50 protein-coding genes, 1 pseudogene and 1 riboswitch (2 of these 52 running past the window's edge) are annotated in these 56,174 nt (G+C 73.6%); of the genes and pseudogenes, 34 read left to right on the top strand and 17 right to left on the bottom strand.

All coding sequences use genetic code 11. The annotated features are described in order from the left end of the window. The 4 genes from ACGF3A_RS20295 to trpD all read left to right on the top strand — a co-directional run. Positions 1-419 carry the 3' portion of a c-type cytochrome gene (locus tag ACGF3A_RS20295; RefSeq protein WP_393731596.1) on the top strand. Its footprint begins 394 nt before the window's first position, so the window shows 419 of its 813 coding nt (coding positions 395-813); the start codon falls outside the window, past its left edge; the stop codon is at positions 417-419. Continuing rightward, complete coding sequence (locus ACGF3A_RS20290; RefSeq protein ID WP_393731595.1) at positions 416-1,483, top strand: Rieske 2Fe-2S domain-containing protein; 1,068 nt, start codon at positions 416-418, stop codon at positions 1,481-1,483. Before ACGF3A_RS20295 ends, ACGF3A_RS20290 begins: the two co-directional genes overlap by 4 nt. After that, entirely contained in the window at positions 1,480-3,126 is a 1,647-nt protein-coding gene (locus ACGF3A_RS20285; RefSeq protein WP_393731594.1) for a cytochrome bc complex cytochrome b subunit, read from the top strand. The genes ACGF3A_RS20290 and ACGF3A_RS20285 overlap by 4 nt, the downstream gene beginning before the upstream one ends. A 155-nt stretch (positions 3,127-3,281) precedes the next feature. Next, complete coding sequence (trpD, locus tag ACGF3A_RS20280; RefSeq protein WP_393731593.1) at positions 3,282-4,349, top strand: anthranilate phosphoribosyltransferase; 1,068 nt, start codon at positions 3,282-3,284, stop codon at positions 4,347-4,349. 110 nt (positions 4,350-4,459) lie between these two features. Here the strand turns inward: trpD and ACGF3A_RS20275 are convergent, their stop codons facing one another. Then, a complete protein-coding gene (locus tag ACGF3A_RS20275) occupies positions 4,460-4,945 on the bottom strand; it encodes a VOC family protein (protein ID WP_393731592.1) in 486 nt (161 codons plus the stop codon). A 211-nt stretch (positions 4,946-5,156) separates the two neighbouring features. Here ACGF3A_RS20275 and ACGF3A_RS20270 point away from each other — a divergent pair, with 211 nt between their 5' ends. The 7 genes from ACGF3A_RS20270 to ACGF3A_RS20240 are packed head-to-tail and all read left to right on the top strand — an operon-like array spanning position 5,157 to position 14,892. Beyond that, a complete protein-coding gene (locus ACGF3A_RS20270) occupies positions 5,157-6,458 on the top strand; it encodes an MFS transporter (protein WP_393731591.1) in 1,302 nt (433 codons plus the stop codon). 5 nt (positions 6,459-6,463) lie between these two features. Then, positions 6,464-8,551, top strand: a complete 2,088-nt coding sequence (locus ACGF3A_RS20265; RefSeq protein WP_393731590.1) for a molybdopterin oxidoreductase family protein — start codon at positions 6,464-6,466, stop codon at positions 8,549-8,551. Beyond that, positions 8,548-10,038 (top strand): FAD-dependent oxidoreductase, encoded by a 1,491-nt coding sequence (locus ACGF3A_RS20260; RefSeq protein ID WP_393731589.1) that lies wholly within the window; start codon positions 8,548-8,550, stop codon positions 10,036-10,038. Before ACGF3A_RS20265 ends, ACGF3A_RS20260 begins: the two co-directional genes overlap by 4 nt. A gap of 7 nt (positions 10,039-10,045) precedes the next feature. After that, entirely contained in the window at positions 10,046-12,622 is a 2,577-nt protein-coding gene (nirB, locus tag ACGF3A_RS20255; protein WP_393731588.1) for a nitrite reductase large subunit NirB, read from the top strand. Continuing rightward, positions 12,619-13,014, top strand: a complete 396-nt coding sequence (gene nirD / locus ACGF3A_RS20250) for a nitrite reductase small subunit NirD (protein WP_393731587.1) — start codon at positions 12,619-12,621, stop codon at positions 13,012-13,014. Before nirB ends, nirD begins: the two co-directional genes overlap by 4 nt. A 37-nt stretch (positions 13,015-13,051) precedes the next feature. Next, a complete protein-coding gene (locus tag ACGF3A_RS20245; protein WP_393731586.1) occupies positions 13,052-14,191 on the top strand; it encodes a uroporphyrinogen-III synthase in 1,140 nt (379 codons plus the stop codon). Beyond that, a complete protein-coding gene (locus ACGF3A_RS20240; protein WP_393731585.1) occupies positions 14,188-14,892 on the top strand; it encodes a sirohydrochlorin chelatase in 705 nt (234 codons plus the stop codon). Before ACGF3A_RS20245 ends, ACGF3A_RS20240 begins: the two co-directional genes overlap by 4 nt. Positions 14,893-15,225: 333 nt before the next feature. Here the strand turns inward: ACGF3A_RS20240 and ACGF3A_RS20235 are convergent, their stop codons facing one another. Together ACGF3A_RS20235 and ACGF3A_RS20230 are read right to left on the bottom strand one after the other, a co-directional pair. Beyond that, positions 15,226-15,894 (bottom strand): hypothetical protein, encoded by a 669-nt coding sequence (locus ACGF3A_RS20235; RefSeq protein WP_393731584.1) that lies wholly within the window; start codon positions 15,892-15,894, stop codon positions 15,226-15,228. A 54-nt stretch (positions 15,895-15,948) separates the two neighbouring features. Next, positions 15,949-16,914 (bottom strand): GlxA family transcriptional regulator, encoded by a 966-nt coding sequence (locus tag ACGF3A_RS20230; protein WP_393731583.1) that lies wholly within the window; start codon positions 16,912-16,914, stop codon positions 15,949-15,951. A 51-nt stretch (positions 16,915-16,965) separates the two neighbouring features. Here ACGF3A_RS20230 and ACGF3A_RS20225 point away from each other — a divergent pair, with 51 nt between their 5' ends. Continuing rightward, on the top strand, positions 16,966-17,355 hold the full coding sequence (locus ACGF3A_RS20225) for a cupin domain-containing protein (protein WP_393731582.1): 390 nt from the start codon (positions 16,966-16,968) through the stop codon (positions 17,353-17,355). Here ACGF3A_RS20225 and ACGF3A_RS20220 read toward each other — a convergent pair. Further along, complete coding sequence (locus ACGF3A_RS20220; RefSeq protein ID WP_393731581.1) at positions 17,333-18,649, bottom strand: MFS transporter; 1,317 nt, start codon at positions 18,647-18,649, stop codon at positions 17,333-17,335. The genes ACGF3A_RS20225 and ACGF3A_RS20220 overlap by 23 nt on opposite strands. A gap of 56 nt (positions 18,650-18,705) precedes the next feature. Here ACGF3A_RS20220 and ACGF3A_RS20215 point away from each other — a divergent pair, with 56 nt between their 5' ends. After that, a complete protein-coding gene (locus tag ACGF3A_RS20215; RefSeq protein WP_393731580.1) occupies positions 18,706-19,722 on the top strand; it encodes a helix-turn-helix domain-containing protein in 1,017 nt (338 codons plus the stop codon). Here the strand turns inward: ACGF3A_RS20215 and ACGF3A_RS20210 are convergent. Continuing rightward, positions 19,677-20,903, bottom strand: a complete 1,227-nt coding sequence (locus ACGF3A_RS20210; protein ID WP_393731579.1) for an ROK family protein — start codon at positions 20,901-20,903, stop codon at positions 19,677-19,679. The genes ACGF3A_RS20215 and ACGF3A_RS20210 overlap by 46 nt on opposite strands. A 100-nt stretch (positions 20,904-21,003) precedes the next feature. On the opposite strand from ACGF3A_RS20210, the gene xylA reads away from it, so the two are divergent. The 3 genes from xylA (at position 21,004) to ACGF3A_RS20195 (ending at position 25,442) form a co-directional block, all read left to right on the top strand. Continuing rightward, positions 21,004-22,179 (top strand): xylose isomerase, encoded by a 1,176-nt coding sequence (gene xylA, locus ACGF3A_RS20205; RefSeq protein ID WP_393731578.1) that lies wholly within the window; start codon positions 21,004-21,006, stop codon positions 22,177-22,179. After that, positions 22,176-23,585 carry a xylulokinase gene (xylB, locus tag ACGF3A_RS20200; protein WP_393731577.1) on the top strand — a complete coding sequence of 470 codons (1,410 nt, stop codon included), beginning with the start codon at positions 22,176-22,178 and terminating at the stop codon, positions 23,583-23,585. The genes xylA and xylB overlap by 4 nt, the downstream gene beginning before the upstream one ends. Before the next feature lie 209 nt (positions 23,586-23,794). Beyond that, a riboswitch (SAM riboswitch) is annotated at positions 23,795-23,913 on the top strand. Positions 23,914-24,041: 128 nt separating this feature from the next. Continuing rightward, the gene (locus tag ACGF3A_RS20195; RefSeq protein WP_393731576.1) at positions 24,042-25,442 is read left to right on the top strand and encodes an aminotransferase class V-fold PLP-dependent enzyme; all 1,401 of its coding nucleotides are present in this window, start codon (positions 24,042-24,044) and stop codon (positions 25,440-25,442) included. A 339-nt stretch (positions 25,443-25,781) separates the two neighbouring features. Here the strand turns inward: ACGF3A_RS20195 and ACGF3A_RS20190 are convergent, their stop codons facing one another. The 7 genes from ACGF3A_RS20190 to ACGF3A_RS20160 form a co-directional block, all read right to left on the bottom strand. Then, positions 25,782-27,020 carry a glycerate kinase gene (locus ACGF3A_RS20190; protein ID WP_393731575.1) on the bottom strand — a complete coding sequence of 413 codons (1,239 nt, stop codon included), beginning with the start codon at positions 27,018-27,020 and terminating at the stop codon, positions 25,782-25,784. Positions 27,021-27,054: 34 nt separating this feature from the next. Further along, positions 27,055-28,473 (bottom strand): SLC13 family permease, encoded by a 1,419-nt coding sequence (locus ACGF3A_RS20185; protein WP_393731574.1) that lies wholly within the window; start codon positions 28,471-28,473, stop codon positions 27,055-27,057. A 211-nt stretch (positions 28,474-28,684) separates the two neighbouring features. Next, positions 28,685-29,344, bottom strand: coding sequence for a response regulator transcription factor (locus ACGF3A_RS20180; protein WP_393731573.1), 660 nt, complete (start codon positions 29,342-29,344; stop codon positions 28,685-28,687). Next, positions 29,341-30,840, bottom strand: a complete 1,500-nt coding sequence (locus tag ACGF3A_RS20175; RefSeq protein ID WP_393731572.1) for an ATP-binding protein — start codon at positions 30,838-30,840, stop codon at positions 29,341-29,343. Before ACGF3A_RS20175 ends, ACGF3A_RS20180 begins: the two co-directional genes overlap by 4 nt. Next, on the bottom strand, positions 30,827-31,138 hold the full coding sequence (locus tag ACGF3A_RS20170; RefSeq protein ID WP_393731571.1) for a small hydrophilic protein: 312 nt from the start codon (positions 31,136-31,138) through the stop codon (positions 30,827-30,829). Before ACGF3A_RS20170 ends, ACGF3A_RS20175 begins: the two co-directional genes overlap by 14 nt. 72 nt (positions 31,139-31,210) lie before the next feature. Beyond that, positions 31,211-31,492: an Lrp/AsnC family transcriptional regulator gene (locus ACGF3A_RS20165; protein WP_393731570.1), complete on the bottom strand. Its 282-nt coding sequence runs from the start codon at positions 31,490-31,492 to the stop codon at positions 31,211-31,213. Further along, on the bottom strand, positions 31,489-32,166 hold the full coding sequence (locus ACGF3A_RS20160) for a rhomboid family intramembrane serine protease (protein WP_393731569.1): 678 nt from the start codon (positions 32,164-32,166) through the stop codon (positions 31,489-31,491). The genes ACGF3A_RS20165 and ACGF3A_RS20160 overlap by 4 nt, the downstream gene beginning before the upstream one ends. Before the next feature lie 193 nt (positions 32,167-32,359). Here ACGF3A_RS20160 and ACGF3A_RS20155 point away from each other — a divergent pair, with 193 nt between their 5' ends. From ACGF3A_RS20155 to ACGF3A_RS20135, 5 genes are all read left to right on the top strand, one after another. After that, on the top strand, positions 32,360-32,599 hold the full coding sequence (locus tag ACGF3A_RS20155) for a hypothetical protein (RefSeq protein WP_344529169.1): 240 nt from the start codon (positions 32,360-32,362) through the stop codon (positions 32,597-32,599). 19 nt (positions 32,600-32,618) lie between these two features. Then, positions 32,619-34,094: an NYN domain-containing protein gene (locus ACGF3A_RS20150; RefSeq protein WP_393731568.1), complete on the top strand. Its 1,476-nt coding sequence runs from the start codon at positions 32,619-32,621 to the stop codon at positions 34,092-34,094. Positions 34,095-34,537: 443 nt separating this feature from the next. Beyond that, positions 34,538-35,584 carry a C40 family peptidase gene (locus ACGF3A_RS20145; RefSeq protein ID WP_393731567.1) on the top strand — a complete coding sequence of 349 codons (1,047 nt, stop codon included), beginning with the start codon at positions 34,538-34,540 and terminating at the stop codon, positions 35,582-35,584. A 235-nt stretch (positions 35,585-35,819) separates the two neighbouring features. Next, positions 35,820-36,878 (top strand): NlpC/P60 family protein, encoded by a 1,059-nt coding sequence (locus ACGF3A_RS20140; RefSeq protein ID WP_393731566.1) that lies wholly within the window; start codon positions 35,820-35,822, stop codon positions 36,876-36,878. Positions 36,879-36,909: 31 nt separating this feature from the next. Next, positions 36,910-38,109 carry a hypothetical protein gene (locus ACGF3A_RS20135; protein ID WP_393731565.1) on the top strand — a complete coding sequence of 400 codons (1,200 nt, stop codon included), beginning with the start codon at positions 36,910-36,912 and terminating at the stop codon, positions 38,107-38,109. Between the two features lie 10 nt (positions 38,110-38,119). Here the strand turns inward: ACGF3A_RS20135 and ACGF3A_RS20130 are convergent, their stop codons facing one another. Beyond that, complete coding sequence (locus tag ACGF3A_RS20130) at positions 38,120-39,379, bottom strand: glycosyltransferase 87 family protein (protein WP_393731564.1); 1,260 nt, start codon at positions 39,377-39,379, stop codon at positions 38,120-38,122. A gap of 92 nt (positions 39,380-39,471) precedes the next feature. On the opposite strand from ACGF3A_RS20130, the gene ACGF3A_RS20125 reads away from it, so the two are divergent. Further along, positions 39,472-40,614 (top strand): glycosyltransferase family 4 protein, encoded by a 1,143-nt coding sequence (locus ACGF3A_RS20125; protein ID WP_393731563.1) that lies wholly within the window; start codon positions 39,472-39,474, stop codon positions 40,612-40,614. Positions 40,615-40,916: 302 nt separating this feature from the next. On the opposite strand, the gene ACGF3A_RS20120 is transcribed toward ACGF3A_RS20125, so the two are convergent. Further along, complete coding sequence (locus ACGF3A_RS20120; RefSeq protein WP_393731562.1) at positions 40,917-42,734, bottom strand: AMP-dependent synthetase/ligase; 1,818 nt, start codon at positions 42,732-42,734, stop codon at positions 40,917-40,919. Positions 42,735-43,068: 334 nt separating this feature from the next. Here ACGF3A_RS20120 and ACGF3A_RS20115 point away from each other — a divergent pair, with 334 nt between their 5' ends. The 7 genes and pseudogenes from ACGF3A_RS20115 to ACGF3A_RS20085 all read left to right on the top strand — a co-directional run bounded on the left by ACGF3A_RS20115 (position 43,069) and on the right by ACGF3A_RS20085 (position 48,686). Further along, complete coding sequence (locus ACGF3A_RS20115; RefSeq protein ID WP_393731561.1) at positions 43,069-43,830, top strand: metallophosphoesterase; 762 nt, start codon at positions 43,069-43,071, stop codon at positions 43,828-43,830. A gap of 99 nt (positions 43,831-43,929) precedes the next feature. Next, complete coding sequence (locus tag ACGF3A_RS20110) at positions 43,930-44,433, top strand: SRPBCC family protein (protein ID WP_393731560.1); 504 nt, start codon at positions 43,930-43,932, stop codon at positions 44,431-44,433. Continuing rightward, positions 44,430-44,591, top strand: a pseudogene (locus tag ACGF3A_RS20105) (ArsA-related P-loop ATPase); the annotation flags it as partial. The gene ACGF3A_RS20110 and the pseudogene ACGF3A_RS20105, both read left to right, overlap by 4 nt. A 591-nt stretch (positions 44,592-45,182) precedes the next feature. Continuing rightward, positions 45,183-46,247 (top strand): ArsA family ATPase, encoded by a 1,065-nt coding sequence (locus ACGF3A_RS20100; RefSeq protein ID WP_393731902.1) that lies wholly within the window; start codon positions 45,183-45,185, stop codon positions 46,245-46,247. A 55-nt stretch (positions 46,248-46,302) separates the two neighbouring features. After that, on the top strand, positions 46,303-46,860 hold the full coding sequence (locus ACGF3A_RS20095) for a DUF5304 domain-containing protein (protein ID WP_393731559.1): 558 nt from the start codon (positions 46,303-46,305) through the stop codon (positions 46,858-46,860). Positions 46,861-46,962: 102 nt separating this feature from the next. Continuing rightward, complete coding sequence (locus ACGF3A_RS20090; RefSeq protein ID WP_393731558.1) at positions 46,963-47,904, top strand: ROK family glucokinase; 942 nt, start codon at positions 46,963-46,965, stop codon at positions 47,902-47,904. Positions 47,905-47,927: 23 nt separating this feature from the next. Beyond that, positions 47,928-48,686 carry an endonuclease/exonuclease/phosphatase family protein gene (locus ACGF3A_RS20085; RefSeq protein ID WP_393731557.1) on the top strand — a complete coding sequence of 253 codons (759 nt, stop codon included), beginning with the start codon at positions 47,928-47,930 and terminating at the stop codon, positions 48,684-48,686. A gap of 195 nt (positions 48,687-48,881) precedes the next feature. On the opposite strand, the gene ACGF3A_RS20080 is transcribed toward ACGF3A_RS20085, so the two are convergent. Then, positions 48,882-49,481 (bottom strand): hypothetical protein, encoded by a 600-nt coding sequence (locus ACGF3A_RS20080; protein ID WP_393731556.1) that lies wholly within the window; start codon positions 49,479-49,481, stop codon positions 48,882-48,884. Further along, positions 49,468-50,244, bottom strand: a complete 777-nt coding sequence (locus ACGF3A_RS20075; protein ID WP_393731555.1) for an alpha/beta hydrolase — start codon at positions 50,242-50,244, stop codon at positions 49,468-49,470. The genes ACGF3A_RS20080 and ACGF3A_RS20075 overlap by 14 nt, the downstream gene beginning before the upstream one ends. Before the next feature lie 149 nt (positions 50,245-50,393). On the opposite strand from ACGF3A_RS20075, the gene ACGF3A_RS20070 reads away from it, so the two are divergent. The 5 genes from ACGF3A_RS20070 to ACGF3A_RS20050 all read left to right on the top strand — a co-directional run bounded on the left by ACGF3A_RS20070 (position 50,394) and on the right by ACGF3A_RS20050 (position 55,558). Then, positions 50,394-51,200 (top strand): lysophospholipid acyltransferase family protein, encoded by an 807-nt coding sequence (locus tag ACGF3A_RS20070; protein WP_393731554.1) that lies wholly within the window; start codon positions 50,394-50,396, stop codon positions 51,198-51,200. A gap of 53 nt (positions 51,201-51,253) precedes the next feature. Continuing rightward, the gene (gene macS / locus ACGF3A_RS20065; protein ID WP_393731553.1) at positions 51,254-52,522 is read left to right on the top strand and encodes a MacS family sensor histidine kinase; all 1,269 of its coding nucleotides are present in this window, start codon (positions 51,254-51,256) and stop codon (positions 52,520-52,522) included. Next, positions 52,519-53,208 carry a response regulator gene (locus ACGF3A_RS20060; protein ID WP_393731552.1) on the top strand — a complete coding sequence of 230 codons (690 nt, stop codon included), beginning with the start codon at positions 52,519-52,521 and terminating at the stop codon, positions 53,206-53,208. The genes macS and ACGF3A_RS20060 overlap by 4 nt, the downstream gene beginning before the upstream one ends. Before the next feature lie 166 nt (positions 53,209-53,374). Next, the gene (locus ACGF3A_RS20055; protein WP_393731551.1) at positions 53,375-54,403 is read left to right on the top strand and encodes a 6-phosphofructokinase; all 1,029 of its coding nucleotides are present in this window, start codon (positions 53,375-53,377) and stop codon (positions 54,401-54,403) included. Between the two features lie 135 nt (positions 54,404-54,538). Beyond that, the gene (locus tag ACGF3A_RS20050) at positions 54,539-55,558 is read left to right on the top strand and encodes an NAD(P)-dependent oxidoreductase (protein ID WP_393731550.1); all 1,020 of its coding nucleotides are present in this window, start codon (positions 54,539-54,541) and stop codon (positions 55,556-55,558) included. Here the strand turns inward: ACGF3A_RS20050 and ACGF3A_RS20045 are convergent. Next, positions 55,521-56,174: the final stretch of an anthranilate synthase family protein gene (locus ACGF3A_RS20045; RefSeq protein ID WP_393731549.1), read on the bottom strand. Its footprint extends 1,251 nt past the window's final position; 654 of the gene's 1,905 nt are visible here — the last part of the coding sequence; its start codon lies off the right edge, out of view — the gene reads right to left on this strand; its stop codon occupies positions 55,521-55,523. The genes ACGF3A_RS20050 and ACGF3A_RS20045 overlap by 38 nt on opposite strands.

Genomic DNA, 56,174 nt, shown 5'->3' with positions numbered 1-56,174 from the left:
AGCCGACCAAGGAGCAGTACGACCCGAACGGCGCCGATGTCGCCAAGGGCGGCGAGCTCTTCCGCAACAACTGCGCCCAGTGCCACAACTTCACCGGCGAGGGCGGAGCGCTGACGCACGGCAAGTTCGCACCCGATCTGGGCGACGTCTCGGAGAAGCACATCTACGAGGCCATGCAGACGGGCCCGCAGAACATGCCGGTCTTCACCGACGGGGCGATGCCTCCGAAGGCCAAGAAGGATATCGTCGCCTACCTGAAGACGGTGAACAGCGACAAGTCGGACAGCCCGGGCGGCTTCAAGCTCGGCGGCTTCGGCCCGGTCGCGGAGGGGATGTTCGCCTGGATCTTCGGCCTCGGCGCCCTGATCGCCGTCGCCGTTTGGGTCGCAGCCCGGACCGCAAAGGCCAAGAAGTCATGAGCCAGACTGGATCACACGAGAACGTGTCAGACGAGAACCTGCCCAGTGAGCAGGCAGAAGCTCACGGCGCGGTGGAGAAGGCGGGCGACCCGTTCGCCGACCCCGGACTGCCGCCGCACGAGCACCGCATCCAGGACATCGACGAGCGGGCGGCCAAGCGCTCCGAGCGCACCGTCGCCCTGATGTTCACGGTGTCCATGCTGGCCACGGTCGCGTTCATCGCGTCGTACGTGGCCTTCCCGATCGACAAGATCGTCTACGTGTGGCCGCTGGGCCGGGTCAGCATCCTGAACCTGTCGCTGGGCCTGACCCTGGGTATCGCCCTCTTCTTCATCGGCGCCGGCGCGGTCCACTGGGCCCGCACGCTGATGTCGGACGAGGAGATGGTCGACGAGCGGCACACCGTCGCCGCCGACCCCGAGACCGAGGCCAAGGTCAAGGCGGACTTCCTCCAGGGCGCGAAGGAGTCGGGCTTCGGCCGCCGCAAGCTCATCCGCAACACGATGTTCGGTGCGGTGGCGCTGGTGCCGCTCTCCGGCGTCGTCCTGCTGCGCGACCTGGGCCCGATGCCGGGCGACAAGCTCACCCACACGCTGTGGCGCAAGGGCAAGCTGCTCGTCAACGAGAACACCAACGAGCCGCTGCGTCCCGAGGACGTCTCCGTCGGCTCGCTGACGTTCGCCCGGCCCGAGGGCCTGGAGCACGACAACGAGGAATTCAACAACGAGATCGCCAAGGCCGCCCTGATGATCGTCAGGCTTGAGCCCGGCGACATCAAGGACAAGAAGGAACTCGACTGGTCCCACGAGGGCATCGTCGCGTACTCGAAGATCTGTACGCACGTCGGCTGCCCCGTGAGCCTCTACGAGCAGCAGACGCACCACGTGCTCTGCCCGTGCCACCAGTCGACCTTCGACCTGTCCGACGGCGCGCGAGTCATCTTCGGCCCCGCGGGTCACCCCCTGCCGCAGCTCAAGATCAGCGTCAACAAGGACGGCTATCTCGAGGCGCTGGGCGACTTCGAAGAGCCCGTCGGCCCGGCCTACTGGGAGCGGAAGCGATGAGCACGGCAACCGACACCGCCCCGAGCGGCGAGAAGAAGAAGGCGCCCGCCGGCGAGCGGGTCGCCGACTGGGCAGACGGCCGCCTGGGGATCTACTCCCTGGCCAAGGCCAACATGCGCAAGATCTTCCCGGACCACTGGTCCTTCATGCTGGGTGAGGTCGCGCTCTACAGCTTCATCATCATCATCCTGACGGGTGTCTACCTGACACTGTTCTTCCACCCGTCGATGAACGAGATCGAGTACCACGGCTCCTACGTCCCGATGCAGGGCGTGCGGATGTCCGAGGCGTACGCCTCGACGCTGGACATCAGCTTCGACGTGCGCGGCGGTCTGCTGGTCCGGCAGATCCACCACTGGGCGGCGCTGATCTTCCTCGCCGCAATGATGGTGCACATGTTCCGCGTCTTCTTCACGGGCGCGTTCCGCAAGCCGCGCGAGGTCAACTGGCTGTTCGGCTTCCTGCTGCTGATCCTCGGCATGTTCACCGGTCTGACCGGCTACTCGCTCCCGGACGACCTGCTGTCCGGCACCGGTGTCCGGTTCATGGACGGCGCGATCCTGTCGGTGCCGATCGTCGGCACGTACATCTCGATGTTCCTGTTCGGCGGCGAGTTCCCCGGGCACGACATGGTGGCGCGGTTCTTCTCGGTGCACGTGCTGCTGCTGCCGGGACTCATGCTGGGCCTGCTGGTGGCCCACCTGATCCTGGTCTTCTACCACAAGCACACGCAGTTCGCGGGCCCCGGCCGGACGAACAAGAACGTGGTCGGCATGCCGCTGCTGCCGGTCTACATGGCCAAGGCGGGAGGCTTCTTCTTCCTCGTCTTCGGCGTCATCGCGGTCATCGCGGCCTGCTTCACCATCAACCCCGTCTGGGCGGTCGGTCCCTACCGGCCCGACCAGGTGTCCACCAACGCGCAGCCCGACTGGTACATGGGCTTCCCCGAGGGACTGGTGCGGGCGATGCCTGGCTGGGAGATCAGCGTCTGGGGCGGCCATACGCTCGCCCTCGGCGTGATGATCCCGGTGGTCATCCTGATGCCGCTGGTGCTCACCGCCATCGCGGTGTACCCCTTCATCGAGTCCTGGGTCACCGGCGACAAGCGCGAGCACCACATCGCGCAGCGCCCGCGGAACGCGCCGACGCGTACGGCGTTCGGTGTGGCCTGGATCAGCTGGTACTTCGTCATGCTGATCGGCGGCGGCAACGACCTGTGGGCGACGCACTTCCACCTGTCGATCAACGCGGTCACCTGGTTCGTGCGCATCGGGTTCTTCGTGGTCCCGGTGCTCGCCTTCATCGCGACCAAGCGGATCTGCCTCGGCCTGCAGCGCCGGGACAAGGAGAAGGTGCTGCACGGGCGCGAGTCCGGCATCATCAAGCGCCTGCCGCACGGTGAGTTCATCGAGGTCCACGAGCCGCTCAGCCAGGAGCAGCTGCACACCCTCACCGCGCACGACCAGTACGAGCCGGTCGAGATCGGTGCGGAGACCGACGAGAACGGTGTCGAGCGGAAGGTCACGCCCGGCGAGAAGCTGCGGGCGAAGCTCTCCAAGGGCATGTACGGCGAGGAGAGCCAGATCCCGAAGCCGACCGCCGACGAGTACAAGGAGATCACCAGCGGTCACGGCCACCACTGAGGTCCGCGTCCGCGCACGCTGTCACGCCACCTGAGAGGGGCTCCCGGGACTCGTCCCGGGAGCCCCTCTCGGCCTGTGGACAGGTGGGGATGGGGCCGCCCGCGGCCGATAGGGTGGGAGCCCCCTTTCTACGTATCCCGCCAGGAGTGATCCCCATGAGCGCTGCTACCCCCGCCGGAGGCGACACCATGGCGGCGCACACCTGGCCGGACGTCCTGGGCACCCTGGTGGCGGGCGAGGACCTCTCCGCCGACGCGACGGCGTGGGCCATGGACCGGATCATGCAGGGCGAGGCCAGCGACGCGCAGATCGCGGGCTTCGCGGTGGCCCTGCGGGCCAAGGGCGAGACCGTCGAGGAGATCTCCGGCCTCGTCGAGGCGATGTACGGGCACGCGCGGACGATCGAGGTGCCCGGCCCCTCCGTCGACATCGTCGGCACGGGCGGCGACCGGGCCAAGACGGTCAACATCTCGACGATGTCCTCGATCGTCGTCGCGGGCACCGGCGTCAAGGTCGTCAAGCACGGCAACCGGGCCGCGAGCAGCGCCAGCGGCGCCTCCGACGTGCTGGAGAAGCTCGGGGTCAACCTGGAGCTGTCACCCGAGCGGGTCGCCGAGGTCGCGGGCGAGGCGGGCATCACCTTCTGCTTCGCCGTGAAGTTCCACCCCGCGCTGCGGCACGTGGGCACCGCGCGCAAGGAGCTGGGGATCCCCACCCCGTTCAACTTCCTGGGCCCGCTCACCAACCCGGCCCGGGTGCGCGCGCAGGCGACCGGCGTCGCGGACGCCCGGATGGCGCCGATCATCGCCGGGGTGCTGGCCGCGCGCGGCTCCTCCGCGCTGGTCTTCCGGGGCGACGACGGGCTGGACGAGCTGACCACGACGGCCACGTCCACGGTGTGGGTCGTACGGGACGGCGCGGTGCGCGAGGAGTCCTTCGACCCGCGCGACGTGGGCATCGAACTGGTCCCGGTCGAGGCACTGCGGGGCGCCGACGCCGCGTACAACGCGGATGTGGCCCGGCGACTGCTCGGTGGGGAGACCGGGCCCGTACGGGACGCGGTGCTGCTCAACTCCGCCGCGGCGCTGGTCGCTCTGGAGCCGGACTCCGCTCCGCTGGCCCAGCGGATCGGGGCCGGGATGGAGCGGGCCGCGGAGTCGATCGACTCGGGCGCGGCCCGGGACGCCCTGGAGCGTTGGGTGGCGGCTTCGGCCAAGGGCTGAGCAGGGGCTGCCCCTGCCTGTGCGTTGCAGGCTGCCCCGCCGCTGTGGCGGGGCGCGCAGTTCCCCGCGCCCCTGAAGCCGCCCCTTCGGGGCGAGCTTCAGGGGGTGCTTCACGCGCCTTTCGCCGCGGCCTCCAGGGCGTCGATGTCCAGCTTGTGCATCGTGTACATCTTCTCGGCGACCCGGGCCGCGCGGGCCGGGTCCGGGTCGTCCATCAGCTCCAGGAGGCGGCGGGGGACGACCTGCCAGGAGAGGCCGTACTTGTCCTTGAGCCAGCCGCACGGGCCCTCCTCGCCGCCGTCGGCGGTGAGCCTGGTCCAGAGGTCGTCGACCTCCTGCTGGGAGTCGCAGCCGATCTGGAGGGAGACGGCCTCGGTGAAGGGGAACTGGGGGCCGCCGTTGAGGCCGATCAGCGGCTGGCCGTCCAGTTCGAAGGTGACGACCATGACGCTGCCGGGCTCGCCGGGGCCCGCCTCGCCGGTGTGCTGGATGTGGGTGATGCGGGAGTCGGCGAAGAGGGAGACGTAGAAGTTCGCCGCCTCCTCGGCCTGGCCGTCGAACCACAGGCAGGGCGTGATCTTGTGGAGCGTCTTCATGGTGACTCCTCGGTCTCGCTGGGCTGAATGGACGGACAGTGGATAGACCCGGCCCGGCGCGGAATCTCATCGGGGCTCGGGGCTCGGGGCCCTCACCGCGGAGAAGGCGGCCCGGTGAGGAAGAGCTTGCGCCCGTGTTACGTGAGGACACCGTGAGGTAATAGCGGCTTTCTAGCGTCGGGACTCCTGCCAGCCAGTGGAGGAGGCCGACGTGGCACAGCGGTGGATCGCCGAGTGGGAGCCCGAGGACCCCGGGTTCTGGGCGCGCGAGGGGCGGCGGACCGCGCGGCGGAACCTCTTCCTCTCGGTCTTCGCCGAGCACATCGGCTTCGGGGTGTGGAGCCTGTGGTCGGTGCTGGTGCTCTTCATGACCGCGGAGAACGGCTTCGCGCTCACGCCCGACGACAAGTTCCTGCTGGTCTCCGTCGTCTCGCTGGTGGGCGCCGCGCTGCGGCTGCCGTACGGCTTCGCGGTCACCCGCTTCGGCGGCCGGAACTGGACGGTGTTCAGCGCGCTGGTGCTGCTCGTGCCCACGGGGCTCGCGGCGCTGCTCGTACGGAACCCGTCGACGCCGTTCTGGGCGCTGCTGCTGTGCGCCGCCGTGGCCGGGCTGGGCGGGGGCAACTTCGCCTCGTCCATGGTCAACATCAACCACTTCTTCCCCGAGCGCGAGAAGGGCTGGGCCCTCGGGCTCAACGCCGGGGGCGGCAACCTGGGCGTGGCCACGGTGCAGCTCGCCGGGCTCGCGGTGCTGGGCGCCGCGGGCGTCGCGCACCCCGAGATCCTGCCGCTGCTCTTCGTCCCCGCGCTGCTCCTCGCGGCGTGGCTCGCGCACCGGCGGATGGACAACCTGGCGGCGGCCCGTACGGAGTACGGCGTCTACCGCACGGTGCTGCGCGACCGGCACTGCTGGATCCTGTCGGTGCTCTACATCGGCACGTTCGGCTCGTTCATCGGCTACAGCTTCGCCTTCGGCCTGGTCCTCCAGAACGACTTCGGGCGCACCCCCGCGCAGGCGGCGGCCCTCACCTTCCTGGGCCCGCTGCTCGGCTCCCTCGCCCGGCCGGTCGGCGGGAGGCTCGCCGACCGGTGGGGCGGGGCGCGCGTCACGGTGGGGGCGTTCTTCGGGATGGGCCTCGGGACGCTGGGCGCGCTGGGGGCCTCGGCCGCCGGGTCGCTCGCGCTCTTCGTCACCGCCTTCGCCGCGCTCTTCGTGCTGACGGGGCTCGGCAACGGCTCCACGTACAAGATGATCCCCGGCATCTACGCCGCCACCTCCGCCTCCCGCGAGGAGGGCCGCAGGCGGGCCGGTGCCGTCATCGGGATCTCCGGCGCGATCGGGGCGCTCGGCGGGGTCGGCGTCAACCTCGCCTTCCGGCAGTCGTACCAGGCCACGGGCGACGGCGTGCCCGCGCTGACGGCCTTCCTGGTCTTCTACGCGCTCTGCGCGACCGTGACCTGGGCCGTCTATCTGCGCCGCTCGCCCGTCGCCGCCGACCCGGTGTGGGCGTGAGGCGCATGACCGCCGCTACGGACACGCACTGCCCGTACTGCGCGCTCCAGTGCGCGATGACCCTCACGCCCGGCGCGGCGACGGGCCAACTCGCCGTCACACCCCGCGCGTTCCCCACCAACCGGGGCGGGCTCTGCCAGAAGGGCTGGACGTCCGCCGCGCTGCTCGCCTCGGAGGAGCGGCTCACCACCCCGCTCGTACGGGACGCGCCCGGCGGCGAGCTGCGGCCCGCCTCCTGGGACGAGGCGCTGGACCTGGTCGCCGCGCGGTTCGCGGCGCTGCGTGCCGCGCGCGGGGCGGACAGCGTCGCGGTCTTCGGCAGCGGGGGGCTGACGAACGAGAAGGCGTACGCGCTCGGCAAGTTCGCGCGCGTCGCCCTCGGCACCTCGCAGATCGACTACAACGGCCGGTTCTGCATGTCCTCGGCCGCCGCCGCCGGGAACAGGGCCTTCGGGCTCGACCGCGGACTGCCCTTCCCGGTGACCGACCTGGACGACTCCGAGTGCGTCGTCCTGGTCGGCGCCAACCCGGCCGAGACCATGCCCCCGCTCATGGGCCACCTGGACCCCCGCCGGCTGATCGTCGTCGACCCCCGCCGTACGGCCAGTGCGGAGGCGGCCGTCGAGGGGGGCGGGCTCCACCTCCAGCCCGCGCCCGGCACGGACCTCGCGCTCGCGCTCGGGATGCTGCACACGGCCCTGGTCGACGGCCACCTGGACACGCCCGCGCGCCGCGCCTACCGGGAGACACGGACGGCCGGCTGGGGGGACGTACGGCGCGTGGCGGCGCGCTGGTGGCCCGAGCGGGTCGAACGGCTGACGGGCGTGGCCGCCGCCGATCTGCGCCGCGCCGTCGCCGTACTGGCCGGGGCCCGGCGCGCGCACATCCTCACCGGGCGCGGCGCCGAGCAGCACAGCAAGGGGACCGACACCGTCTCCGCCTGGATCAACCTGGCCCTGGCACTCGGCCTCCCGGGAACGGCGGGCTCCGGCTACGGCTGCCTCACCGGGCAGGGCAACGGGCAGGGCGGGCGCGAACACGGCCAGAAGGCCGACCAGTTGCCCGGCTACCGGCGCATCGACGACCCGGCGGCGCGGGAGTGGGTGGCCGGAGTGTGGGGCGTGCCCCCGGACTCCCTGCCGGGCCCCGGGCGCAGCGCGTGGGAGCTGCTCGACGCGCTCGGCACACCGGACGGCCCCGCGGCGCTGCTCGTCATGGGCTCCAACCCGGCCGTCTCGGCGCCCCGTTCGCGCCGCGCCGTCGAACGGCTCCGCGCCCTGGACCTCCTCGTCGTCGCCGACTTCGTCCTCTCCGAGACGGCCGCGCTCGCCGACGTCGTCCTCCCCGTCGCCCAGTGGGCCGAGGAGTCCGGGACGACGACCAGCCTGGAGGGCCGCGTACTGCGCCGCCGCCGCGCCGTACCGCCCCCGGCGGGGGTGCGTACGGACCTGGAGGTGCTGCACGGGCTGGCCGTACGGCTCGGCAGGCGGGGAGAGGAGTTCCCTGTCGGCCCCGACACGGTCCTCGCCGAACTGCGGCACGCGTCGGCGGGCGGCCCGGCGGACTACTCGGGGGTCACGCCGGAACTGCTGGAGGAGGGGGAGGCGGTGCACTGGCCCGTTCCCGCCGGGTCGGCCGGTACGCCCCGGCTCTTCCTCGACCGGTTCGCGCACGTGGACGGGCGGGCGCGGTTCGTGGTCGTCGAGCATCGGGCGGCGGGGGAGGAGCCCGATGCCGAGTTGCCGCTGTACGCCACCACCGGGCGGCTGCTCCCGCACTACCAGTCGGGGGCGCAGACCCGCCGGGTGGCGGAGCTGAACGTGGTGGCGCCCGAGGCGTACGTCGAGGTCCACCCCGACACCGCGCGCGGGGCCGGGCTCGGGGACGGGGACCCGGCGCGGGTCGTCTCGCGGCGGGGCAGCGTCCTCGCCCGTACCCGCTACGTGGCGAGCATGCGTACCGACACCGTGTTCCTCCCCTTCCACTTCCCGGGCGACGGCGCCGCCAACGCGCTCACCAACCCCGCGCTCGACCCGGTGAGCCGCATGCCGGAGTTCAAGGTGTGCGCGGTGCGGCTGGAGGCGACCTCGTGACGGGCCTTGTGACGGGCCTTGTGACGCGTGTCGTGATCGTCGGCAACGGGATGGTCGGCGCGCGGCTCGCCGAGGAGATACGCCGCCGCGACCCGTCCGGTGCGCGCGTACGCCTCACCGTCCTCGGTGCCGAGCACCGGCCCGCGTACAACAGGGTGCTGCTGCCCTCGCTGCTCGCCGGGACGCTGACCGAGGACGACCTGGGGCTCGGCGCCGTCGACGCGTGCGTACGGACCGGGGCCGCCGTCGCCTCCGTCGACCGTGCCGCGCGCGTCGTCGTCACGGACGGCGGGGAGCGCGTGCCGTACGACCGGCTGGTGCTGGCGACCGGCGCGCGGGCGGCCGTACCGCCGCTGCCCGGTCTGCTGGAGGAGCGCGGCTTCGCGCGGGGCGTCACCCCGCTGCGGACGCTCGCCGACGCGCGGCGGCTGCGGCTGCTCACGGACCGGGCCCGGCGGCACGGCGGGCGCATCGCGGTGCTCGGCGGGGGCGTGCTGGGCCTGGAGGCCGCGCGGGCGCTGGCCGCGCGCGGGGTCGCGGTGACGGTCGTGCACCCGGCGCCGTACGTGATGGACCGCCAGCTCGACGCGCAGGGCGGCCGGGTGCTCGCCCGCGCGCTGCGCAGGACCGGCGTCGAGCTGCGGCTCGGCGGGGGCGCGGCGCGCTGGGAGCCCGGCCGCGGGCTGCGGCTGGACGACGGCGAACTGCTGCCCGCGCACGGCCTGCTGCTCTCCACCGGCGCCCGCGCCGAGACGGGGCTCGCGGCGGCGTGCGGCCTGGACGTGGACCCCACGGGCGTTGCCGTCGACGCCACGCTGACCACCTCGGACCCCGCCGTGCACGCGCTCGGCGACTGCGCCTCCCTCGCGCCCGGCCTCGTCCAGCCCGGCTGGGAGCAGGCCGAGGTGCTCGCCGACCGGCTGACGGGGGCCGATCCGTACGCCCGTTACGCGGGCACGCCGCAGGTCACCCGGCTGAAGGCGGCGGGCATCGAACTCGCCTGCCTGGGCGACCCGTTGACGGAGCCGCCGGACGCGGAGGGCGAGAGCGACGAGCCCGAGGTGCTGCGGCTCGAAGACCCCGCCCGTGAGCGGTACACCAAGCTCGTCCTGCGCGGCGGGCGCGTCAGCGGCGCCATCCTGCTGGGCGTCCCGGACGCCGCCGCCGGGCTCGTCCAGCTCTACGACCGGGGCGCGCCCGCGCCCTCCGACCGGCTCGCGCTGATGCTCGGCCGCGCGCTCCCGCCGGAGAGCGGGGGAGGGCCCGCCGCGCTGCCGGACCACAGCACCGTGTGCCGCTGCAACAGCGTGACCAAGGGCGCGCTGCGGTCCGCCTGGCACGCCGGGGCCAAGTCCACGGACGAACTGGCCACCGCCACCCGTGCCACCACGGGCTGCGGGGGCTGCCGCGCCGCCGTGGACAAGATCGCCGCCTGGCTCGCCGAGACCGACCCCGTTCCTGACCCTGACCCCGTTCCCGTCCCGTGAGGTCCGTATGACTACGCATCCCCAGCAATCCCGCCTGGTCGTCATCGGCCACGGCATGGTCGGGCACCGGCTCGTCGACTCCCTGCTCACGCGGGACGAGGCACGCCGCTGGCACATCACGGTGCTCGCGGAGGAGGACCGGCCCGCGTACGACAGGGTCGCGCTCTCCTCCCGTTTCGACGGCGCCGACGAGGAGGCGCTGCGGCTGCCCGTACTCCCCGACGACGGCCGCCTCGATCTGCGGCTCGGCGACCCGGCGACGGAGATCGACCGCGCGGCCCGTACGGTCACCGCCGCGTCCGGCGCGCGGTTCGGCTACGACGCGCTCGTCCTCGCCACCGGCTCCCTCGCCTTCGTTCCGCCGCTGCCGGGCAGCGAGGCGCCGGGCTGCCACGTCTACCGGACGCTGGACGACCTCGACGGCATCCGCCGGGCCGCCGTCTCCTCCACGACGGGGCGCGGCGTGGTGATCGGCGGCGGGCTGCTCGGCCTGGAGGCCGCCAACGCGCTCCGGCTGCTCGACCTGGAGCCCCATGTCGTCGAGCTGGCCCCGCACCTGATGGCCGTGCAGCTCGACGAGGGCGGCGGCGCGCTGCTGGGGCGGATGGTGGAGGAGCTGGGCGTCGCGGTGCACTGCGGCACGGCGACCTCCCGCGTCCTCACCGGCCCGGAGGGCGAGGGGGTCACGGGCGTCGAACTGGCGGACGGTACGCGGATCGACGCGGACGTCGTCGTCTTCGCGGCGGGCGTGCGGCCCCGGGACGAGCTGGCCCGGGAGGCGGGGCTCGCGCGGGGCGAACGCGGCGGCGTCGCCGTCGACCTGGGCTGCCGCGCGGTGGACGACCCGTACGTGTGGGCGATCGGCGAGGTCGCGGCGCCCGAGGGCGCGGACGGGCGGCCCGTGGGGCTGGTCGCGCCCGGCTACGCGATGGCGGAGACGGTCGTGGACCGGCTGCTGGGCGGCGACGCGGTGTTCGACGGCGCCGACACGTCCACGAAGCTGAAGCTGCTGGGCGTGGACGTCGCCTCCTTCGGGGACGCGCTGGGCCGTACGCCCGGCGCGCTGGAGGTCGTGCTGAACGACCCGGTGGCGGCGACGTACGGCAAGCTCGTCGTCTCCGACGACGCGCGGACGCTGCTCGGCGGGATCCTCGTGGGCGACGCGGGACGGTATCCGCTGCTGCGCCCGCTGGTCGGCGGGGAGCTGCCCGCCGATCCGGGAGCGCTGCTCGCGCCCGAGAGCGGTGCTCTCGGTCCGGACGGGGGCTCCGGAATCGGAGCACTGCCCGACGCCGCGCAGATCTGCAGCTGCCACGCCGTCACCAAGGGCGCCCTGCGCGAGGCCATCGGGGCGGGCGGGTGCGCCGACGTGGCGCAGCTCAAGGCGTGCACCAAGGCAGGCACCGGCTGCGGCTCCTGCGTCCCCGCGCTCAAGCAGCTCCTGGAGGCCGAGGGCGTCGCGCAGTCCCGGGCGCTGTGCGAGCACTTCGACCACTCGCGCGCCGAGCTGTACGAGATCGTCGCCGCCACCGGCGTCGCCACGTTCTCCGCGCTCCTCGCCGCGCACGGCCGGGGCGGGCGCGGCTGCGACATCTGCAAGCCCGCCGTCGCCTCGATCCTCGCCTCCCGCGACAGCGCCACCCACATCCTCGACGGCGAGCACGGCGGCCTCCAGGACACCAACGACCGCCACCTCGCCAACATGCAGCGCAACGGCACCTACTCGGTCGTGCCCCGCGTCCCCGGCGGCGAGATCACCCCCGACAAGCTGATCCTCCTCGGCGAGGTCGCCCGCGACTTCGGGCTCTACACGAAGATCACCGGCGGCCAGCGCATCGACCTGCTCGGCGCCCGCCTCGAACAGCTCCCGGAGGTCTGGCGGCGGCTGACGGACGCGGGCTTCGAGTCGGGGCACGCGTACGGAAAGGCCGTCCGTACGGTCAAGTCCTGCGTGGGCTCCACCTGGTGCCGCTACGGCGTGCAGGACTCCGTCGGGCTCGCCGTCGAACTGGAGCTGCGCTACCGGGGCCTGCGCGGCCCGCACAAGATCAAGGCCGGGGTCTCCGGCTGCGCCCGCGAGTGCGCCGAGGCCCGGAGCAAGGACTTCGGCATCATCGCCACCGAGAAGGGCTGGAACCTCTACGTCGGCGGCAACGGCGGCTTCACGCCCCGCCACGCCGAACTCCTCGCCGCCGACCTCGACCGCGAGACGCTCGTACGGACGGTCGACAGGTTCCTGATGTTCTACATCCGTACGGCCGACCGGCTGCAGCGCACCGCCGCCTGGATCGAGACCCTGGACGGCGGCCTGGACCATCTGCGCGCCGTCCTCCTCGACGACTCGCTCGGCATCGGCGAGGAGCTGGACGCCGCGATGGCCCGGCACGTCGCCGACTACCGCGACGAGTGGCGCGGGGTGCTGGAGGACCCGGAGAAGCTGGCGCGGTTCCGGTCGTTCGTCAACGCGCCGGGGACGCCGGACCCGGCGATCGAGTTCGCGGTGGAACGCGAGCAGCCGGTACCGGCGCCGCCCGGCCCCGTACTTCTCACCGCGCCTCTCACCAGGAAGGCGGTCACCGTATGACCTCCCTCGACACGACCCCCCTCGATCTGGCCTGGACCCCCGTCTGCGTCCTGGCGGACCTGCCGCCCGAGCAGGGGCGTGCCGCGCTCCTGCCGGACGGTACGGCCGTCGCGCTCTTCCGGCTGCACGACGGCGGGCTGCACGCGCTCGGCAACCTCGACCCCGTCTCCGGCGCGCCCGTGATGTGCCATGGCATCGTCGGGGACCGGGGAGGGGTGCCGGTGGTGACGAGTCCGCTGGGCAAGGAGCCGTTCGAGCTGGCGACGGGCCGGTGCCTCGACGGGACGACGGAGGCGCGGCTGCCCGTGCACGGCGTACGGGTCACGGGCGACGGCGTGATCGAGGTGTCGCCCGCGGGAAACGCGGTGGAAACGCCCGTCGGCGCAGGATGAGGATGAGCCGCGACCACGCCATAAGGAGAACCACCGAGTGACCGCTTCTCCCCCTCTGACCGGGTTCACGGTCGCCGTCACCGCGGCGCGCCGGGCCGACGAGCTGGCCGCGCTGCTGGAGCGGCGGGGCGCCGACGTCGTACGGGCGCCCGCGCTGCGCATCGTCCCGCTCTCCGACGACGCCCAGCTGCGCGACGCCAGCCGCGAGGTGACGGCCCGGCCCCCGGACACCGTCGTCGCCACGACCGGCATCGGCTTCCGGGGCTGGATCGAGGCGGCCGACGGCTGGGGCGAGGGCGAGGCGCTGCGCGGCGTCCTCGAACGCGCCGAACTCCTCGCCCGGGGCCCCAAGGCGTGCGGCGCCATCCGGGCGGCGGGGCTGAAGGAGGCGTGGTCACCGGCGTCCGAGTCGTCGAGCGAGGTCCTCGAACGGCTCCTCGCGCAGGACCTCGCCGGGCGCCGCATCGCCGTACAGCTGCACGGCGAACCGCTGGGCGACTTCGTCGAGGCGCTGCGCTGCGCGGGCGCCGAGGTGGTCACGGTGCCGGTGTACCGGTGGACGGGCCCCGTGGACGCGGCGCCGCTGGACCGTCTGATCGACGGGGTGGTGGGCGGCGCGGTCGACGCCGTGACGTTCACGAGCGCGCTGGCCGTCGCGGGGCTCTTCGCGCGGGCGGAGGAGCGGGGCGGGCGGCGCGCGGAGGGCCTGACGGTCGCGTTCCGGGGGCGTACGCAGGCGGCGTGCGTCGGTCCGGTGACCGCGGCCCCGCTGCTCGCCCGCGACATCCCCGCCTACTGGCCGGACCGGTTCCGCATCGGCGCCCTCGTCCGGCTGCTCTGCGAGCGCCTCCCCGCCGCGGCGCCCCGGCTGCCGGTCGCCGGGCGGCAGTTGGAGGTGCGCGGCACGGCTGTCCTGCTCGACGGCGAACCCCGCCCCGTACGGCCCGGCCCCATGGCCGTGCTCCGGGTGCTCGCCGCCCGCCCCGGCCAGGTGATCCCGGTGACGGAGCTGCTCCCCGCGCTGCCGGGCGGCGGCGCCGACGCGCACGCCGTCGAGGCCGCGGTGGCCCGGCTGCGGGGCGCTCTCGGGGATCCGGGCCTGGTGCAGACCGTCGTCAAACGCGGCTACCGCCTCGCGCTCGACGTGGGCGACTGCGGCCCGGAGGAGGCGCGGTGACGGGCGGCGTCCTCCTCGTGGCGCACGGCACCCGCCACCCGGCGGGGGCGCGTACGGCCCGGCTGCTCGCCGACGGCATGGCCGCGCGCCTCGGCGCGCCGGTCGCGCTCGCGTACGCGGACGTACGGGGGCCGAGCGTCGCGGAGGCGCTGGAGGGGATGCCGGGTCCGGTGACGGTGGTCCCGGCGTTCCTCGCCTCCGGGTACCACGTGCGCGTGGACATACCCGAGCAGGTCCGCCGCACCGGCCGTACGGACGTGACCGTGACCCCGCCGCTCGGCTCCGGTTCCGTCTCCGCGCTGCTGCCCGCACTCGTCGACCGGCTGGCGGAGGCGGGCGTACGGGAGGGCGACGTGGTCGTCCTCGCCGCCGCCGGTACGTCGTCGCCGGGGGCGCGGGCCGAGGTGGAGGGCGTTGCGGCCCGCCTCGGCCGCCTCGTCGGCGGGCACGGCCCCACGCCGATCGGCTGGGCGGCGACCGCCGGTCCGCGCATCGAGGAGACGGTCGCGTCCCTCCGCGCCTCGGGTGCCCGCCGGGTCGCCGTCGCGACGTGGCTCCTGGCCCCGGGCCTCTTCGCGGACCGTGTACGGGCCTCCGGCGCGGACGTGGTCGCCGCCCCGCTGGGCCCGCACCCCTCGGTCCTCCGCCTGCTCACCCAACGAGCGCTCTCGGCGATGGAGCCGATCCCGGGCTGCCCCTGACTGCTGGACGCGGTCTGCGGGTGCGCGGTGGCCGGTCGCGCAGTTCCCCGCGCCCCTTGAGGGCGAGCCCTCCTTCGCCGGGTGCGGGACGTGCCCCGTCAGGGGCGCGGGGAACTGCGCGGTCAGCCACGGCGTACGCGCGCTCTGCGGGCGGCGGCAGGGGGCACCCCGTGCGCAGCCCCCGATGCCGGGCGCGGCATGAGGAGTCCTAGGGGCGCGGGGAACTGCGCGGTCAGCCACGATGCACGTGCGGTCTGCGGGCGGCAGGAAGGGGCAGCTCGGGTGCAGCCCCCGATGCCGGGCGCGGGCATGCGGGGGAGGAGGGCGTGCCCCCTACTCGTTGGCAGGCGGCTCGTTCTGCCAGCGCCAAGAGACGCGGCGGGGGTGCCCGGGGAGTTCGGCGCGGCCCGTGGCCCAGAGGAGCGTGGGCCAAGGATCGGCGGACGTCGGGGCGTCGGGGAAGAGGCGGGTGAGGACGCGGGCGCAGAGGGTGGGCGGAGGGGTCCACTCCAGGCCCAGCCCCTCCGCGAGGTCGTACGTGTGGACGAGGACCTCCACGAGCCCCATCCCCGCGGAGGCCTCCGCGTCCGCCGCGCCGAAGCCGTGGTACGCCCGTACGCCGGGCGGAGTCGTGCGGACCATGGAGACGAGCAGCGCCCCGCTCGCCTCCAGCACCTGCAGCAGCCCGGCGGGCCCGGCCGTACGGTCGGCGTGGACGGCGTTCGCGGGGCCGCCCGGCCTGCGGCGCTCCCAGAGGAAGGGGACTTCGCGGTCGAGCGGGGGCGTACGGAGGCCGAGTTGGACGGCGTACGCGAAGAGGTCGTCGGCGAGGTGCTCGACCGTCTCCCAGCAGTCCCACTCCAGCGATCCCGCCGCCCGGCCGTCCTCCCACGCGGAGGCGGGCGCCTTGCGGAGGGTGGCGACGGCGAGCTGGACGGCCTCGTCGAGGTCGTCGGCGGTGACGGGTCCGGGCCCGTCCGGTGCGGGTGAGGAGGAAGACATGTCCGGCACCGTAATGCCGGGGTGCCGGGCGGGGCGACGGAGTATCGGGAAGGGTCAGACGGGACCGAAGCGGTGGCGGTACGCGGAGGGGCTGAGCCCCGTCGCGCGGTGGAGGCGGGCGCGGAGGTTCGCCGTGGTGCCGAGCCCGCTGCGCCGCGCGACGACGTCGAGCCGGGACTCGCCGCGCTCGATGAGGCGGCAGGCGAGCGCGACGCGCTCCCCGGTGAGCCAGGCGAGCGGCGTCGTGCCGAGCTGCGCGCGGAAGCGCCGGTGCAGCGTCGCCGCGCTCACGGCGGCGCGGGCCGCGAGGTCGTCGACGCCGAGCGGCTCGTCCAGCCGCTCCTGCGCCCAGGCGAGGACGGGCGCGAGCGACTCGTCCGGCACGTCGGGCACGGGCCGCTCCACGAACTGCCGCTGGCCGCCGTCCCGGTGCGCGGCGAAGACCAGGCGGCGGCTGACGGCGTTCGCCGCCTCCGCGCCGTGGTCCCGGCGGACGAGATGCAGGCCGAGGTCGAGCGCCGCCGCGCTGCCCGCCGCCGTGAGGATGTCGCCGTCGTCGACGAACAGGACGTCGGGTTCCAGCCGTACGCCGGGGAAGCGGGCCCGGAAGGCGTCCGCCCACTGCCAGTGCGCGGTGGCCCGCCGCCCCTCCAGGACCCCCGCCTCGGCGAGCGTGAAGGCGCCGCTGCAGAAGCCGACCAGCCGCGCGCCGCGCGCGTGGGCCCGCCGCACGGCCGCCAGCACGGCGGGGCGGCGCGGCACCTCGACGTCGGGCCGGTTGGGCACGACGAGCGTGTCGGCGCTCTCGGCCGCTTCCAGCCCGGCCACGCCGGTGAGCGTGAAGAAGCCGTCCCGCATCAGGGTCTCGGGGGCGGGCGAGCAGAGCGTGAAGTCGTACAGCTCGCGGCCCAGTTCCTCGGTGCGCCGCAGCCCGAAGACCTCGGTCGCGCAGCCGAGTTCGAACGGATTCGAGTTCGCGTCGACGATCACGACGACGCGGTGCAAGGATTCTTGCGCCATATGCGATTTCTAGCACTAGCGGACGGATGTACCAGGCCGGAGCATATGTGCATGAGCAATGAACCGGTAGCCCTGGATCACGTGCTGAGCACCTTCGACGCGCTGTGGAGCCCCCGTGTGATCACCCAGGTCAACGATTACGACGTCCGCGTCGCCAAGGTCGAGGGCGAGCACGTGTGGCATGTACACGAGCACACGGACGAGTTCTTCCTCGTCCTCCGGGGCGAGTTGAGCATCGCCCTCCGCGAGAACGGCGCGGAACGCACCGTCACCCTCCCCCAGGGCTCCGCCTTCACGGTCCCGCGCGGCACCGAGCACAGGCCCGCGTCCCCCGGCGGCGCCGCGATCCTCATGCTCGAACCCACCGGAACGCTGTCGGTGGGGGACCGGCACGAGGAGATTCCGGACCATGTCGACATCACGACGGGGCACGCGCTGTGAGCGGCCGTCCCGCCGCCAGCAGCGCGGCGAGCGCCGCCGTCGCCACGAGCCCGCACACGCCCCACCACCCCACGGCGGCGTACGTCCGGGCGCCGAGCCAGGAGCCGAGGGTGCCGCCGAGGTAGGAGCAGGTCATGAAGGCGGTGGTGAGGCGGGCGCGGAGTTCGGGGCGCAGGCCGTAGATGCGGACGGTGTTGGCGATCGTTCCGGCCTGCATGCCGACGTCGAGCAGGAGCGTGCCCAGCGCCAGGGCCGCCAGCCCCCAGGCGCCGCCCGTCCGGCCGAGGGCGAGGACGGCCGCGCCCGCGACGACACCGGCGGCGCACACCATGCCGACCGTGTCGGAGCCCCGGCGGTCGGTCTGGCGTCCGGCGAGCGGGGTGCAGAGCATGGTCCCGGCGTTGACGAACGCGAGCGCGCCCACCGCCGTGGCGTCCATGCCGTACGCCGGGCCCGTCAGCAGCAGCGCGAGGCTCGTCCAGACGGCCGAGAAGCCGCCGAAGACCATGGCCTGGCAGAAGCAGGAGCGGCGCAGGGCCGGTTCGGTGCGCAGGAGGCGCAGGGGCTGCGTCAGGAGGGCGGCGAGGGGAACGGCCGCCGCGCCCGCACCCGCCGCGCCCGCACCCGGGGAGCCCGTACCCGTGCCCGTGCCCGCGCCCGCACCCGGGGACGTACGGCCGCGCGGCAGCGCCCACCGCAGCAGCCCGGCCAGCAGCAGCGCGACCACGGCCATGAACAGGTACGGGGCCCGCCAGCCCAGCCATGTGCCGAGTGCCGCGCCGAGCGTGCGGGAGAGGAGGATGCCGCCGATGGTGCCGCTGGCGAGGGTGCCGCTGACCGCACCGTGGCGTTCCTTCGGCACCATCCCGGCCACCATCGGGCCGACGAGCGGGGCGATCACGGTCGCCGTGCCGACCAGCGCGCCCGCGCCGATCAGCGGGGGCAGCCCCGGCGCGGCGCCCGCCGCGAGCAGCCCCGTGCCGGTGACCGCGAGGAGCGTCACGAGCAGCGGGCGGTACGCGAACCGGTCGCCGAGCGGCACCAGCAGCAGGATCCCCGCCGTGTAGCCGAACTGGGCCGCCGTCACCGCGAGCGTCGCCGCGCCCGGCGATACGCCCAGCCCGTCGGCGATCAGCGGGCTGACGGCCTGCGGGAAGTAGACGTTCCCCACGGCCACCCCGCAGGTGACGGCCAGGAGGAACATCATGCCCCGGCTGAGACCCGGGCCCCGGCCGTCGGCCCCTCCCGGCGCGGGCGCCGTCCGCGTACGCTGCCGCGTGAAGTGATCCGTCATGCACCGCAGTCCACGGCACTCGGGCGCGGTCGCCAAAGGATGTAGCCCGGGGCTAAATGATCAGCTTTCTGCTCGGCGTCGACGGGCTCGCGAACACCCGGTTCGTGATGTCGCCCCTGCACGAGACCGTGTGCAGCCTCCGCGCGCTGGACGACCCGGGCCGCTATCCGCTGCACGCCGGCTGGCGCCGCGCGGCGCTCCGCGCGCTCCCGCCCGACGACGTCCGCGTCCTGCTCTCCCTGGTCGGGCACCAGCACAGCCTTCCCGACTTCCTCACCCCGCGCCCCACGGCCTTCGCGCCGTCCTTCGAGGACCAGTTGGCGGCCGTACGGGCGACGCCGCCGGAGACCGTGCGCCGCGATCTGCTGCTGACGCACGCCCCGCGCCCGCTCCCCGCGCCGCTGCGCCGGGCCGTGGCGGACGGGGAGGCGCCCGTACGGGAGCTGGTCGAGGAGCTGTGCGCGCTGCTGCTGCGCCACTGGCGGACCGCCGTCGAGCCGTACTGGTCGCGGATGCGGCTCGTGCTGGAGGCGGACATCACCTACCGCGCCCGGCTGCTGGCCACGGGCGGCGCGCACGGGCTCTTCTCCGCGCTGCACCCCAATCTGCGCTGGCGAGGCGCGAGGGAGCGGGTGGACGGCCACATCTCGCACACCCTGCACATCGACCAGATGATCAGCAGGCACAGCGTCACCGTGGGCGGCGAGGGGCTGCTCCTGGTCCCGACGGTCTTCGCCTTCAAGCCCTGCTCGCCCGTCAGCCCCGAGGACCCGCCGGTGCTGAACTATCCCTCGCGGGGGATCGCCACGCTCTGGGAGAGGGAGCCGGCGCCCGAGTCCGTCCCGCCGTCCCTCGCCGCCCTCCTGGGCGCCGCCAGGGCTCGGCTGCTCGGCATGCTCGACGACCCGCTCCCGACCGTTGAGATCGCCCGCCGCCTCGACGTCACCCCGAGCGCCGTCTCCCAGCATCTCCGGGTCCTGCACGCCTCGGGCCTGGTCACCCGGGCCCGCGACGGACGGCACGTGCTCTACCGCCGCAGCGAACTGGGCGACGGACTGGCACGAGTCGGCTGATCGCGCCGCGCCGCCACGTACGCCTCCGGGTCCGCCAGCGTCGCCCGCGTCGCGGACTGGGCCGCGCCCCGCGCTGGGGCCTCGCGGCCGAGGGTGCCGGGGAGGACGGGGACGGGGGACCAGCGCGCGGTGAGGACCCGCGCCGCCAACTCGCCCTCCAGGGGCGGGCGGAGCCAGGGCTCCAGCCGGGCGTAGTCCCCGCCCAGCACGACGGCGGGGACGCCCACCGCGTTGACGACCGAGGCCAGGGCCGTCCCCAGCAGGCGGCCCGCGGCCCGTACGGCGCCCACGGCGCGCGCGTCGCCCGCCGCTAGGCGCGGGCCCAGTTCACCCGTGGCCACGCCCGCCGCCCGCTGCAGCGCCTCGCGGCCCGCGACCGTCTCCAGGCAGCCGCGCGCCCCGCAGCGGCAGCGGGCCCCCGCGTCCGTCGGGTCGACGCAGACGTGCCCGATCTCGCCCGCGAAGCCGTGGCTGCCGGGGAACAGCGCGCCGTCGACGACCAGGCCGGCGCCGACGCCGATCTCCCCCGAGACGTAGAGGAAGTCCCGCAGCCCCGGGTGGCCGCCGGTCCACAGCTCGGCGCAGGCCGCGAGGTCCGCCTCGTTGGCGGCGGAGACGGGGAGCCCGCCGAGGACGGCGGGCAGCCGGACGTCGCGCCAGCCGAGGTTGGGCGCCGCGCGCACGGTCCCCGTCGCCGCCTCGACCAGGCCCGGAACGGCCAGGACCACGCCGCTCACCGGGACCCCGGCGGCGGCCGCGCGGCCCAGCTCCCGGCGGACGGCGCCGCGCACCCGCTCCAGCACCCGCGCCGGATCCGCGCCCCGGCCGCCCCGGTGGTCGCCGGGCAGCGTGCGGTACGTACGGACGCGCCCCGCGAGGTCCGTCAGGCAGAGCGCCAGCCGGTCCACGCCGATCTCGACGCCCAGGCCGTGCGGCCCTGTGGGGGAGAGGTCCAGGGCCGTCGCCGGGCGGCCCCGCGCCGGGGCGGGGTGCTGGCGGCCCGTCTCGGTGAGGACGTCGGCCGACAGCAGCCGCTCGACCAGCATCGAGACGGTCGTCTTGGTGAGCCCCGTGCGCTCCGCGATGCCCGCGCGCGAGACGCCGGGGGAGGCGGCGACGGTCGCCAGGACGAGCGCCGAGTTGTGCCGCCGTATGTCGATCTGGCCTACGGGCGAAGACATTTGACGATGCCGCTCCGTGCTTCTTCCGTTGACGTGCCGCGTGTCGCGGTGTTTTAGTCCAGCCGTAAAACTAATACCTCGGCGAGCGGAGGGTGTGCGCATGTCGTTCGAGCCCAGCACGGCGGACCGGTTCAGCTTCGGCCTGTGGACGGTCGGCTGGCGTGCCGTCGACCCGTTCGGGGAGGCCACCAGGCCGCCGCTCGACCCGGCCGAGGCCGTGCACCGGCTGGCGGAACTCGGCGCGTGGGGCGTGACGTTCCACGACGACGACCTCATCCCCTTCGGCTCGGACGACACCGAGCGGGACCGGCTCATCGCCCGCTTCCGCAAGGCCCTCGACGAGACCGGCATGGCCGTCCCGATGGCGACCACCAACCTCTTCACCCACCCCGTCTTCAAGGGCGGCGCCCTCACCAGCAACGACCGCGACATCCGACGCTTCGCCCTGCGCAAGGTGATGCGGAACATGGACCTGGCGGCCGAGCTCGGCGCCCGTACGTACGTGCTGTGGGGCGGCCGCGAGGGCTCGGAGACGGACGCGGGCATCGACGTACGAGCAGCGCTGGACCGGTACGCGGAGGGCATCGACACCCTCGCCCAGTACACCCTCGACCAGGGCTACGACCTGCGGCTCGCCCTCGAACCCAAGCCGAACGAGCCGCGCGGCGACATCCTGCTCCCCACCATCGGCCACGCCCTCGCCTTCATCTCCCGCCTCCAGCACCACGAGCGCGTCGGCGTGAACCCCGAGGTCGGCCACGAGCAGATGGCCGGGCTGAACTACGTGCACGGCATCGGTCAGGCACTCTGGTCCGGCAAGCTCTTCCACCTCGACCTCAACGGCCAGCGCGGGCCGCGCTACGACCAGGATCTCGTCTTCGGCCACGGCGACCTGCTCTCCGCCTTCTTCACCGTGGACCTGCTGGAACACGGCGGCTACGACGGCCCCCGGCACTTCGACTACAAGCCGCTGCGCACCGAGGACGCCGACGGCGTGTGGGCCTCGGCCGCCGCCAACATGCGCAGCTATCTGATCCTCCGCGAGCGCGCCCGCGCCTTCCGCGCCGACCCCGAGGTGCGCGAGGCCCTGGCGGCGGCGCGCGTCGGCGAGCTCGCCGTCCCCACCCTCGGCCCGGGCGAGACGACCGCCCAACTGGCCGCCGACACGACCGCGTTCGAGGACTTCGATCCCGAAACGGCCGCGTCGCGCGGCGGTGGTTTCGTACGCTTGTCCCAGCTCGCCCTCGACCACCTCACCGGAGCACGCGCACAGTGACACGGCACCTCGTCGCGGGGATCGACTCCTCGACCCAGTCCTGCAAGATCGTCGTACGCGACGCCGCCGACGGCAGCCTCGTACGGGAGGGCAAGGCGCCCCATCCCGACGGCACCGAGGTCGATCCGCACGCCTGGCTGCGGGCGCTGCGCGCGGCGGCCGCCGGGGCGGGCGGGCTGGCCGACGTCGAGGCCGTCTCCGTCGCCGGGCAGCAGCACGGCATGGTCTGCCTCGACGAGGACGGCGAGGTCGTACGCCCCGCGCTGCTCTGGAACGACAACCGCTCGGCGGACGCCGCCCGTTCGCTCGTCGCCGAGCTGGGCGAGGAGGCGTGGGCGGGGGCCGTCGGCAGCCTGCCCGTGGCCTCGTTCACCGTCTCCAAGCTGCGCTGGCTCGCCGAGCACGAGCCGAAGGAGGCGGGCCGCACGGCCGCCGTCGCGCTGCCGCACGACTGGCTGACCTGGCAGCTCGCGGGGGCGGACGGTTTTGAGGCGCTCACCACCGACCGCAGCGACGCCAGCGGCACCGGCTACTGGTCGCCCGCCGAGGGCGGCTACCGCCGCGACCTGCTGACCCGGGCCCTTGGGCACGACGCCGTGCTGCCGCGCGTCGTCGGCCCCCACGAGACCGCGGCGCAGGTGCCGGGCACCGGCGCCGCGCTGGGCCCGGGCGCCGGGGACAACGCCGCCGCCGCGCTAGGTGTCGGCGCCCGTACCGGCGACGTGGTGGTCTCCATCGGCACCTCCGGCACCGTCTTCGCCGTCACCGGACGGCCCACCGCCGACCCGACCGGCACCGTCGCCGGGTTCGCCGACGCGGCGGGCGGCTTCCTGCCGCTGGTGTGCACGCTCAACGCCGCCCGTGTGCTGGAGGCCACCGCGCGGCTCCTCGGCGTCGGCCTGGAGAAGCTCTCCGAGCTGGCGCTCTCCGCCCCGGCGGGCGCCGACGGGCTCGTGGTCGTCCCGTACCTGGAGGGCGAACGCACCCCCGCGCGCCCCGACGCCACCGGCGCCGTCCACGGCCTGACCCTCGCCACCTCGGGCCCGGCACACCTCGCCCGCGCGGCCGTCGAGGGCCTGCTGTGCGGGCTGGCCGACGGGCTCGACCGCATGGTCGCGCTCGGCGTCGAGTGCCGCCGCGTCGTGCTCGTCGGCGGCGGCGCGCGCAGCGAGGCGGTACGCCGCATCGCCCCCGAGGTCCTCGGCCGCCCCGTCGTCGTCCCGCCCCCGGGCGAGTACGTCGCGGACGGCGCCGCCCGCCAGGCCGCCTGGATCCTCGCGGGCGGAGAGACCCCACCCGACTGGTCCGCGACCACGGGCGCCACGCGCCACGAGGCGGACCCGACCCCACACGTCCGCGAACGCTACGCGGAGGCGCGGGAGATGGTGCTGAACGCCCCGTGCTGAGCGCCTCGCGCTGAGCGCCCCGAAGGGGCGCGGGGAACTGCGCGAACGGCCACGATGCGGGCGCGGCCCGCGAAGCACGGCAAGGGGCTCCCCCTGTGCGGTCCCTGTCGACGGGACGAGGGAGCAGGGGGCACCCGGAAGTGGCCCCGGGTCCGCTATGTGGACGCCCCCTGCACTCCGCCAGGAGCCATGTGCCATACTCCTGACCAGGTCACGAGTGACAGCGAATACGGCCCCGGCCCGCTGTCCGGCAACCCTCCGTCCGTGGCGGGGTGCCCCGGGTGATGACCAGGCCGTAGGACAACAAGGTCCGCGGCAAGCGCGGATCCCTCGTGCCAGGGGTCCTGGTCTACCGAGGGAGTTCCCCGTGAGCAAGCGAATGCGATAGGGCCGCAGGCCCCTCTCCGGCACGTCTTCACGTCGTCACGCCTTTCTCTCACCACGCGGAGTTCCGTCATGCCGTTCGCCACCCCTTTTGCTCCTGTTTCCGCTGATTCCTCCACGATTGCGTCCGCCGACTCCTGTACGGTCCTGCCGGTCCTCGGCCGCGACGTCACCGTCCCGCTCGTCACCGGCGGCGAGGTCACCTACGCCGCGCTCGACCACGCCGCCAGCGCCCCCGCGCTCCAGCGGGTCTGGGACGACATCGCCGCGTACGCGCCGTACTACGGCAGCGTCCACCGGGGCGCCGGGTACCTCTCGCAGCTCTCCACCGACCTGTTCGAGCAGAGCAGGCAGGCCGTCGCCGAGTTCCTGGGATGCCGGGAGGGCGACCAGGTCGTCTTCACCCGCGCCACCACGGATTCGCTGAACCTCCTCGCCTCCGCCCTCCCCGCCGGGACCCGGGTGTTCGTGTTCGAGACCGAGCATCACGCCTCGCTGCTGCCGTGGCGCGGCCACGACGTGACGTACCTCGACGCGCCCCGCTCGCCCGAACAGGCCGTCGCCACGCTGGAGGAGGCGCTGCACGCCGCGCCCGCCGGGCCCAAGCTCGTCTGCGTGACCGGCGCCTCCAACGTCACCGGCGAGATCTGGCCCGTCCGCGAACTCACCGCCGCCGCGCACCGGCACGGCGCCCGCCTCGTCCTCGACGCGGCGCAGCTCGCCCCGCACCGGCCGGTGGACGTGAGCGAACTCGACGTGGACTGGGTCGCCTTCTCCGGGCACAAGCTGTACGCGCCGTTCGGCGCCGGAGTGCTGGCCGGACGCGCCGACTGGCTGCTCGCCGCCGAGCCGTACCTCGCGGGCGGCGGCGCCAGCCGTACGGTCGCGCGGCGCGAGGACGGCGGCGTCGACGTCGAGTGGCACGAGAACGCGGCGCGGCACGAGGCCGGTTCGCCGAACGTCATCGGCGCCTACGCCATCGCCTCCGCCTGCCGCGCCCTGCGGGCCGCGGGCTTCGAAGGGCTCGTGGCCCGCGAGGAGACGCTGCTGGCCCGGCTGCGGGCCGGTCTCGCCGAGGTCCCGGAGGTCAAGGTGCTCTCCCTGTTCGGGGACGACGCCGAGCGGGTCGGCGTGCTCTCGTTCGTCGTCGAGGGCTGGAACAGCTCCCACTTCGCCGCGGCGCTCTCCGCCGAGTACGGCATCGGCGTACGGGACGGCCTCTTCTGCGCCCACCCGCTGCTGCGCACGCTGCTGGGGGCGGAGTCGGGTGCCGCCGGCGAGTGCGGGTCCCCTGACGTGGGGTCCGGTGACGTCTCCCTCAACGCGATCCGCGTGAGCTTTGGGGTGGGGACGCCGGATGAGCACGTCTCCCGCTTTGTCGCGGCGGTACGGTCGCTTGTCCGCGACGGCGCGAAGTGGTCCTACCGGACCGAGGCCGGCCGTTGCGTCCCGGCTCCCGCCGCTGCGGAGTAGAGCCTGCCCCTTGGCCGCCGCTGCCGGGTGCCGGTTCGCTGTGCTCGCTCGCGCAGTTCCCCGCGCCCCTGACGGGGCACGTCCTGCCCCTTCGCCGTCGTTGCCGAGTGCGGATTCGCTGTGCTCGCTCGCGCAGTTCCCCGCGCCCCTTCGGGGCGCATCTGCGGACGCGCGCCGCTTCGAAGCCAGCGAAGCGCCCGCGAGAGGCGCAGACGGAGGGGCCCGCGCCCCTGACGGGGCACTCCTGCCAGGGCGCTCCGAAGGTGCCGCTAAGGGGCGCGGGGAACTGCGCGCTCAGCCACGGCGCGTTCGCACCCGGCGATGGTGGATTCGGGGCAGTCACGGGGTCCGTACCCCCGTAGGGGTCGCCGTCGTGAGCAGGGGGACGGGGCGGAGACGGGTACCGAGCAGGACCATACGGACGGCGTGCTCCGTCGCATCGGCGAGGTATTCGCGGGCATGGAGCAACGCCTCGGCCAGCCCCACAGGGGCGGGGAGGATGGAGCGGTAGGCGTCGACGCCGGCGGCGCGTACCTCCTCGGCGCCCACCCCCAGCGTTCCGGCGAGGGCCAGCACAGGCCGGTCGAACACCTTCGCACGCCGGGCGACCTCGGAGGGGATCTTGCCCCGCACGGTCTGCTGGTCGAGCGCGCCCTCCGCCGTGATCACGAGGTCGGCGCGGCCCAGCCGCGCGTCCAGGTCGAGCCGGTCGAGCAGCACGTCGAAGCGGGGCAGCAGCCGCGCGCCCAGCGCCGCGAGACCGGCACCGAGTCCGCCGGAGGCGCCCGTACCCGGCGCGGAGCGGAGATCGACGTCCGCGCCCACGTCCCGTACGAGGACGTCCGCCCACCGCTCCAGCCCGTACGAGAGCTGCTCGACCTGAGCGGGCGTGGCCCCCTTCTGGGGGCCGAAGACCCGGGCGACGCCCCGCTCCCCGCACAGCACGTTGAACGGGTTGCAGGCCACGAGCAGTTCGGTGTCCTTCAGACGGGGGTCGAGGCCGCTCGTGTCGACGCGGTCGAGGAGGGGCAGCGCGTGGCCGCCGCGCGGGAGTTCGGCGCCGTCGGCGTCGAGCAGCCGCGCGCCGAGGGCCTGGAGCGCACCGGCCCCGCCGTCCGAGGTGCCGGAGTCGCCGCAGCCGACGAGGACGCGCCGGGCACCCGCGTCGAGCGCGGAGCGGATCAGTTCGCCGACGCCGTACGTCGTCGTCAGGCCCGGGTCGCGGCGGCCCGGGGGGACCAGCGACAGGCCCGCGACGGCGGCCATCTCGACGAGCGCCGTCGGCACGGCGGGCACGGTGGCGCCCAGCATCGCGAAGTGGCCGCGCACCGGGTCCCCGACGGGGCCCGTGACCGTACGGCGCAGCAGCTCGCCGCCCGTCGCGGCGGCGAGGGCCTCCGCCGTGCCCTCGCCGCCGTCGACGAGGGGGATCAGGTCGACGGAGGCGTCGGGCGCGGCGCGCCGTACGCCCTCGGCGATGGCCTCGGCGGCGTCGCGCGCGGAGAGCGACTCCTTGAAGCCGGAGGGCGCCACAGCGATGTGCAGGGGGTTGCGGAGGGGGTTGCGGAGGGTGTTCATCTGTCAGCTCCCAAAGGGTCGTTCGGCGCCGGGATCAGCGCACGGAGACGCCGAGCAGCGGCCACACCGCGACGGCGAAGAGCAGCACCAGCGCGGCGGTGAGCGGCGCGAGCACGGCGGAGAGGCGCAGGAGGTCGCGCGGGGTGTAGGTGGGGGTGTCCGGGATGTCGGCGAAGAGCGCGACGGGCTTCGCGGAGGCGGGCAGCGTGTGGCAGAACCCGGCCGCGGCGGTCGAGGCGAGCGCCGCCGAGACCGGGTTGACGCCCGCGCCCGCCGCCGCGGCCACCACCAGCGGCACGAGCACGCTGGAGCGCGCGGAGCGCGACTGGAGCAGCAGGTGCGCGCCCGTACTGAGCAGGACGACGGCCGCGAGGAACGCCCACGGCGGTACGGCCTCCCCGCCCGGCAAGCCGCTCACCAGCCACTTCGCGGCGCCCGAGGCGGACAGGGCCACGCCCATCGCCATCGTCGCCGCCATGAACAGCAGCAGCGACCACGGCACGGTCTTCAGCGCGTCCTTGAGCCCGACCGTGCCGAGCGCGGGGGAGGCGGCGACGACCGCGCCGATCAGCGCGACGAGCGCGGGGGACACCCCGTGCACCGGCTCGCTGCACCACAGCGCGACGACCGTGCACAGCAGCAGCGCGGCCCGCGCCTCCGGCTGCGACAGCGGCCCGGTGACCGTCGACTCCGAGTGGTGCTGGATGTCCTCGATCGTGATCCGTACGGGGCCGCGGCGGTCCTCGCGCCGCGTCGTCGTCAGCAGCACGGCCTCCGCCGCCAGATGGGACGAGGCCACCGCGAGCGGCAGCCCGAGCAGCAGCCACTGCGCGAAGCCGACGTGCTCGCCCGCCGACTCCCACAGCACGCTCACCGTGATCAGATGCGCGCCCGCGCCGATGAGCGTGGCCACGGCGGAGAGCAGGATCACGGTCGGGAAGAGCAGCGCCAGCATCACGACGAGCCGTCTGCGGTCCCGCAGCACCCGGGCCAGCGCGAGGAAGACGGGCAGCGCGAGCGCGGCCCGCCCCGACGTCGCGGGGATCGCGAACGCCGTGACGACCAGCGCCGCCGTCGTCAGATGCGTGAGCTGCCGTACGGAACGGGCGCCGCTCACCAGGAACGCGGCGGCCCGTGCCGCGAGCCCCGTACGGGACACGGCGGCGGCGAGCACGAACGCGCAGATCAGCAGCCACACGGTCTCGTCGCCGAGCGTCCCGAAGAGGGTCTCCGAACTGATCACCCCGGTCGCCGCGAGGGCGAGGCCCGCGCCGAGCGCGATGTACGTGTCGTCGATCGGCGTCCCGATCCACGCGCAGGTCGCCACCGCGAACACGGCGAGCGTCACCCGCGCGTCCCCACCGAGCCCTTGGAAATTGCCGGGCACGGCGAGCGCGGCGCATACGCTCAGCGCGACGACCAGGGGTACGGCTTGCCGGAGACTCAATGTCATGCGAACGAGTCTTCGGCTCCGCCGTGAGCCGTGAATGAGCCCTTTATGAAGGAGGTTTCATCACCGAGCAGAGTCTGCCCCGAATGCCGCGTCGCGGACGGGGCGCACAGCATGTCGACCTAAGGGGCGCGGGGAACTGCGCGACAAGCCACGGCGCAGCCGCGGTCTGCAATGCACCGGTCGGGGCAGCCCCTGCCCAGTCAGCCGGAAGTCACGGCAGGCGGTAGCCCATACCCCGTACTGTCTCCACGCAGGCCGCGCCCAATTTCTTGCGCAAGGCACGCACGTAGACGTCGACGATGTTCGACCCGGGGTCGAAGTCGTATCCCCACACATGGGAGAGGATCTGCTCGCGGGAGAGCACCTGCCCCGGATGCCGCAGGAACAGCTCAAGCAGGACGAATTCGCGGGCCGTCAGATCGACCGTACGGTCATCGGCCCGCGCCCGCCGCGTGCGGAGGTCCAAGGAGACGGCGCCACTCCGCAGCACGGTGACCTCGGGCGTACGGGCGGCGGTGCGGAGCCGCAACCGCACCCTGGCCAGCAGTTCCTCGAAGCGGAACGGCTTCGTCATCCAGTCGTCGGCGCCGCCCTCCAGGCCCGCGACCGTGTCCCGCACGGAGTCCCGCGCGGTCAGCACGATCACCGGCACGGTGACGCGCGCCTCGCGCAGCTCCCGCAGCACCGTGAAGCCGTCGCGGCCCGGGAGTCCGATGTCGAGGATGACGAGGTCGAAGCCGCCCGTGCAGGCGTAGTCGAACGCGGTCTCGCCGTCCGCCGCGACCGTCGTGGTGAAGCCGCTGGCGCGCAGCCCCTTCTCCACGAACGCCGCGATCCGTTCCTCGTCCTCGACGATCAGGATCCGCGTCATGCCCGGTCCTCCACTTCTTCTTCCTCTTCCTCGGCCGCGCTGTCCGGGGCGCTGTCGGGCAGCACCAGGACGAAGGTCGCGCCGCCGCCCTCCGTCGGGCGCAGCTCGACCCGTCCGGGGCCGGGGTGGCCCTCGGCGATGGCCTTGACGATGGACAGGCCCAGTCCGGCGCCGCTGCCGCGCGTGCCGCGCCGCGTCGTGCCCCGCCGGAACCTCTCGAAGATCAGCTCGCTGTCCTCGGCGCGTACGCCGGGCCCGCTGTCCGCCACGTACAGCTCCACCGCGCGCTCCTCCGGGAGACGGCGGGAGCCGATACGGACCCGGGCGCCAGGCGCTGTGTGCTGCACCGCGTTCTGGGCGAGCTGCACCATCGCCTGCGTGACGCGCTGCGGGTCGGCCAGCACGGTGCCCTCGGCGACGCCGTCGAGCTGCCAGTCGCGCTCGCCCAGGGTGCGGGCCTTCACGAAGACGTCGGCGGTCAGTTCGGCCAGCTGTACGGGTTCGGGCGTGACGAAGTCGGGGCGTTCGGCCTTGGCGAGGAGGAGCAGGTCCTCGACGATGCGGCTCATCCGGTCCAGCTCGTCGGTGACGACCCGCACCGTCTCCTCGCGGTCCTCCGGCTCGTCGCCCATCAGTTCCAGATGGCCCCGGACGATGGTGATCGGGGTGCGCAGCTCGTGCCCGGCGTCGTCCACGAACTGCCGCTGGGCCGCGAAGGCCCGCTCCAGCCGGTCCAGCATCGCGTTGAACGTCTCGGCCAGCGCCGAGATGTCGTCCCGCCCCTGCACGGGGATGCGCCGCGTGAGGTCCTGCTCGGTGAGCTGCGCCGCCGTGGTCCGCACCAGCCGTACGGGCGCGAGGATGCGCCCGGCGACGGCCCAGCCGATGCCGCAGGTCAGCAGCAGCGCGACGCCGGATATCGCGAGGAGGATGCGGAACACCTCGTCGGGCCCGGCCTGTTCCCGGTCGGCGTGGAAGGCGACGACGAACGTGCCCGCCTCCGTACGGTCGCCGGGCTCGATCGTCACGCGCGACCAGCGGATCTCGCCCTCGGGCCGCTCCAGGGTGCCCGAGCGGGCCTCGCCCTCGGTGATGCGGCGCAGCGCGTCCTTGTCCTTGTGCAGCGGCAGCGTCGAGGGGATGTCGCGGCGCTGCCGGATCACGCTGCCGCTGTCGACGACGCCGAGCAGCTCCTCGTCGGGGTCGGAGTACTGCCGTTCCAGGAAGACGTGCAGCAGGCGGCGGGCCGTGGTGAAGGGGCGCCCGGTCTCGGGGTCCCTGCCGCGCTCCACGAAGTTCGCGAACTCGCCGGTCTCCTGGGCCAGCAGCCGGGAGATCCGGTGGTCGACGTCGCGGGCGAGGATCGAGCGGGTGGTCGTGGCGACGGCGGTGAGCGCCACCGTCATCACCACGAGCAGCCACAGCAGGATCCGGACACGCGCCGATATCCGGGGCAGGGAACGGGACGTACGGTCCGCGCGGTCAGCCGTCGTCACCGGGTCCGTCGTCGTCCTTCTCACCCTTGTCGTCGCTGTCGTCGTTTCCGTCGTCGTCGGTCGCGGGCGGCTGCGAGACGGTCTCGTCGCCGGAGGGCGCGGGTTCCGAGGACTTCGGGGACTTCGAGGGAGACCCCGAGGGCGAGCCCGAGGGGTCGGGGCTCCCGGACTCCAGCTCGACCTTCGCGGGCGGCTCCGGCGTATCGGGGCTGTCGGTGAGCGCGTAACTGGTGACGGCGATGCCCAGCGGAATCGCCACCACGGCCGCGAGAGTCGCTATGCGGTGGGAGAAGGCCATACGGGAAAGGCTCCCCGGAGGACCCTTCCCGCCCGATGAACGCCGGATGAGGGAATCTTCATCTCAGGAGTCTCAGGAGTCCAGGCCGATGCTGAAGGCCGTCTCCAGGTCGTGCTGCGAGTAGGTGCGGAACGCGATGTGCGTCTCCGTCGACTCCACGCCCGGCACCTTGCTGATGCGGCCGGGGATGACGTCCGCGAGGTCGTCGTGGCGCGCCACGCGGACCATCGCGATCAGATCGTGCGCACCGGTGACGGAGTAGACCTCGCTGACGCCCTCCAGCGCGGCGATCTGCTCGGCGATCTCCGGAATGCGGTCGGTGCTGCTCTTGATGAGCACGATCGAAGTGATCACGGCGGGCTCTCTCCCTCGGACACGGGCGCTGGCGATGGCCCGGTCACTGTAGCTCGGCGGAACCGGAACCACGCATAGAGGAAGCCCAGCGTGAAACCGACCACGTGGGCGAGGTAGGCGACCCCCGGCCCGTCGGTGTCCTGGCGCACCGCGAGCCACTGGAGCGTCAGCCAGAAGAGCAGCACGATCCACGCGGGGAAGCGCAGCGGCAGAAAGAAGAGGAACGGGAAGACGCTGGTCACCCGCGTACGGGGAAAGAGGTAGAGGAAGGCACCGAGGACCCCGGAGATCGCCCCCGAGGCCCCGACGAGGGTCTCGGCCGACTCCGGGTGCGAGGCGGCGTAGCAGAGCATCGCGACGTAGCCGACGCAGAGGTAGAAGAGGACGAAGCGCGCCGGGCCCAGGCGCTGCTCGACCAGCCCGCCGAAGACGAAGAGGAAGAGCAGATTGCCGAGCAGATGCAGCCAGTTTCCGTGCAGGAAGAGCGCGGTGAGCGGCGCGAACAGGGGCCGGACGGCGCCGCTGAGCAGGGTGCGCGGCACCACGCCCCAGCGGTTGAAGTACGCGGACTGCGCCTCGCGGAGCGCCTCACCCGTGCCGTACGAGGGCGAGAAGCCCGAGGCGGGACCGATGAGGAAGATCAGGCAACAGGAGCCGATGAGGGTATACGTCATCACGGAGCGTGGCGCTCCGGGCGCGCGAGCGGTGCCGTCCATGCGCGGATGATGACGGCTCGACTACGGCGCGTCCGCCGCGACACACGCGGCGGGCGGCAGGCCGTAGGGTTGACGCCCGGCAGTGCAGGACTCTCCCCGGGTTCTCCGAGCTCCCCCGGCTTCCCGGGCTCCCAAGGAAAGAGGACGAGACATGGCGGTCCCCACCCCCACGGCAGAGACCCGCTGGCGCTGCACGCTCTGCGGCAATCTGACGCGGTTCGACGTGACGCGCTCCAGCAAGGTGGTGGAGTACGTCCATCTGGACCTGGCCGGGGAGCCGAAGGTCGAGGAGCGGGAGGTCCTCAGTGAGAGCATCGAGTCGGTGCGCTGCCGCTGGTGCAACGCGGTGGACGAGGTCGAGCTGGTCGACCGCCCTGGCGCAGAGGTCTGAGGAACGGCGGGTGTGACCGGTGGTGGAACGGACGGGCGACGAGCCGGACGCCGGAGGCGTCGGCGAGGGCGTTCCCGACGTCCCCGACGGCCCTGACGCGCCGGGCGCTCCGGAAGCGGAATCGGCGGCTGAACCGGCGGCCGAACCGGCGGCCGAGCCGGGCACGGACGGCGCCCCCGCCGAGCCCGAGGCGCTGGACCGGCCCCTGCCCGAGAAGGTGCGCCGCCGCGTCGTCGCCCTCACCGGCGACGCGCTCGGCGGTCTGACCGTCGCCGAACTGCCCGCGCCCCTGCGCCAGTACGCCCGCTTCACCCCGCAGCGCCGCACCAAGTTCGGCGGCAACGCGATGGCCGCCGAGCTGGAGACCGACGCCGTCTTCCGGCAGCGCATCGCCGCGCAGTTCCGCGAGCGGTTCCCCGAGCTGGCCGGGGCGCTGGAGGAGTCCAGCCCGCCGCCCGCCGCCGACCCCGTGGACGTCGCGGCGCTCGCCTACGTGCTGCGGCCCGCCGGCTGGTCCAAGCTCGTCGCCGCCGCCGGTGAGGAGGCCCAGCGCGCCCAGGCCGAGCGCGCGGGCGAGGAGGCCCAGCGCGAACTGGCCCGGCTCCGTGAGGAGCTGACCCACGCCAGGGCCGCCGCGCGCGCCGACTCGGAGGCGACGCGCGCCGAGCTGGAGTCCGCCCGCAGAGAGCTGGACTCCACCCACCGCAAGCTGCGCAGCGCCCAGAGCGACGTACGGCGCGGCGAGGCGGAGGTCCGCAAGATCCGTGCCGAGCTGGAGGCCGTACGGCAGGCGGCGAGCACCGAGAAGGCCACGGCCGACGGCGAGGTGCGGCGGCTCAAGTCCCGGCTCGCCGAGGCCGAGTCCGCGCTGGAGTCCGGGCGGCGCGCGGCCCGCGAGGGACGCAGCGTCGAGGACATGCGGGTACGGCTGCTGCTCGACACCGTCCTGGACGCCGCGCAGGGGCTCCGCCGCGAGCTGGCCCTGCCCCCGGCGGCGACCCGCCCCGCCGATACGGTCGAAGCGGTCGAACCCGGACGGATGACCCCCAAGGACGTGGCCGCCAGGGCCCTTTCGGAGACGGACCCGGCGCTCCTCGACCAGCTCCTCGCCCTGCCCCAGGCCCACCTCGTCGTCGACGGCTACAACGTCACCAAGACCGGCTATCCCGCGCTCCCGCTGGAGAAGCAGCGGCTGCGGCTGCTGGGCGGACTCGCGATCCTCGCGGCCCAGTCGGGCGCGGAGGTCACCTGCGTCTTCGACGGCGCGGAGCTGTTGGCGCCGGTGCTGCTGGCTCCGCCTCGTGGTGTCCGTGTCCTCTTCTCGAAGCCCGGTCAGACGGCGGATGAGCTGATCCGGCGCCTGGTCCGTGCCGAACCGCCGGGCCGGCCCGTGGTGGTCGTCTCCTCGGACCGTGAGGTCGCCGACGGGTGCGCCGCCGCCGGGGCCCGGCCGGTCGCCTCTTCCCTGCTCTTGAATCGCCTGTCCCGGACGTAGGACGCCCACTGATCTGCCCCGCCTTGCCGTCGCGCGGCTGCGCCTTTCGCGTCAATTGCTCGCGCAGTTCCCCGCGCCCCTGAAGCAGCCCCTTCGGGGCGCTTCACGGGGCGCTCCGGACGCGCCCCGTCAGGGGCGCGGGGAACTGCGCGAGCGAGCACGACGCGGTCGCAGTCGCGCGACGGCAGTCGGGGCACCCCGGGAGGCGCCGGAGAAGGACGGTGCGTGACTGGTGCGTTGCGCCCCGTGTGGCGCAGGTAAAAGATTGCGCTTGCCGACGCCCTATTTCTCAGAGTGATTTGATCCTACGAGTCACCCATGGCTAGTGTCTGGCCCGAACCTTCGCGCGGTTGATCACCCATCCGGGGTGACCGCGGAGGACCGCCAAGTGTGAGCCGGAGTGACCTCCCGGCAGGCGGCTGAGGAGAAGGAGCTCGCCTCCAGTGGCGTCCCACCGTCGTCCCAAGCAGCCGGGCCGCGCTCGTGTCGGCGTGTTCACCCTGACCGCCGCAGCCGCAGTAGCCCTCACCTCCCAGGCGGCCCACGCCGATCCGCAGACGTCCAAGAAGGACGTCAAGGAGAAGGTCGACAAGCTCTACGAGGACGCGGAAGGCGCCACCGAGAAGTACAACGGCGCCAAGGAGAAGCAGAAGAAGCTCCAGAAGCAGGTCGAGAACCTGCAGGGGAGCGTGGCCCGTGGTCAGGGCCAGCTCAACAAGATGCGCGACAACCTCGGTTCGATGGCCACCGCGCAGTACCGCTCGGGCGGCATCGACCCGTCCGTGCAGCTCTTCCTCTCCTCCGACCCGGACAACTACCTGGACCGGGCCTCGGCCATGGACCAGCTCAGCGGCAAGCAGGCCGCCGCCCTCAAGAAGGTCCAGACGAAGCAGCGTTCCCTCGCGCAGCAGCGCAAGGAAGCCGCCGACAAGCTGAAGGACCTCGCCGAGACCCGCAAGGAGCTCGGCAGCAAGAAGAAGAGCATCCAGGGCAAGCTCTCCAAGGCGCAGGGGCTCCTCAACTCCCTCAGCGCGAAGGAGCGCGAGCGCCTCCAGCAGAAGCAGGAGCGCGCCGACCGCGACTCCCAGAAGCGCGCCGAACTGCCGAACGACGACGCTCCGTCCGGCAAGCCCGGCTCGGGCCGCGCGGCAGCCGCCTTCGCCGCCGCCAAGACCAAGATCGGCACCCCGTACGTCTGGGGCGCCACAGGGCCCAGCTCCTTCGACTGCTCGGGCCTCACCTCGTGGGCGTACAAGCAGGCGGGCGTCTCCCTGCCGCGCATCTCCCAGGCCCAGGCCAACGCGGGCACCCGGATCTCCAGCCAGAGCCAACTCAAGGTCGGCGACCTGGTCTTCTTCTACGACGACCTGCACCACGTGGGCTTCTACGCGGGCAACGGCCAGATCCTGCACGCCCCGAAGCCGGGCGCGAACGTCCGCTTCGAGTCGATCAACAACATGCCGTTCATGTTCGGCGCACGCGTCGGCTGATCGACGACCGGGCCCCGGCCGATCAACCGCCGGTCCTACGATCGTTAAACGTCGTTCCTCCGGGTGAATCCGGTGGGGCCGGGGTGACCCGCGTACCCCGCCGGTGACCTGCACCGTCACCGTGCCGGGCGCGGCACATGCGGATTCTCTTGCGAGTCACGGTCCTTGGAGCGCCGTGACGGCGCGGCTACATTCTGCGGGCGCAGTTCGCCTCGCGGAAGGAGCGCGTCCCCCAGTGGCATCGCACCGGTCCCCTCGCCGTCCCTCGTCGCCGGTCCACGGCTGGCCCGCCCGGGTCACCGTGCTGTCAGCGGCGGCGGCCTCGGCCGCCGCGCTCGCGCCCAGCGCGAGCGCCCGGCCCGCCGACGACCCGGCCCGCCCCTCGGCGGCCACGGTCAACTCCCGCATCGACCGCCTCTACGAGCAGGCGGAAGGCGCCACGGAGAAGTACAACGCGACGGCGGAGAGCGCGGGCAAGCTCCGCGACCAGGTCGAGACCGTGCAGGACCGCGTGGCCCGCGGCCAGGCGAAGGTCAACCGGCTGCGGGGCGAGCTGGGAGGGCTCGCCGGGGAGCAGTACCGCTCGGGCGGCATCTCCCCGTCCGTCGCGCTGCTGCTCACCGCCGACCCGGACAGCTATCTCGACAAGGCGTCCGCGCTCGACCGCGTCAGCAGCCGTCAGTCGCTCCAGCTCCGCCAGCTCCAGGCCGCGCAGCGCGAGCTGAAGCAGCAGCGCTCGGAGGCGTCCGGCAAGCTCGCCGGCCTCGAACAGCACACGCGGGCCCTGAAGAAGCAGAAGCGGAACGTGCAGCGGAAGCTCGGCTCGGCCCGGCGCCTGCTCCATGAGCTGACGCCCAAGCAGCGCGCCGAGCGCGAGCGCGCCTCGCGTGACGGCAGCCGGGGGCAGAACAGCGACACCCCGGACCTCGGCAACGCGCCGGCGTCCTCGGGCCGCGCCGCCGCCGCCGTGGCCGCCGCCAAGTCCGCGGTCGGGAAGCCCTACGTGTGGGGAGCCGCCGGGCCCAGCTCCTTCGACTGCTCCGGGCTGACGATGTGGGCGTACGGGAAGGCGGGCACCTCCATCCCGCGCACCTCGCAGGGCCAGCGGGGCGCGGGCAAGCAGGTGCCGCTCTCCCAGGCCCGCCCCGGCGACCTGGTGGTCTACCGGGACGACGCGAGCCATGTCGGGATGTATGTGGGCAACGGCCAGGTCGTGCACGCCCCGCACCCCGGAGCCCCGGTGCGGTACGACCCGGTGGGCATGATGCCCGTCTCCTCGGTGACGAGGCCCTGACCAGCCGCCCGTCGCACGTACGATCGCGGGTGTGACGGGTCGGAGGAGCGGACGGCGGGCGGCGGGCGCGCTGCTCGCGCTCGCGCTGCTGGCGGGGACGGTCTCCTGCGGTGACGGCGGCCGGGGGAGCCCCGCACCCGGCGCCGCGTTCCAGCGGGTGCTCGACCGGCAGGCGGCGGCCGTGCGGGACGGTGACGAGGGCGCGTATCTCGCGACCGTCGACCCCGGCGCCCGCGACCGCCGTCGCCAGGTGTTCCGGAACCTGCGCCGACTGCCGCTCGCCACATGGACGTACGACGTCACCGGGGTGACCGGCACGACCGTCGAGGCCCGGCTGCGCTACCGCTTCAAGGGGTACGACCGGGCGACCACCTCCGCCGTGGAGAAGCTGACGTTCGCGCGGCGGCACGGCGTGTGGCGGGTCGAGGGCGAGGCGCCGGGCAGCGCCCGCCAGCTCTGGGAGCAGGGCGGGATGAGCGTGGTGCGCGGCGAGCACAGCCTCGTGCTCGGCGTCGGCCGCGAGCGCTCCGAGCTGCGCCGTCTCGCGCGCACCGCCGACGAGGCCGTCCCCGCCGTGCTGCGCCACTGGCCGCGCGCCTGGTCGCGCAGGCTCGTGCTGGAGGTGCCGTCCTCGGTGAAGGGCCTGGCCCGGCTGCTGGGCGAGTCCCCCTCCGCGTACGCGGGCATCGCGGCCGTCACCACGGGCGAGGCCAGCGGCAAGGGCGAGCCGGACGCGCCCTCGGACCGCGTCCTGATCAACCCCGAGGCGTACGGGGAGCTGAGCGCGGAGGGGCGGCAGATCGTCACGACGCACGAGGCCGTGCACGTCGCCACCCGGCGCCAGACCACCCCCGCGACCCCGATGTGGCTCTCCGAGGGCATCGCCGACTGGGCCGCTTACCGCGACGCGGGGCAGGGGCCGCGGCAGGCCGCGCCGGAGCTGGCCGGATCCGGCGCGCCGCCCCGCGCGCTGCCCACGGACGCCGACTTCCGCTTCGGCTCGGGCTCCGACCGGCTCTCCCGGGCCTACGAGGGGAGCTGGCTCGCCTGCCGCATGATCGCCGAACAGTGGGGCGAGAAGCGGCTGCTGGCGCTCTACGCGCGCGCGGGCAAGGGCGGGGAGAAGGCCGAGCGCGGCGGCGCCGACCGCGCGCTGCGGGCCGTACTGGGGATCGGCGAGGCCGAGTTCACCGCCCGCTGGCGTGCGTACGTCGAGGACGAGCTGGGATGAACGTTCCGCCTCACCAGGTGAGCAGCCGCTCGGGCCGGGAGACCGCGGCGGCTGACTCCCGGGCCTCGGCGGCGCGGCGCTTCGGGCCGGTCACCGTGTCCTGCCACAGCCGGGCGCAGGCCAGCGCCGAGGCCGCCACCAGCAGCCCGTTGCGCGCCGCGAGCAGCACGATGCCGCGCCAGTCGCTGGCGACCACGTGCGTGAACCAGACGGGGAACTCCAGCGCCGTCAGCGCCGTCGCGGCCAGCACCAGGGCCGCCGGGAGCGCCAGCCGGCTCGCGCGCAGCGACAGGCACACGGCCGCGAGCCCCACCAGCCAGATCATGTACTGCGGGCTGAGCACCCGGCTCGTCGTCGTGAAGAGCAGCACAGCGGCGAACGCCGCGTCCGCCGGGGTGCTCGGCGTCCACTCCACCGCCTGGATCCGCCACAGCAGCATCCAGCCGCCCGCGAGCACCGACAGCACCAGCGCCGCGCCGCTGACGACGTCCACATGGGGGCCGAGGAACTCCATCGAGCCGTAGTTCAGCAGCACCTGGCCCTCCCAGCCGAAGTGCCGCGCGACGTGCAGGACCAGCGCGCCCAGCGACTCGATCTCGGTGCCCCTGCCCTCCTGCGCGTGCAGGAAGTCCAGCGCCCCCGGCATCGTCGCCGCGAACCCCGCCGTCAGCAGCGCCGCCACCGCGACCGCCGTCGTCCACGCCGCGCGCGAGGCCCGGCCGCGCGGGGTGCCGAGCAGCAGCAGCGCGGGCCACACCTTCACCATCGCGCCGAGCGAGGCCAGCGCCCCCGCCGTACGGGGGTGGCTGACGGCGGCGACCAGCGCGGCGACGGCGAGGGCCGTCACCATCAGGTCGTAGCGCGCGTACGCCGTCGGCCCCAGCAGCGGCACGCCCACGACCCACACCCACACGCCCGCACGCCGCGCGCCCGTACGGCGGCGGGCGTAGAGCAGCAGCGCGAGCACGGCGGCGTCGGCGGCGCAGGCCAGCACGTAGAACGCCGAGGCGTACCCGAGCAGCCCGAGCCCCGTGAACACGGCGGGGGAGAGGATCACCAGCGCGGCGGCGGGCGGGTACTGCCACGTCACGTCGTCGACGGGGAACGAGCCGCCGCTGAGCGTCTCGAACCAGCCGCGGTAGATCACCGACACGTCGGACGTCACGTCCTGGCCCGGGGTGTCGATCACGTGGAAGACGCACAGCAGAAGCGCGGCGCGTGTGACGGCCCAGGCCGCCAGCGGCCCGCTGACGGTCCCTGTCCTTCGCATGCGGCCCATCATGCCGTCCCTGATCGTGACCTGCCACGAGGAGGGTGACACTCCGCACTGCCGTGCCCAGGGACCCGGTAACGTCGGGCGCGATGCGTAAAACCTTGATCGTCACGAACGACTTCCCGCCCCGGCCCGGCGGCATCCAGTCGTTCCTGCACAGCATGGCGCTGCGGCTCGACCCGTCCGAGGTCGTGGTCTACGCCTCGACGTGGAAGCGCGGCCGCGAGGGCGTCAGGGCGACCGCCGAGTTCGACGCCGAGCAGCCCTTCACGGTCGTCCGCGACCGTACGACGATGCTGCTGCCCACGCCCCGGGTCACCCGGCGCGCGGTCCGGCTGCTGCGCGAACACGGCTGCCGGTCGGTCTGGTTCGGCGCCGCGGCGCCCCTCGGCCTGATGGCACCCGCGCTGCGCAGGGCCGGGGCCGAACGCCTGGTGGCGACCACGCACGGACACGAGGCGGGCTGGGCCCAGCTCCCTGTCGCGCGGCAACTCCTGCGGCGTATCGGAGAGGGCACGGACACGCTCACGTACCTCGGCGAGTACACGCGCTCGCGCATCGCGAGTGCGCTCAGTCCTTCGGCGGCGGGCCGCATGGTCCAACTGCCGCCCGGCGTCGACGAGAAGGCCTTCCACCCCGGGTCGGGCGGCGCCGCGATCCGCGCCCGCCTGGGGTTGTCCGACCGTCCGGTCGTGGTCTGCGTCTCCCGCCTCGTCCCCCGCAAGGGCCAGGACACCCTCATCCAGGCGATGCCGCGCGTGCTCTCCGCCGTGCCGGACGCGGTGCTGCTCGTCGTGGGCGGCGGGCCCTACCGCGCCGACCTCGAACGCATGGCCGCCGACCGCGGCCTGACGGACTCGGTCCGCTTCACCGGGCCCGTCCCCTGGGAGGAGCTCCCCGCCCACCACGGCGCGGGGGACGTCTTCGCCATGCCCTGCCGGACCCGGCGCGGGGGGCTCGACGTCGAGGGCCTCGGCATCGTCTACCTGGAGGCGTCCGCGACCGGGCTGCCCGTCGTCGCGGGCGACTCCGGCGGGGCGCCGGACGCCGTCCTGGACGGCGAGACGGGCTGGGTCGTACGGGGCGGCCACCCCCGCGAGGCGGCAGACCGCCTCATCGAGCTCCTCCGCGATCCCGCGCTTCGCGCTCGCATGGGCGAGCGGGGCCGCGCCTGGGTAGACGACAACTGGCGCTGGGACCTCCTCGCGAAGCAACTCCGCGAACTCCTGTAAGAGCTCGCGGGCACGAGCCTGTGCTTGTCTTGCGGCTCCGCCGCGTGGCGCGACGGGTCCAAGACTTTTGGGCTTGCCCGATTAGGGGCGCGGGGAACTGCGCGCCCAGCCACGACGCGGGCGCGGCCCGCGAAGCACGGCCCGGGGCTCCCCGGGCGCGGCTCTTGTACGCGGGGCACCCGGCGTGGGGGGCTGCGCTTGCCAACCCTGCGCCTTGCGCAGACTTCCCAAGCTCAGAGGGGTGGAGGGAGAAGCGCAGAACTCCCAAGCACAGTGGGGTGGAGGGAGAAGCGGAGGTATGGCTACTTGGTGTAGAGGGCTTCGATCTCGTCGGCGAAGTCCTTCGCGACCACACCCCGCTTCAGCTTCAAAGAAGGGGTCACATGCCCCGACTCCTCAGTGAACTGGTGCTGGAGGACGCGGAACTTGCGGACCGACTCCGCCTTGGAGACGGCCTTGTTGCCCTCGTCCACCGCGTTCTGGAGCTCGGCCAGCAAGTCGGGGTCGGCCAGGAGCTCGTCGTGGGACAGGGACGACTTGCCGTGCTCCTCGGCCCAGCGGGGGAGGAACTCCTCGTCGACGGTGAGGAGCGCCCCGACGAAGGGCCGCCCGTCGCCGACGACCATGCACTCGGCGACGAGCGCGTGCGCGCGGATACGGTCCTCGATGACCGCCGGGGCGACGTTCTTGCCGCCCGCCGTCACCAGGATCTCCTTCTTGCGCCCGGTGATGGAGAGGTAGCCGTCGACGTCGAGCGTGCCGAGGTCGCCGGTGTGGAACCACCCGTCGGCCAGTGCGTCGGCCGTGGCCTGCTCGTTGTTCCAGTAGCCGGTGAAGAGGTGTTCGCCGTGGAGCAGCACCTCGCCGTCGTCGGCGATGCGGACGACGGAGCCGGGCAGCGGCTGCCCGACGGTGCCGATCTTCGGCCGGTCGTAGGGGTTGAACGTGGTGGCCGCACAGGACTCCGTCAGGCCGTAGCCCTCCAGGACGGTGAAGCCGAGGCCGCGGAAGAAGTGGCCGAGCCGTTCGCCCAGCGGGCCGCCGCCGCTGATCGCGTGCGTCGCGCGGCCGCCGAGCGCGGCCCGCAGCTTGCCGTAGACGAGCTTGTCGAAGAGCTTGTGCTGGAGGCGCAGGCCCAGCGAAGGGCCGCCCTTCGCGTCCAGCCCGCGGCTGTACGCGCTCGCGACATCCACCGCGCGGTCGAAGATCTTGCCCTTGCCGGTCGCGACGGCCTGGGCGCGGGCCGAGTTGTAGACCTTCTCGAAGACGCGCGGCACGCCGAGCACGACGGTCGGCCGGAAGGAGGCCAGCTCGTCGGTGAGCGTCTTGACGTCGGAGACGTGCCCGAGCTTGATCGGCGCCATCACCGCCGCGATCTCCACGAGCCGCCCGAGCACATGGGCGAGCGGGAGGAAGAGCAGCACCGAGTCCTCGCCCGTACGGAACATCGGGCGCAGCCGCTCGACGACGTTGCCGCACTCGGCGAAGAAGCTGCGGTGGGTGAGGACGCAGCCCTTGGGGCGGCCGGTGGTGCCCGAGGTGTAGACGATCGTGGCGGGGGAGTCCGCGTTCGCGACGGAGCTGCGCTCGTCCACGGTCGCGTCGTCCACGTCCGCGCCCGCGGCGGTGAGCGCGGAGACGGCGTCCTCGCCACCGGAGCCGCCCTCGGAGCGCTCGATCTGCCACAGGTGTGCGAGCCCCGGCAGCCGGTCGCGCACGGAGGCGACGGCCTCGGCGTGCGCGTCGGACTCGACGACGCAGGCGACCGCGCCGGAGTCGCCGAGGATCCAGGAGATCTGCTCGGGCGAGCTGGTCTCGTAGACGGGGACGGTGACCCCGCCCGCGGTCCAGATCGCGAAGTCCAGCAGCGTCCACTCGTACCGCGTGCGCGACATCAGCGCGACCCTGTCGCCCGCCTCGACGCCCGCCGCGATCAGGCCCTTCGCCACCGCCCGCACCTCGGCGAGGAACGCGGTGGCGGTCACGTCCTCCCAGCGCCCGTTCCGCTTCCGCCCGACGACGGCGACGTCCGGATGCTGCGCCGCGTTGCGGCGGATGAGATCCGTGAGGTTGCCGTCGGCGGGGACTTCGTAGAGGGCCGGAAGGCTGAACTCGCGCAAGACTGCTGCTCCTCGTCGGCGCCGGACAGGGGGCCGTCGGGGGCGGCCTCCATTGGCTCGGCCCAAGAAACGTGGGGGGTTCGGATCTTGGGAGGGGTTTGACGGCCCGGACGTTACCCATGGGTATCGCTTGCGGGATAGGGGGAGACCCCGAGATGTCTTGTGCGTCACACGCCGCGGGTCTGTTTTGTGCAGCCTAGACCAGGTGTTCGGTGACTCGACAGTATCGTCCGGACGCGGAATGCCGGGCCCTCTGCCGGACGCGCAGGTCAGACGGTGTGCGGGCGGGGAATCCCGGTGCTCGACGGGTGAGCGGCGTGCGTACGCTGACGTCATGCGTGTCCATGTGGTGAGCGACGTACACGGCAACAGCAAGGACCTCGCGCGCGCCGGGGACGGGGCCGACGCGCTCGTGTGCCTGGGCGACCTGATCCTCTTCCTCGACTACGCCGACCACTCGCGCGGCATCTTCCCCGACCTGTTCGGGGTGGAGAACGCGGACCGGATCGTCGCGCTGCGCACCGAGCGCCGCTTCGAGGAGGCCCGCGAGCTGTCGCGGCGGCTGTGGGCGGACGTGGACCGCGCGGCCGTGACGGAGGAGGCGGTGCGCAGGCAGTACGCGGAACTCTTCGCGGCCTTCCCCGAGCCGACGTACGCCACGTACGGCAATGTCGACATGCCGCCCCTCTGGCCCGAGTACGCGGGCCCGGGCACCACCGTGCTGGACGGCGAGACCGTCGAGATCGGCGGCTGGCGCTTCGGCTTCGTCGGCGGCGGGCTGCGCACCCCGATGCGTACGCCCTTCGAGATCGACGACGAGACGTACGCCGCGAAGATCGCCGCGCTCGGCGCGATCGACGTGCTGTGCACCCACATCCCGCCCGACGTGCCGGATCTCTGCTACGACACCGTCGCCCGCCGCTTCGAGCGCGGCAGCGCGGCGCTCGTGGACGCGATCCACGAGCTGCGCCCGCGCTACCACGTCTTCGGCCACGTCCATCAGCCGCTCGTGCGGCGCATGCGGATCGGCGCCACCGAGTGCGTCAACGTCGGGCACTTCAACGCGACCGGTACCCCCTGGGTGCTGGAGTGGTGACCGCCGACGCGGCGGCCCCTCCGGCCGCGCGGTAGCCTTCCACGGCAGAACCGGAGTACCGGGCGCCAGGGGATCGCAGCAAATCGGAGGGCCATCGCGATGGCGGAACACACCAGCTCTAGCATCACCGTCGACGCGGCGCCGGGCGCCGTGATGAAGGTGATCGCGGACTTCCCCCGCTACCCGGAGTGGGCGGGCGAGGTCAAGGAGGCGGAGGTGCTCGGCGAGGACGCCGAGGGCCACGCCGAGCAGGTACGCCTGCTGCTGGACGCCGGAGCGATCAAGGACGAGCACACCCTCGCGTACGAGTGGATCTCCGGGCCCGGCACCGGCGGCGAGATCAACGAGGTGCGCTGGTCGCTCGTGAAGTCGCAGATGCTGCGCTCCCTCGACGGCGCCTACCACGTCACGCCGCTGGAGAACGGCTCGCGCACCGAGGTCACCTACCGCCTCACGGTCGACGTCAAGATCCCGATGCTCGGGATGATCAAGCGCAAGGCCGAGAAGGTCATCATCGACCGTGCCCTCGACGGGCTGAAGAAGCGCGTGGAGTCGGGCGCGGGCGAGGGCGAGGGCTCCGCGGGGAGCGGGGCCGAGAGCTGAGCGAGGCCGAGCCCGAGCGCGAGCCCGACGGGGCGCTGCCGCAGACGATCCTCGTCACCGGCGCGGGCGGCTCCGGACGTACGACCATCGCCGCGGCCACCGCCTGCGCCGCCGCCGCACAGGGCCAGCGCGTCCTGCTGGCCAGCGCCGAGCCGTTGACACGGCTGCGCGCCCTGCTGGGCGAGACCGGTACTGACGCCGGTCCCGCTCCCGGCCCGACCGCGGGACCGCCCACCGCACCCGCCTCCGGCGGCAGCGGACCGGACGGCGCCTCCGGCCCGACCACCGGGCCGTCCGACGACGCTCCCGGCCCAGGCACCGTCATGCCCGGCCCCTCGGGCTCCGGCACCGGGCCGCCCGGCGGTGCTTCTGGCTCCGGCGCGCTCACTCCCGGCATGCCCGCTGCCCAGGGCTCCGGCGCCGGGGCAACCGGGGGCACGGCCGGCACGGACAGCGCGTCGCCCGACGCCCGTGGCACGGGCACGCCCAGTGCTTCTGGCTCCGGCGCCGGGGCGACCGGCGGCACGTCCGGCACGGACAGCGCGCCGCCCGGCGCCCATGCCTCGGGCACCAGCGGCGAGGCGGCTTCCGGGGCCTCCGGCTCTCCGGGCGTTCCCGGCACCGGGCCGTCCGGCGGCACCTCCGGCACCGGTACGTCCGACGCTCCTGGTACCGGGTCGCCCGGCGATGCCTCCGGCAGCGGTGCCGGGGCGGCCGGCTCCGGCCCGTCCGGTACCGGCCCCCAAGCCATGGGCGGTCCCGGTGAACCCGTAGCCGTTCGGGCCGTGCCCGGGCTGTGGCTCGCGCGGGTCGACGCCGGGGAGGAGTTCCGTACGCGGGCCGCCGCGCTTCAGGAGCGCGGCAAGGCCGCGCTCGACCTGCTCGGCACGTCCCCGCTCGACGGGGAGGAGCTGACGGAGCTGCCCGGCGCCGAGACGTTCGCGCTGCTGCACGCGCTGCGCCACGCGCGCTCCGCCGACTGGGACCTGATCGTCATCGATCTGCCGCCCACCCCGCACGGGCTCAACGCGCTCGTGCTGCCCGAGCAGTTGCGGCGCTATCTGCGCCGTCTCGTGCCGCCCGAGCGGCAGGCCGCGCGGGCCCTGCGCCCGCTGCTCGCCCAGCTCGCCGGGGCCCCGGCGCCGGGGCCGTGGCTGTACGAGGCGACGGGGCGCTGGGAGAGCGAACTCGCGGTGGTGCAGGACATCGTGGAGTCCCCGCACACGGCCGTACGGCTCGTCGCCGAGCCCGGCCCGCTGGCCTCCGACGCGCTGCGCGTGGCGCGGGCCGGACTGCGGCTGCACGGGCTGGCGCTGGAGGCCGTCGTCGCCAACCGGCTGCTGCCGACGGGCTCCGCCGACCCCTGGCTCGCCTCGCTCTCCGGGCAGCAGCAGGACGTGCTCAAGGAGCTGCGCGCGACCTGTGAGGCCGAGGGCGTGCCGCTGTGCGAACTGCCGCACCTGGGGCGCGATCCGCGCGGCCCCGAGGACCTCGCCGCGCTCGCGGGCGCGGCCCGCGCCACCGCCTCGCAGGTGCCGGACCCGCAGGGCCCGGCGCGGCACGGCTGGGTCGAGGACCGTCTCGACGCCGACGGCCACCTCGTCTGGCGGCTGCCGATGCCCGGGGCCGAGCGCGGCGAGCTGGAGCTGGTGCGGCGCGGGGACGAACTGATCGTCGGCGTCGGCCCGTACCGCCGTGTGCTGCCGCTGCCCTCGGCGCTGCGCCGCTGCCGGGTCGCGGGCGCGGGGCTGCGCGGGGGCGAACTGCGGGTCCGTTTCCGGCCCGATCCCGACCTCTGGCCTTCGGGGCGCTGAGGGCGGGCGGTCAAGTAACCTCGGTTGAGTCCCAGGAAACTGCGAGGAGACCGCCATGAGCGACGACGTCGAGCGCCCCCTCACCGACCCCGCGTCGCGGCCCGACCCCGACGCCTGGGCGACGGCCTGCGAAGAGGATCTCACCGCCGAGAAGGCCCGCCGCCGCGCGCAGTACGGGCCGCCGCCCACCAACGCCGCGGAGGAGCTGCGCCGTCTCGCCGACGCCGTGACCGAGAAGGTCGCCGGGCTGAGCAAGCCGCTCGGCGGTGCGATGGCCTCGGCGGCGGCGCAGGGCGTGGCCCAGCAGCTGATCGCGCAGGCCAAGGCGTCGATCGAGCCGGTGGTGGCCCGTAATCCGCAGCTCTTCGACCACCTCGCCGCCGCGGGCAACGAGCTGCTGGCCGCCTACCGCTCCGCCGTCCACGACGCCGAGCGCCGCTGGACGTCCGAGGGCACCGGCGGTACCGGCGGCACCAGCGGCACGGACCCGCGCGACGAGCACGTGGAGCTGGACGAGCCCGTCGAGTTCGAGGCGCCCGCGAAGGCGGAGGAGCGCGTGGAGCTGGACGACCTCGACGACCATCCGGACGACCCCCGCGACGACAGCCTCTGACCTCGGCGTCCCGCCCTGCCACAAGCGGGACTGAACCCGCCGCACGAGGCAGCTCCGGTACGGTTGTCGGCGGCGGGGTCAGACCGGATAACCGAGGGACACATGGGACTCACTATCGGCGTCGACATCGGCGGCACCAAGATCGCGGCAGGCGTTGTCGACGAAGAAGGCACCATCCTCGAAACGAGCACGGTGCCGACGCCGCCCACCCCCGACGCCGTCATCGACGCGATCGCGGACGCGGTCCGCCAGGCGAGCTCCTCCTACGAGGTCGAAGCGGTCGGCATCGGAGCGCCGGGTTACGTGGACGACAAGCGCGCCACTGTGCTCTTCACCCCCAACCTGAGCTGGCGGCACGAGGCGCTCAAGGACAAGGTCGAGCAGCGCATCGATGTCCCGGTGGTGATCGAGAACGACGCGAACGCCGCGGCCTGGGGCGAGTACAAGTTCGGCGTGGGCACGGGCCACGGCGAGGTCGTCTGCATCACCATCGGCACGGGCCTGGGCGGCGGCGTCATCATCGGCGGCAAGCTGCACCGCGGACGCTTCGGCGTGGCCGCCGAGTTCGGCCACATCCGCATGGTGCCGGACGGCCTGCTGTGCGGCTGCGGCAACCAGGGCTGCTGGGAGCAGTACGCCTCGGGCCGCGCCCTGCTCCGTTACGCGCAGCAGCGGGCCTCCGCCACCCCGGAGGCCGCCGAGATCCTGCTCGGCCTCGGCGACGGCACCACCGAGGGCATCGAGGGCAAGCACATCAGCGAGGCCGCGCGGCAGGGCGACCCCGTCGCGATCGACTCCTTCCGGGAGCTGGCCCGCTGGGCGGGTGCGGGCCTGGCCGACCTGGCCTCGCTCTTCGACCCGGGCGCGTTCATCGTCGGCGGCGGTGTCTCCGACGAGGGTGAGCTGGTGCTCGACCCGATCCGCAAGTCGTACCGCCGCTGGCTCGTCGGCAGCCGCTGGCGCCCGCACGCCGAGGTGCTCGCCGCCCAACTCGGCAACAAGGCGGGAATGGTGGGCGTGGCGGACCTGGCCCGACAGGGCTGAGACTGCGGAAGGGCTGAGCACCCATGACCACTCCACCGACCGATCTGCCGTCCTCCCGGACCGAGCCGGACGGTTCGGCCGTCGTCCGGCTGCTCAGCTACAACATCCGCTCCCTGCGCGACGACAAGGGGGCGCTCGCCCGGGTCATCCGGGCCTGCGCCCCCGACGTCCTCTGCGTGCAGGAGGCGCCCCGCTTCTTCCGCTGGCGCAAGTACGCCTCGCGGCTCGCCATGGCGACCGACCTGCACTACGTCACGGGCGGCGCCCCCGCGAGCGGCCCGATGATCCTCTCCTCCCTGCGCCCGCACGTGGAGCGCGTGGAGGACGTGCTGCTGCCCCGTACGCCGGGGCTGCACCAGCGCGGCTTCGCGACGGCCGTCCTGCGCTTCGGCACGGCGGCGCGGCTCGGCGTGCTGAGCTGCCACCTGAGCCTCCAGAGCCGCGAGCGGTACGAGCAGGGGGGCATGCTCCTGGAGCGGCTCCGCGCCCTCGGTCCGTACGCCGTCGCCGCGGGTGACCTCAACGACCGCCCCAAGGGCCGTACGTTCCGCCGCCTGGCCGGAGAGCTCCAGGATGGCTGGGCCACGGCGCCCTGGGGTTCCGAGATGACCTCGGAACCCCGTGATCCGCATCAGCGGATCGACGCGGTGTTCGCCACGGGCGGCGTGGAAGTGCTGGGGTGTGGGGTGCCGGTGGGCTTGCCCGGCGTGGAAGAGCGTGACCTCTTCTCGGCCACGGACCACCTTCCGGTACTGGCCGCACTCCGCGTGCCCCCTGCTTGAGCCTGTGCAGGGGGTGCCCCTGCCTGTGCGTCGCAGGCTGCGGGTGCGTCGTCGTTGCGCGCGCAGTTCCCCGCGCCCCTGACGGGGCACGTCTCGATGAGGCCGTCATTTCAGGGGCGCGGGGAACTGCGCGACAAGCCACGACGCACCCGCAGCCCGCGAAGCACGGGACGGGGCACCCCGAACCCGGCACTGTTAGACGACGGCGCCTCTCCCCGGATCGTCCCAGTCGTCGTCGTCACGGCCATCGCGCATCCGCGCAACCAGCGTGGCGAAGCCGCCCAGGAAGCCGCCGACACCGAGCGTGATGATCCACCACGTCAGCTGGACCTGGAAGAGGATCGCGCCGAGCAGCAGCAGCGGTCCGCCCAGCACCGCGAGCCAGGCGAACTTGGTCGTGACGTCGGTCTCCGGCAGCGGCGGCGGCTCGGGCGGCACGAAGTGGCCCTCGTCCCCGTCGTCGTCCGGGCCGTCCCAGTCGCGGGGGCCCGTGCCCGCCGCGTACACCGTGAAGCTGCGCACCGGAGGGTCGCTCTCCGGCTTGGTGAGGGTGTCGCCGTCGGGCTCGGAACCGGTCTCGGAGCCGGTCTCGGGACCGCCCTCGGAACCGGCCTCGGAGCCCGATTCGGGGCTCGGGTCGGAGTCGACGGCGGCATCGTCAGAGGGCTCCTCGCCGTACGCCGCGACGATCTCCGCCCAGGCCGCCTCCTCGTCCGGAGGCAGCGTGGGCTCGCGGCGGGCCCCGTCCGGGGTCTCGTCGTCGCCGCGCTCCGCGTCCGGGTCACGCTCCGTCACTTGCCGCCCTCTTCGCCGTCAGCCGGGTGATGAATCCGTACGAGTCCGCGAAGATGGTCTCCGCGTCATGGTCCAGCGTGGCCACGTGATAGCTGCGCTCCAGCACGGTCTCCGTCACGTCCACCGAGGAGACCTTGCCGAGCACGAGGCCCGAGTCGCTCGGGGGCACCACATGATCGGTCCTGCTGTGCAGCACCAGCAACGGCTGGGTCACCTGCGGCAGTTCAGCGCGTACGACCCGCGAGAAATTCCGCACCTCGTACGCGGCACGGGTCGGCACCCGCTCGTACCCCACCTCGGCGGAGCCCTCCTTGGCGATGTCGCTCGCGATGCCCTTCGCCGAGCGCAGCACATGGCGGCCCAGCGGCAGCAGATAGCCCTCCAGCCGGGGGAAGGTCGCCATCGGGTTCACCACCACGACGCCGGTGACGTCGGCGCCGTGCCGGGCGGCGAGCCGGAGGGCGAGGGCGCCGCCCATCGACAGGCCGAAGACGAAGACCCGCTCGCAGCGCTCCTTGAGCAGCCGCAGCTCGCGGTCCACCGTCGCGTACCAGTCCTCCCAGCCCGTCAGCTCCAGGTCCTCCCAGCGCGTGCCGTGCCCGGGCAGGAGCGGCAGGGAGACGGTCAGGCCGCGGTCGGCGAGGTGGTCGGCCCAGGGTCGCAGCGATTGCGGGGTACCCGTGAAGCCGTGACAGAGCAGCACACCCACCTCGGACGATCCGTCGCGCCGCAGTGGCTCGGCACCGGGAAGGATGGGGGACACGGTGGGCCTCCAGGGGCTCGTCAGGGGCCGACTGCTGGGTCGGGGGAGGTGCTGCCACCCTACTTGCGCGGTCGGGCGCCGGGTAGCTCCGATGAGTGCTCCGGGGCCGGGCGAGATAGGGTCAAGACGTCAGACACAGGAGGTCCAGGTTGTTCTACGGCGCGATGAAGCTCTCTGTGGGCAATGCCCTGAAGCTCACGTTCCGGCCGTGGGTCGAGGGCTTGGAGAACATTCCGGACGAGGGGCCGGCGATCCTCGCGAGCAACCATCTCTCGTTCTCCGACTCGTTCTTCCTCCCGGCCGTGCTCGACCGGAAGGTCACCTTCATCGCCAAGGCGGAGTACTTCACCTCGCCGGGCGTGAAGGGCAAGCTGACCGCCGCGTTCTTCAAGGGCGTCGGCCAGCTCCCCGTGGACCGCTCGGGCGTACGGGGCGCGGGCGAGGCCGCGATCAAGAGCGGGCTCGAAGTGCTGGAGCGCGGTGAGCTGTTCGGCATCTACCCCGAGGGCACGCGCTCGCCCGACGGGCGTCTCTACCGGGGCAAGCCCGGCGGCCTGGCCCGCCTCGCGCTGCGCTCGGGCGCGCCGGTCATCCCCGTCGCCATGGTCGACACCGAGAAGATCCAGCCCCCGGGCAAGGTCGTCCCCAAGGTGATGCGTCCGGGCATCCGGATCGGGGAGCCGCTCGACTTCAGCCGCTACCAGGGGATGGACAACGACCGCTTCATCCAGCGCGCGGTCACCGACGAGGTGATGTACGCGATTCTCCGCCTCTCCGGGCAGGAGTACGTGGACATGTACGCGACGGCCGCCAAGCGCCAGATCGCCGAGGCCGCGAAGCGCGAGGCGGAGGCGGAGAAGGCCGAGAAGGCGGAGCGGGCCGAGGCCGAGAAGGCGCAGCAGGCGGAGAAGGCTGAGAAGGCCGGGGAGCCGGGGAAGACCGACCGGGCGGCATAGCCGCGCCCGTACCGGCGGCGAGCGGGAACAGCAGGTCAGAGGGGGGAGCGTCGATGGCGACGCAGCGGTTGAAGGGCGCCGGGGGAGCCGGGGGCGGCGGAGGCGTCCGGAAGATGTCGGTCGAGCAGCCGCTCTGGCACGCCCTGACCGGCTACCGCGTGCTGACGCTGACGTACGCGCTGGTCGTCTTCTCCTGGGAGTTCGACGACTACACCAGCCCCGTGGCCGGCGCCGTCTACCTGGGCGCCCTGACCGTATGGACGCTGCTCACGCTCCGTCGCGTCTCCTCGGCCCGCCGCTGCACCCGGCCGTTCCTCGCCGCCGACATGGCCTTCGGGCTGGCCGGCATCCTGATGTCCCCGCTGATCGACACCCACGACAAGGTCGGCCCGACGCTCCCGTCGATCTGGGTCGCGGGCCCGGTGCTCGCCTTCGCGCTGAAGGGCGGCTGGCGCTGGGCGGCGGGCGCCTCGCTGCTGGTCGGCGTGGCGAACGTGATCGAGCGGGGCGCCGTCACCCGCCCCACCCTCCACAACGTGCTGCTGGTCTGCGTCGCGAGCGTCGCGATCGGCTACGTCGTGGAGGTGGCCCGGGACAGTGAGCGGACGCTGGCCCGCGCCCTCCAGATCGAGGCCGCGACGCGGGAGCGGGAGCGGCTGGCCCGCGACATCCACGACAGCGTCCTCCAGGTCCTGGCCATGGTCCAGCGCCGCGGCACCGCGCTCGGCGGCGAGGCGGCCGAGCTGGGGCGGCTGGCGGGGGAGCAGGAGGTCGCGCTGCGCACGCTGGTGTCCAGCGGGGTGATCCCCCGGCAGGGCGACGAGGGAGGCCCGCCGGACGGCGGGGACGGAGGATCCGCCGCCGTGCCCGTACGGGCGGGGAGCGAGGCCGGAAGCGCGGGGGACACCGCCGGGGACACGGTGCTCTGCGACGTACGGACGCTGCTCTCGGCGCACTCCGCCGCGCGCGTCTCGTTCGCCGAGCCGGGCATGCCCGTGGAGCTGCCCTCGGGCGTCGCGGAGGAGCTGGCGGCGGCCGTCAGCGCCGCGCTGGACAACGTACGCAGGCACGCCGGGGGCCCCGGCGGGCAGGAGGCCCAGGCGTGGATCCTGCTGGAGGACGAGCCGGACGAGGTCGTCGTCACCGTGCGCGACGACGGCCCCGGCATCCCGCTGGGGCGCCTCGCGGACGCCGAGGCGGAGGGCCGGATGGGCGTCGCGCTCTCGATCCGGGGGCGGCTGCGTGACCTGGGCGGCAGCGCCGAGCTGGTGTCCGTTCCGGGGCAGGGGACCGAAGTCGAGCTGAGGGTGCCGAAGAGATGACAGAGGAAGCGGCGGAGAAGCCCGTGAAGCCCGTGAAGGTCATGGTGGTCGACGACCACCCGATGTGGCGGGACGCGGTCGCGCGTGACCTGGGCGAGGCCGGGTTCGAGGTCGTCGCCACGGCGAGCGACGGGCTCCAGGCGGTGCGCCGGGCCCTCGCGGCCGGGCCCGACGTGCTGGTGCTGGACCTGAACCTGCCGGGGAAGCCCGGCGTCGAGGTCTGCCGCGAGCTGGTCGGCTCGGGCACGGGCCCGCGCGTGCTGGTCCTCTCGGCGAGCGGCGAGCACGCGGACGTCCTGGAGGCCGTGAAGTCCGGCGCCACCGGCTATCTGGTGAAGTCGGCGAGCACGGAGGAGCTGCTGGACGCCGTGCGCAGGACGGCCGTCGGCGACCCCGTCTTCACCCCGGGGCTGGCGGGGCTGGTCCTCGGCGAGTACCGCAGGCTGGCCGCCGACCCGGCGCCGTCCGCGCCGGACAAGCCCGCCGTGCCGCAGCTCACCGAGCGGGAGACGGAGGTGCTGCGGCTCGTCGCCAAGGGCCTCAGCTACAAGCAGATCGCCGAGCGCCTGGTGATCTCGCACCGCACGGTGCAGAACCATGTGCAGAACACCCTCGGCAAGCTCCAGTTGCACAACCGCGTGGAGCTGGTGCGGTACGCGATCGAGCGCGGTCTCGACGAGGAGTGAGCCGCGCGTGTGCACGTCAGACGTGCACACCTGTCCTTCGTACGGGTGATTGCTGATCACCAACTCCCCCTCTCTCCCAAGGAATTCCGCTTCGCGCGGCATCCCCTGTGACGTGGATCACCGTTAGCGTGGCCGCAGTTGCGTCCACGCGGAGAAGGGAGACCCCATGCGGGTCGGAGTGCTGACCGGCGGCGGTGACTGCCCCGGTCTCAATGCGGTCATGCGGGCCGTGGTCCGTAAGGGAGTCCAGCGTTACGAGATGGACTTCGTAGGCTTCCGTGACGGCTGGCGCGGCCCCCTGGAGGGGGACACGGCCCAGCTCGACATCCCGGCGGTCCGCGGCATGCTGCCGCGCGGCGGCACGCTGCTCGGCTCCTCGCGTACCAACCCCTTCAAAGAGGAGAACGGCGTCCGCCGTATCAAGGAGAACCTCGCCAAGCACGAGGTGGACGCGCTGATCGCCATCGGCGGCGAGGACACCCTCGGGGTGGCCGCGAAGCTCACCGACGAGTACGGGATCCGGTGCGTCGGCGTCCCCAAGACGATTGACAACGATCTCTCCGCGACCGATTACACCTTCGGTTTCAACACCGCGGTCACCGTCGCCACCGAGGCCATCGACCGCCTGCACACCACCGCCGAGTCCCACATGCGCGTCCTCGTGGTCGAGGTGATGGGCCGCCACGCGGGCTGGATCGCGCTCCACTCGGGCCTGGCGGGCGGGGCGAACTGCATCCTGATCCCCGAGCAGCGCTTCGACATCGAGCAGGTCTGCGCCTGGGTCACCTCCCGCTTCAAGGCGAGTTACGCGCCGATCGTCGTCGTCGCCGAGGGTGCGATGCCGAAGGGCGGCGAGATGGTCCTCAAGGACGGCTCCACCGACTCCTTCGGCCATGTCCGGCTCTCCGGCGTCGGCGAGTGGCTGTCCAAGGAGATCGAGAGCCGCACGGGCAAGGAGGCGCGGACGACGGTGCTGGGCCACATCCAGCGCGGCGGCACGCCCAGCGCGTTCGACCGCTGGCTCGCCACCCGCTTCGGGCTCCACGCGATCGACGCCGTCAAGGACGAGGCGTGGGGCACGATGGTCGCCCTGCGCGGCACGGACATCGTCCGGGTGCCGCTCTCCAAGGCCACGGAGAAGCTGAAGACGGTCGACCCGGAGCTGTACGAGGAGGCGGGAGTCTTCTTCGGCTGAGCGCGTCTTCGGCTGAGCGCGGCCGGGACCGGGGTGGGGCCCACCGCGGGCGTCCGCCCCGGGCGCCACCCCTGCCGGGCACGTAGAGTGCGACGTATCGGCTGAATTGCACCCCTTCCCGGAGGGAATCCGCCCGTGGACATCCTCGCCTTCGGCGTCCAGCAGGACGAGCGCCCGCTGCTGGAGCGCGCGTTCCAGCAGCGCCAGCTCCACGCGCGCTGCGTGGACGTGTTCATGAACCACGACACGGCGCCCCTCGCGGCGGGCCACGAGGTCATCTCGGTGAGCGTCAACGCGGACCTGGACGCCGACACCCTCCGCGCCCTCGCCAAGGGCGGCACCCGGATGATCGCCCAGCGGGCCACCGGCTTCAACAACATCGCGCTGGACACGGCGGCCGAGCTGGGCATGACGGTCGCCCGGGTGTCGTACTACTCGCCGTTCGCGGTCGCGGAGTTCGCCTGGGCCCTGGCGATGGCCGTGAACCGCAGGGTCGTCCGCGCGGCCCGCCGCACCCGCGAGTTCGACTTCCGGCTGGACGGCCTGATGGGCCGCGACATGCACGGCCGTACGGTCGGCGTCATCGGCACCGGCAAGATCGGCGAGGCGTTCACCCGCATCGCGCACGGCTTCGGGATGAACCTGCTGGGCTGGGACGTCGCGGAGAACCCGGCCTGCGTGGAGCTCGGCATGCGCTACGTCGAGCTGCCCCGCCTCCTCGCCGACGCCGACCTGCTCAGCCTGCACGTCCCCCTGCTGTCCGACACCCACCACCTCATCGACGGCCCCGCGCTCCGCTCCATGAAGGACGACGCGCTGCTGATCAACTCCAGCCGGGGCGGTCTCGTGGACACCGAGGCGCTGGTCGAGGAGCTGCGCCAGGGCCGCTTCTCCGGCGTGGGCCTGGATGTGTACGAGGCGGAGTCGGGCCTCTTCTTCCTCGACCGCTCGCTCGACGTGGTCCAGGACGACGTCCTCGCCCGCCTGATGACGTTCAGCAATGTGCTGGTCACCTCGCACCAGGCGTACTACACGACGGACGCGGTCGGCCAGATCGTCGACACCACGGTGAGCAACGTGGAGGACTATCTGGCCGGCCGCACCAGCGCCAACGTCCTCACCGCACCAGGACAGCCTCCAGCAGCTCAGCGGTGATCCCGGCCCCGTCCAGCGTCAGCACCGACTCGGGGTGGAACTGCACCCCTGCGAAGCCGGGCCCGCGCAGCGCGTGCACCTCGCCGCTCGCCGGGTCGCGGCTCAGCTCGACGCGGTGCAGGGACAGCTCCTCGGCGGCCTCGTCGTCGCACCGGGCGGTGTACGAGTTGTAGAAGCCGACGGTCTCGGGCCGCCCGAAGAGGTCGATCCGCTCCTGCGCCCCCTGGTACGGCCGCTCCTTCCGTACGAGATCGAGCCCCAGCTCGGCGGCGAGCAGCTCATGCCCGAGGCAGACGCCCAGCAGGCCGTGGCGGTGCCCGCGCACCAGCTCGGCGGCGAGCCCGCGCAGCAGCCGCATCTTCGGATCGGCCAGGTCACGCGGGTCGCCGGGCCCCGGCCCGAGCACCACGGGACCCTCGTGCGCCGTCGCCGCCTCGCGCAGGCCCGGGGCGTCGTAGCGCCGTACGGTCACCGCGTGGCCCGAGGACCTCAGCAGATGGGCGAGCATCGAGGTGAAGGTGTCCTCGCCGTCCACGACGAGGACCTCCCGCGCGTCCCCCTCCGGGGTCTGCGGCGCTCCCGTCCGCATCCGCAGCCAGAACGGCGCCAGACCGGC

This window comes from Streptomyces sp. NPDC048172 (assembly GCF_043202595.1).
Lineage (GTDB): Bacteria > Actinomycetota > Actinomycetes > Streptomycetales > Streptomycetaceae > Streptomyces.
This window is presented reverse-complemented; position numbering and strand designations above follow the sequence as displayed.

Bases quoted from the DNA above. Each gene is read 5' to 3' on its own strand.
- ACGF3A_RS20060 (WP_393731552.1), top strand. From the start codon at position 52,519: ATGACAGAGGAAGCGGCGGAGAAGCCCGTGAAGCCCGTGAAGGTCATG.
- ACGF3A_RS20190 (WP_393731575.1), bottom strand. From the start codon at position 27,020: ATGAACACCCTCCGCAACCCCCTCCGCAACCCCCTGCACATCGCTGTG.
- ACGF3A_RS20125 (WP_393731563.1), top strand. From the start codon at position 39,472: ATGCGTAAAACCTTGATCGTCACGAACGACTTCCCGCCCCGGCCCGGC.
- ACGF3A_RS20185 (WP_393731574.1), bottom strand. From the start codon at position 28,473: ATGACATTGAGTCTCCGGCAAGCCGTACCCCTGGTCGTCGCGCTGAGC.
- ACGF3A_RS20285 (WP_393731594.1), top strand. From the start codon at position 1,480: ATGAGCACGGCAACCGACACCGCCCCGAGCGGCGAGAAGAAGAAGGCG.
- ACGF3A_RS20220 (WP_393731581.1), bottom strand. From the start codon at position 18,649: ATGACGGATCACTTCACGCGGCAGCGTACGCGGACGGCGCCCGCGCCG.
- ACGF3A_RS20290 (WP_393731595.1), top strand. From the start codon at position 416: ATGAGCCAGACTGGATCACACGAGAACGTGTCAGACGAGAACCTGCCC.
- ACGF3A_RS20170 (WP_393731571.1), bottom strand. From the start codon at position 31,138: ATGGCCTTCTCCCACCGCATAGCGACTCTCGCGGCCGTGGTGGCGATT.
- ACGF3A_RS20055 (WP_393731551.1), top strand. From the start codon at position 53,375: ATGCGGGTCGGAGTGCTGACCGGCGGCGGTGACTGCCCCGGTCTCAAT.
- ACGF3A_RS20085 (WP_393731557.1), top strand. From the start codon at position 47,928: ATGACCACTCCACCGACCGATCTGCCGTCCTCCCGGACCGAGCCGGAC.
- ACGF3A_RS20090 (WP_393731558.1), top strand. From the start codon at position 46,963: ATGGGACTCACTATCGGCGTCGACATCGGCGGCACCAAGATCGCGGCA.
- nirD (WP_393731587.1), top strand. From the start codon at position 12,619: ATGACCTCCCTCGACACGACCCCCCTCGATCTGGCCTGGACCCCCGTC.
- ACGF3A_RS20265 (WP_393731590.1), top strand. From the start codon at position 6,464: ATGACCGCCGCTACGGACACGCACTGCCCGTACTGCGCGCTCCAGTGC.
- ACGF3A_RS20225 (WP_393731582.1), top strand. From the start codon at position 16,966: ATGAGCAATGAACCGGTAGCCCTGGATCACGTGCTGAGCACCTTCGAC.
- xylA (WP_393731578.1), top strand. From the start codon at position 21,004: ATGTCGTTCGAGCCCAGCACGGCGGACCGGTTCAGCTTCGGCCTGTGG.
- ACGF3A_RS20115 (WP_393731561.1), top strand. From the start codon at position 43,069: ATGCGTGTCCATGTGGTGAGCGACGTACACGGCAACAGCAAGGACCTC.
- ACGF3A_RS20210 (WP_393731579.1), bottom strand. From the start codon at position 20,903: ATGTCTTCGCCCGTAGGCCAGATCGACATACGGCGGCACAACTCGGCG.
- ACGF3A_RS20130 (WP_393731564.1), bottom strand. From the start codon at position 39,379: ATGCGAAGGACAGGGACCGTCAGCGGGCCGCTGGCGGCCTGGGCCGTC.
- ACGF3A_RS20155 (WP_344529169.1), top strand. From the start codon at position 32,360: ATGGCGGTCCCCACCCCCACGGCAGAGACCCGCTGGCGCTGCACGCTC.
- ACGF3A_RS20215 (WP_393731580.1), top strand. From the start codon at position 18,706: ATGATCAGCTTTCTGCTCGGCGTCGACGGGCTCGCGAACACCCGGTTC.
- ACGF3A_RS20195 (WP_393731576.1), top strand. From the start codon at position 24,042: ATGCCGTTCGCCACCCCTTTTGCTCCTGTTTCCGCTGATTCCTCCACG.
- macS (WP_393731553.1), top strand. From the start codon at position 51,254: ATGGCGACGCAGCGGTTGAAGGGCGCCGGGGGAGCCGGGGGCGGCGGA.
- ACGF3A_RS20100 (WP_393731902.1), top strand. From the start codon at position 45,183: ATGGGCGGTCCCGGTGAACCCGTAGCCGTTCGGGCCGTGCCCGGGCTG.
- ACGF3A_RS20160 (WP_393731569.1), bottom strand. From the start codon at position 32,166: ATGACGTATACCCTCATCGGCTCCTGTTGCCTGATCTTCCTCATCGGT.
- nirB (WP_393731588.1), top strand. From the start codon at position 10,046: ATGACTACGCATCCCCAGCAATCCCGCCTGGTCGTCATCGGCCACGGC.
- trpD (WP_393731593.1), top strand. From the start codon at position 3,282: ATGAGCGCTGCTACCCCCGCCGGAGGCGACACCATGGCGGCGCACACC.
- ACGF3A_RS20275 (WP_393731592.1), bottom strand. From the start codon at position 4,945: ATGAAGACGCTCCACAAGATCACGCCCTGCCTGTGGTTCGACGGCCAG.
- ACGF3A_RS20230 (WP_393731583.1), bottom strand. From the start codon at position 16,914: ATGGCGCAAGAATCCTTGCACCGCGTCGTCGTGATCGTCGACGCGAAC.
- ACGF3A_RS20235 (WP_393731584.1), bottom strand. From the start codon at position 15,894: ATGTCTTCCTCCTCACCCGCACCGGACGGGCCCGGACCCGTCACCGCC.
- ACGF3A_RS20110 (WP_393731560.1), top strand. From the start codon at position 43,930: ATGGCGGAACACACCAGCTCTAGCATCACCGTCGACGCGGCGCCGGGC.
- ACGF3A_RS20180 (WP_393731573.1), bottom strand. From the start codon at position 29,344: ATGACGCGGATCCTGATCGTCGAGGACGAGGAACGGATCGCGGCGTTC.
- ACGF3A_RS20095 (WP_393731559.1), top strand. From the start codon at position 46,303: ATGAGCGACGACGTCGAGCGCCCCCTCACCGACCCCGCGTCGCGGCCC.